We start from the raw sequence: 57,671 nt of genomic DNA, 5'->3' as shown, positions 1-57,671 counted from the left end.
TCGACATTAACCCATCCAGAGCAACAGTGGCGAAAGTACGCTCTTGAAACGCGTTCTTTTTATCAGCGTATTCAAGCTGAAACCGATATTTCATTTGAGCAAAGACAAGGTGTGTATCTCGCCAATACGGCACTTGAATGGCAGGTTTTAAATGAGTTTGCCGAGCGTGCAAATAATTACCAAATTCCAGTTCATTTGCTAAACCATGATGAACTGGTCACCCAATTTTCCTATTTAAACCCCGAGCAGCAGTTTCAAGGTGGTTTGGTTTTTGAAGAAGACTATTCGGTCGAACCGCATGTGATTGGGCAGCGACTATTGGCATATGCACAAAGAAAAGGCGTAAAGATTTATACCAATGCTTGTGTCGTACAAACCCAATATCAACATGAAATTTGTCAGGTTCGTTTGGCAAGTGGCGAGGCATACCGGGCAAATAAAGTTTTGATCTGTCACGGTGAAATCATCGATGTTTTATATCCAGATCTCTTACAAAGCTTGAATCTGAAACGTTGTGGTTTGCAAATGGCCCTGACTCAACGGTTTCACCAAAACTTAAATGCTTCTCTTTATTCGGGCTTATCCATTTCACGTTATCCAGCTTTTGAAATTTGCCCAAGTCATGCAGAGCTGGTTAAAGCATCACAACAGGGTTTCATTAAAGAATTCGGTATTCATATTCTGATTAAACAAAATGAATTTGGCGAACTGATCGTAGGAGATAGTCACGAATATCATTCTATTAACGAAGCGCCTCAGTTCGAGCAACGCGAAGAGATTAATGAGTTTATTCAAACGTACTGCCACGAAAAACTAGGGCTGACTTTACCTCCAATTCAAAAACGTTGGAATGGTTATTACCTGGCCCATGAACATGAGTTGGCCTGTGTCGCTGAAGCTGAAAAAAATATCTTTCTGGTGAGTGCGATTGCTGGCAAAGGCATGACTACAGGGGCTGGCTTTATGAAAGAAATATTAGAACAAAATATTTACTAGTTTGTCATCTGGTTTAAACCAGATTGGTGTATATTGAAATTAACGCAAAAGAAATGAGTAACATTATGAACATGCAACCCCAACTCGATATGGATTTAGAGAACAAGTATTTGCTTCTTACTCCAGGACCATTATCAACATCGGCAACAGTACGCCGTACCATGCAAAAAGACTGGTGTACTTGGGACCAAGAATACAACTCACTGGTACAAGATATCCGTTCTCGTCTAGTCAACTTAGCGACCAGGCAACCTGAAAAATATACGGCTGTGTTAATGCAAGGCAGTGGAAGTTTTGCTGTGGAGTCTGTACTTGGTTCAGCTATTCCGCGTGATGGCAAAATCTTGATCATTAATAACGGCGCATATGGTGCACGTATGGTGCAAATGGCGCGTTGCTTAAATATTGAAGTTGTAGAGCTGAACTATTTAGAAACCCAAACACCAGATCTACTAGAGATTGAGCGCGTTTTAGAAGATAAAACCATTAGCCATGTTGCTTGTGTGCACTGTGAAACCACCACTGGTATTTTAAATCCGATTCAAGACATTGGCCGTTTAGTTAAAGCAGCAGGAAAAATCTGGATTGTGGATGCCATGAGTTCATTTGGTGGAGTACCTATGGATATGGCTGAGCTTGAAATTGATTTTCTAATTTCAAGTGCAAATAAATGTATTCAAGGTGTTCCGGGTTTTGGTTTTATTTTGGCAAAGCGTGATTGCCTAGAAGCATGTAAAGGTTTAGCTCGTTCGGTAAGTCTCGATTTGTATGACCAGTGGAATACGATGGAGCAGCATAACGGTAAATGGCGTTTTACCTCGCCAACCCATGTGGTACGTGCATTTTATCAAGCATTACTTGAGCTTGAGACAGAAGGCGGTGTTGCTGCACGTTATCAACGTTATTTACAAAACCAACAAACCTTATCTAAAGGTATGCAACAACTTGGCTTTGAGTTGGTACGTGGTGAAGAGAGTCCACAATCACCCATCATTACCACTTTTCTTTACCCAACAGCCGAGACATTTAGCTTCCAGTCCTTCTACGAAACCCTGAAAAAATCAGGCTACGTAATTTATCCGGGCAAAGTCACTGACCTTAACTGCTTCCGTATTGGCAATATTGGCGAAGTTTATATTCATGACATTGAAGGGCTTCTTGCTGCGATTGCGAACTACTGTGAAAACCACCTAAACCAAGCTGTAACAGCATAATTTTTATTAAATTAAAGGAAATACATCATGACAACCAACAATACACAAATTCAGGCTGTGGTTTTTGACTGGGCTGGCACAACTGTAGATTTTGGCTCACGTGCACCAATTTTGGCTTTTATGGCTTTATTTAAAGACAATAAAGTTGAAATTACGGTTGAAGAAGCTCGAGCGCCAATGGGTTTAGAAAAACGTGACCATATTGCTGCCGTTTTAAAAATGCCGCGTGTCGCAGCGGCATGGCAGGAAGTCTATGGGAAGCCTGCAACTGAAGCAGATATTGACCGTTTATATAAAGACTTTATTCCCTATCAGTTAAATTCTATTCCAACATGTTCTGCTTTAATTCCGGGCGCATTGGAAACGTTTGAAAATATTAAAAAGCGTGGTGCAAAAATTGGGAGTAACACGGGTTATGCATCCATGATGATTGGTCGTTTGGTCAAAGATGCTGCCGATCAGGGCTATCGACCGGACTGTATCGTTACGGCAAGTGACGTGAAATATGGCCGGCCATATCCTGAAATGCTATGGAAGAACTTAATTCAACTCGACGTATCCGATATCAAAACCGTTGTAAAAGTAGATGATACCGTGGTGGGTATTGACGAAGGTTTAAACGCAGGGTGCTGGACAGTAGGACTTGCGATTAGTGGTAATGAAGTCGGTTTAAGCTATGAAGAGTGGAGTTCGCTATCGGCCGATGAACAGATTATTCTAAAAGATAAGGCATACCAAAAAATGAATGCGTCGGGCGCTCATTATGTGATTGATAGTGTCGCTGATTTGCCAAATGTACTAGATGATATTGAACGCCGTTTGGGGCAGGGTGAACGACCTTAAACAAAGTTTAGGTCTATATCTTTTTAAGCTTAGCTCCCAAGGGAGCTAAGCTTACCTAAAAAATTAAAATGAAGAGTAGATACACTCTACATATGTGAAAATAAGGATTAACTTTGAGGAGTAAATTCCTTATTTTTGGCTAACGATTTAAAACACATGTTTCGATCGTTAGCACCATCAACCAGATAGGCATATGACCTATTTGATAGATCTATTTATGACTTTTGAGGGTCATATAATTTTTCTTTAATAAATAGGGCTGGTATCACGCCACAAATCAGGTAGGCAGCACCCATCACGACAAAACCTAAACCAATTGACCCGCCAGAGGCTAAGAAACCAATCGTTGCAGGGGCTAAAGCAGCACCTAAACGTCCAACATTATAGGCTCCACCAATGGCTGTACCGCGAATAGCGGTCGCAAAGCTTTCGGTCATGTAGGTGGCATTTACGCCATACGGAATGCCGTAGAGGAAACCAAAAGTGACCAGTAAATATAGAATGTTGCTTGGCGAGTTATAAAAAACAATTAAAGGTAGGAAAATAGCAGTACCAATTGCACCAAAGGCATAGGTAAAGCGACGCCCTAATTTATCGGCCATCATGCCCGCAAGAACTTTACCTAAAATCATGGCGGTATATGTACCTACCATATAGGCAGTCATTTCTTTAAACTTCATACCGAGTTCGCTTTCAAGGTATGACGGCATCCAGTTATTTACGCCATAGTAACCAAACTGTAAAAAGCCAGCGGTTAACGCCCACAAGATAAACATATTGCGGTTTCGTTTATCTTGGAAAATAAGCTTAAATGCCGAAGTTTTCGATGCGTTTTGAGCTACAACAGGTTGTTGTAGTCGAGATTTTTGCCATGCTTCTGGTTCGGGTACAAGAATATGCATGAGGACAGCAATAACAACAGGAATAATCGCAACATAAAACAGCATGCGCCAGCCATGATCAGGAATAATCCAGCCTGCAAGCAAAGTCGCAACAATATAGCCAACCGTCCAACCTGCTTGTAGGGTACCCAGTACTGTGGTGCGGTAACGGGTTGGGACATATTCGGCCATGAGGGTATTACAGGCGATATAGAGTGAACCCAAACCCAGTGATGCAAAAAATCTTAAAATACCAAACTGAAGAAAGCTTTGAGTGAAACCTAAGCCACAGGTGAGGAGTGAGAAAGTTAAAATAGAAATAACAACAATGCGCACGCGACCAAATTTATCGCACGCCCATCCCCCAAAAATCCCACCAACAGCCATGCCTGCCAATGTGAAACTGCCAAGCATACCTGCTTGTACTGAACTTAATCCAAAATCTGCCTTAATACTATTTAAGCTATAAGACAGCATCATCAAATCTGCACCATCTACCAACAGTGCTAGAAAAGCAAAAATAAAAGCTATTTTCCACGTATGAGGCTGTATACGAGAAAGACCTTCTTTGTAATTTGTAGCCATAATCCATTACCTACATTTGATAAAAAGCACTTCAAGTCGTTTTGAAGTGCTTAAAATTTGATTAAGACGCAGCGCGAATCATGTTTCGGGCAATAATCACTTGTTGAATTTGAGTAGTCCCTTCATAGAGACGGAACAAACGAACATCTCGATAAAAACGTTCAATGGCATATTCACTGATGTAACCCGCACCGCCGTGAATTTGTACGCAGCGATCAGCAACGCGGCCACACATTTCGGTTGCAAACATTTTTGCGCATGAGGCTTCAGTGCTAACGTTTTGTCCTGCATCGCGTAGGCGTGCAGCGTCTAAGACCATACATTTAGCGGCATAAATTTCAGCTTTTGAATCGGCAAGCATGGCTTGAATGAGTTGGAATTCGGCAATCGGTTGTCCAAATTGCTTGCGTTCGATGGCGTAATTTAAAGAGTCGTCTAGCATTCGTGTTGCTGCGCCGACACTCAAAGCCGCAATATGCAAACGGCCTTTATCGAGTACTTTCATGGCCGTTTTAAAACCAACACCTTCTACACCACCAATGAGCGCTGAGGCTGGAATGCGACAATTTTCAAAAATAACGTCACAGGTATGGGCGCCTTTTTGTCCCATTTTTTTATCGCGTTTGCCAAGAAAAATGCCCGGAGTTTGGCTATCGACAATAAAAGCAGAAATGCCCCCAGCACCTTTAATATCAAAGTTTGTACGAGCCATGACTGTAAATACACCAGCGTGAGGGGCATTGGTAATAAAGCGTTTAGTACCATTTAAAATATAAAAGTCACCCTCTTTTACAGCGGTGGTTTTTAAAGAGGCAGCATCAGAGCCTGCATCTGGTTCGGTTAAGCAAAAAGAACTGATCACTTCACCACGTGCTAAACGTGGCAAGAAAAATGATTTTTGTGCTTCGGTCCCATCAATAATCAGGCCACTTGAGCCAATGCCATTATTGGTCCCAATGAGAGAGCGAAAAGCCGGAGAGGTACGACCTAATTCAAAAGCCACATAGACTTCTTCTTCCATCGTCAGGCCAAGACCTTCGTATTCTTCAGGAATGGTTAAACCAAATAAACCGAGAGCTTTCATTTGCTCAACGATATCTTGAGGAATTTCATCCGTTTCAGCGACTTCATTCTCATGAGGAATTAATACACCTTCAACAAATTGTCGAATCATATCAACAAGTTGATCTAAGGTTTCCTGTTCTCGAATCATAGTCTCGTCCTTTTACTACATACTAAAAACATCAATGTGATGTTCGTAAAATCACCAATATTTGAAGCGATAGTAATCAAAGGATAAACGCAAAACAATACATTTTGAAAATTAATTTCGCAATGCGATACTTTGTTGTTGATTTGTGTTTGGCTAATTTATTGATTTATTTAAGCTATATTTCCTTATAAAAAATCATTATTTTTAGTGGAAAATTAAAGTTTGATTTTTAAAAAGAGCTGTGTATATTAAAAATATATATCGCTATGCGAAATTTTAAATGGATAAATTTTCCTATAGGAAATGAGTCACAAAATATAGTGGGATGAAGATGGGTGCTTTAAATGGAATTCGGGTGCTTGACTTAAGTCGGGTATTGGCTGGACCTTGGTGTGGGCAGATTCTTGCCGATTTAGGCGCAGAAGTCATCAAGATTGAACGACCGAAAGTCGGTGATGATACCCGTTCTTGGGGGCCGCCTTGGATGAAAGATGACTCAGGCCAAGACACTCAAGAAGCCGCTTATTATCAGTCGACCAACCGCAATAAACTATCGGTTGCCATCGACATTGCGAGTCCTGATGGTCAAGAATTGATTAAAGCCCTCATTCAAGACACCGATGTCGTGATTGAAAACTACAAAGCGGGGTCTCTAAAAAAGTACGGTTTGGACTATGAGTCTTTATCTGCGATTAACCCTAAACTGGTGTATTGCTCGATAACAGGTTTTGGTCAAAATGGTCCCAGAGCAGAAGAGCCCGGTTATGACTTTATTATTCAGGGCATGGGCGGTCTTATGTCAGTTACGGGTGAGCGAGATGATTTGCCGGGTGGCGGTCCACAAAAAGTAGGGGTCGCATTTTCTGATTTAGCCACGGGACTTTATTCTACGATTGCCATACAGGCTGCTTTACTCAATCGCCATGTGACAGGTTTAGGCCAATACGTTGATATGGCTTTGCTTGATGTTCAAATTGCCACAATGGCAAATCAGGGAATGAATTATCTTTCATCAGGAAAAATCCCTAAACGTTATGGCAATGCACACGCTAATATTGTGCCTTATCAAGTGTTCAAAGCTTCTGACCGTGATTTTATTATTGCATGTGGAAATGACACTCAGTTTATTCAACTCTGTCGAAGTATTGGGTTACCCGATTTACCAAATGATGCACGTTTTGCTCGAAATGCGGACCGAATCAAGCATCGTGATGAAATTATCGAAATTTTACAAACTCACTTTTTAACAAAAACAGCAGATGAATGGGTAGGTGCAATTTATGCCGCTAAAGTTCCCGTCGGTGTGATTAATAACTTGGAACAAGCTTTTCAAGAGCCGCAAGTCATTGCCCGAGAAATGCTGGTCGAGATGAACCATCCTCAACGTAAAAAATTGAAGGTAATTGGCTCGCCAATCAAACTTTCTAGAACACCCGTTGAATACAAAACAGCACCTCCGCTGTTGGGTGAACATACGCAGGCGGTTTTAGGTCGAGTAGTTTCTCCAGAAAAACTGGCTGAGCTCAAAGAAAAAGGTGTAATTGGGTAGGTGGCTTAAAAGCGGAAGGTTAAAATTATATTTAAAATCAGAAAATAAAATATTTAATCTTTCGCTTTAATGAGTTAGAAGTTATCTTTTAGATGCAGACTCGGATGTTTGCTCTTTTGCTATTTATAGAAAAAATAGATTATAATTTTCGCAGTGCGAAACAAAATATGGATTGGTATGACAATGAACGATGCAGTAGATGCAGAACAGACAGAAAAATTATTAGCGCCTTTAAGGCATGAATTATTACATCCGATTGAAGACATGCAGGATGAAAATGATCGCCAATTTATTACTGCATTAGCACGTGGTTTAGAGCTATTACGTTGTTTTACTCCTAAGCATCAGCATTTGGGTAACCAAGAGCTTGCTCAGATGACAGGTTTACCAAAACCAACCATTACTCGCCTTACACATACCTTGTCGCGTTTGGGTTATATCAAACAAGTACCTAACTCAAGCAAATTCCAGCTTTCAGTAGGGGTTCTTGCGTTTGGTTATTCCATGCTGTCTAACGTATCGATTCGCTCTATTGCTCATCCATATATGAAAAATTTGGCAGACTATGCTGGCGCTGCTGTAGCGATGGCAACACGCGATCGACTGAACATGATTTATCTTGATGTGGTACAGGGTAAAGGCAATATGACCATGCGCCGTCAAGTTGGAACTTATTTACCGATTCATTTAAGTTCTATGGGGCGTGCATGTTTAGCTGCAATGCCTGAAGACGAAAGAAAATTTTTACTTGATGCCATCCGTAGCAAACACAAAGAAGACTGGATCAAAATTAACCGTGATCTAGACAAAGCGTTTAAAGACTACCAAGATTTCGGATATTGTTTTTCAATCGGTGAATGGCATAAAGATGTAAATTCGGTTGCAGTCCCACTTATTCATGAACAACATGGTTTGCTGGTGTTTAACTGTGGCGGTCCAAGTTTCATTATGAACCGTGAAAAACTCGAAGAAGATATTGCACCGCGTCTTTTACACATGGTGAATAATATTCGTACTGAGATTAGTTAAACGTATTTAATTTATTTATAAGAGCCAGCTTTGTTTTTCAAGGCTGGCTTTTTAATGGGCGAGTTTTAGGTTGTTTGGCTGTGAAAGTTCGGTTTTCGTTTTTCTTTGAAAGCATTTAATGCTTCTTTAAACTCGGAACCCTGTAAACAGTGTGAGAAAATAGTCGACTCATGATCAATACGATTGAGTAGATCATCAATTGGTATATCTCTTAGTAACTTTTTACTGAGCTGTAAGGCTTGGCTTGGTTTGTGAGCAAGTTTAATAGCCACATCTTCAACCGCTTGATCCAGCTCAGTTGCCTCAAATATTTCATTTACCAGACCATAATTCTTTGCTTGGTCTGCCGAAAACTTTTCACCCAATAAAATAATCTCAGAAGCACGAGCAAAGCCCAATAGTCTTGGCAAGATGTAACTTGAACCCGCTTCAGGTACAAGTCCCAAATTCACAAAGGGGAATTGGAAAATAGAGTTTTGGCTTGCATACACAAGGTCGCAATGTAGAAGCATGGTGCTGCCAATACCAATTGCTACACCATTTACTTTAGCAATAATCGGTTTTGGAAACGTTGCTAAGCTTTTTAAGAAAACAATCGAAGCGGGTGGTTCTGAAGTGGTGGTATCGCGTTTTTCAAATGCGTTTACATCATTGCCGCTGGTAAATGCGGAGTCTTCACCAGTCAGCACAACCACATGAATGTCTTGATTAGTTGCAGCCTTATTTAAGGCCTGACTTAGGGCCGCATACATTTCGTAATTAATTGCATTTTTTTTAGTGGGATTACTCATGGTGAGCGTTAGTATATTTCTATCAAAAGATTCATGAATTGTGCCTGTTTTAAGCTGGTTTTGAGTTTTGTTGTCCTGCTGCATCATTCATTCCTTTAATTAACTTTCTGTCTAAAAATTAAACTCATTAAAATAATGCTATCGAAAAATAATTCCGCTATCAATTATTTTGTTTTATATTATGGTATAAAATTTTGTATTGTGAAATTTTACCTTAATTCGCTTTAAATGTAGACAGGATTTATGCGTTAATAAGTATCTAGCTCTGCTAAGGAAATAAGAGGCTAGCTATAGAACAGTGAGTGGAAAGAATATGAAGACCAAAATTACAGAATTATTTGAAATTGAGCATCCAATTATTCAAGGCGGTATGCATTATGTTGGTTTTGCAGAGCTTGCGGCTGCGGTTTCAAACGCGGGTGGGTTAGGTATTATCACTGGCCTGACTCAGCGTACGCCTGAAAATCTGGCAAAAGAAATTGCACGTTGCCGAGAAATGACCGACAAGCCTTTTGGGGTAAATTTAACCTTTTTGCCTACGGTAAATACTCCTGATTATCCGGGTTTTGTAGAAGCAATCATTAAAGGCGGAGTAAAGGTTGTAGAAACAGCGGGGCGTAATCCTGAACAAGTCATGCCATATTTAAAGGCTGCTGGTATTAAAGTAATTCACAAATGTACTTCGGTTCGACATAGCTTAAAAGCTCAGCAAATTGGGTGCGATGCGGTTTCTGTAGATGGATTTGAGTGTGGTGGTCACCCCGGTGAGGATGATGTGCCCAATATGATTTTATTGCCTTTAGCTGCTGATGCATTAGAAATTCCGTTTGTTGCCTCAGGTGGGATGGCAGATGGACGCTCACTGGCTGCTGCATTAGCGATGGGAGCCGATGGAATTAACATGGGAACGCGCTTTATTGCGACTCAGGAAGCTCCCGTACATGCAAATGTGAAGCAGGCGATTCTGAATGCAACCGAAAGAGATACACGTTTAATTATGCGTGCTTTGCGAAATACAGAACGTGTCATGAATAATGCTGCTGTAGAAAAAATCGTGGCAAAAGAAAAAGCACTCGGCGATAACATTAAGTTTGAAGATATTATTGAAGAAGTTGCAGGGGTTTATCCAAAAGTCATGATTGATGGCGATGTAAATGCAGGTGCATGGTCATGTGGGTTAGTGGCTAGCTTGATTCATGATATTCCGACATGCGATGAACTGGTTAGTCGGATTGTCAAAGAGGCAGAAGACATTATTCGTGGTCGATTATTAGGGCTTTTATAACGAACCATTAACCTACTTTATATAAGATCAGCACAAGCTTTAATTGTGCTGATTTTTTGCATCATGTACACAATAATAAAGACATAAAACGGCAAAAATTAAACCCAAAATACAGACACCTGTCCATCCGAAGTGTTTCCAAGCATAACTTCCTGCCGTTGTGCCTAAAGCGCCGCCAGCAAAGTAACCCGTCATATAAATCGCGTTAAAACGTGAGCGTAGTTCTTGATTAAGTTTAAATACAATACTTTGGTTGGTGACATGCACAGCAGAAAGAGAAGCGTAGAGAATGAGTAAGGCAATAATATAAAAAGCGAAATGGTAGGGTAAAAGTGAAAAAAGAATCCAACTTAAAATAAGGCCAATGCCGCAATAAATTGAAATTTTATGAATGTAGCCTTGATCAATAAATTTACCTGAAAAATTGGCAACGAACGTCCCTAATACCCCAACAAAACTGAAAAGGCCAATGGTAAAGTCGCTAAAAAAATAGGGTGCTGGAGCCAAAAGCAACGACATGGTGGTAAAGGTTAAACTTACACAAGCAAATGTAAAACCACCAATATAAGTTCTGGTTCTTAACCGCCGATTTTGAATAAAAATCTGTGGTAAAGAGCGAATAGTTTTTGCATAGTTTTCAGATTTGGTTGGTGGAAATAACCCGATATTACGATGCAAAATAATGGCAATGATGAGTAACAGAAAACCACTGACCAGATAAATAATATTCCATGCAAAAAGTGTAGACATTAGCCCAGAAAGGGAGCGGGCGAGTAAAACCCCCATCATCAGTCCACTCAGTAGAAAGCCAACGACACGACCGCTTTGTTGAATTGGAACCAGACTTGCAGCAAGCGGTAACAACAGTTGGGCTGCACTAGAAAATAGGCCAGTAATGACAGTACCAAGCAGTAAAAGATAAATATTGTGCGAAAACCCGCTAATAATTAATCCGCTTGAAGCCAATAACATAAAGACAAATAGCAGCTTGCGCTTTTCTAATATGTCACCCAACGGCATTAAAAAGAGTAAGCCACATGCGTAGGTGATTTGGGCTAGAGTTGGCACCCACGCTGTAGTTGTTTCAGTTAAATCTAGGCTTACACTAATTGAATGAATAAGTGGCTGACTAAAATAATTTCCACCTGTACAAATGCCTGCGGCAATTGCCATTAAAATAATGGTTGGGGTATAGAGTGCGTTTTTCATCATGCCTTAGTCATAATGAAAGTGGAACTTTAATCAACACAACCATGATTGTTTTAAGCACGACTGTTAGTGCGTTTCATTCAAAGCATCTTGAATATTGTGCACCATGTGGATTAAACGTGGTCCAATTTCACCTTCAAGTTTTTCCGGATTTAAATGAAAACTTGGCGCACCACAGTTAAAAACATAAAGACCGTGTTTCGAGCTGACCAAAGGTACAGCCACTGAGTTCACTTCTTTATGCCACTCACCTAAAGACAAACAATATCCATAATCTTGGTAATCACGGAAAGCTCGTTCTAATGAGCGTTTTATGGCTGGCCAGTTTTCGGGATTTTTTTGTTTCAACGCATCAAGTAGAAAATTGCGCTCACGTTCAGGGGTCGCAGCCAAGCATGCTCGGCCCATAGAACTACTATGAATTGGCAAAGTCGAACCAATTGGACGGCGCATATTTAATGCAGTTTCAATTTGCACAACATCGATATACACCATATTTAAGCGATCACGCGTTGCCATTGCTACAGGCGCTTGAACATACTGACTCATCTCTTCCATATATTGATGAGCAATATTACGAATCGAGATGTTAGATAATGCTGCGTATCCTAAAGATAAGACACCAATATCTAGTGTGTATTTGGTCGAGTTAGGCAATTGTTTTAAATAACCTAATGACACAAGGGTATTGGTAATACGTGCAATGGTCGGTTTAGGTAAACCTGTCATTTTTGCTAATTCTTGGTTACCAAGCACCTGATTGTTTGCAGAAAAGCATCTTAAAAGTTCTAAACCGCGTGCTAAAGAAGCAATAAATTGCGGGTTATTTTCCCGATGTATATGCGAAATAGGATCCAAACGTATCTCATCAAAATTTATTGGTTTTTCAGTTTCCGTGTTTTGAGACATTCGATCCTCAAATATAATTAAAGCAATAGTTTTGCCATTATATTTCGCTCTGCAAAATAAATCCATTCATCACTGCGCTGTTGTGATGAATGGATATCTGGTTCAATGGTTATGAAACGTTTTCAATCACCATCGCAAGACCTTGACCTACACCAATACATAGGCTCACCACGGCATATTTCTTCTTACGGCGAATTAACTCGCGCGCTACTGTTAAGCTAAGACGAGCACCAGATGCACCAAGTGGATGACCAACAGCAATCGCACCACCGTTCGGGTTCACACGCGGGTCATTAAAATCAACATTTAAACCTTTTAAACAAGATAAAACTTGTGAAGCAAAGGCTTCATTAATTTCAATAATGTCCATGTCATCTAAAGTAAGGCCAGCACGCGCAACAGCTTTTTTAATGGCTTCGATCGGACCTGCACCCATAATGCGTGGCTCAATACCCGCAGCTGCTGCTGACAAAATTTTAGCCATTGGTTTTAAGCCATATTTTTGACCTGCCGCTTCAGAACCAATCAAAAGTGCTGCTGCACCGTCATTAATCCCGGAGGCATTACCAGCAGTGACAACGCCGCCTTCAAATAGCGGTTTTAACTTTGTGAGCGCTTCAACAGTTGAGCTTGGACGAGGGTGTTCATCTTCAGAAACGAGTTTAGGCGGTAATTTTTTGCCTTGGAAAACCTCAATTGGGGTAATTTCATCGGCAAAGAAACCTTCTTCTTTGGCTTTTTGATATTTGGCTTGTGATTGGGCTGCAAATAAGTCTGCTTGCTCACGGCTAATCCCAAAATCGGCTGCAACGTTATCACCTGTTTCAGGCATTGAATGTCCGCCGTACTGAGCAATAATTTTTTTATTTGGAAAGCGAGAGCCAATGGTGGTGTCATAAATTTTTGCATCACGGCTATAAGCACTTTCTGCTTTACCCATCACAAAGGGAGCACGTGACATACTTTCTACACCACCTGCAATATACAGTTCACCTTCACCACAAGTAATGGCACGTGCCGAGTCAATCACAGCACCTAAACCACTAGCACATAGGCGGTTTACCGTTTGGCCCGGCACAGTGACAGGTAATCCCGCCAGTAATAGTGCGTTTCGTGCCACATTACGGCTATCTTCACCCGCTTGGTTGGTGTCGCCTAAAATCACATCTTCAATATCCGCTCCCGGAACACCAGTTTTTTCAAGTAGTTTTTGAATGACAGTTGCGGCCAAATCATCAGGACGAATTGAGGCAAGTTCACCTGCATGACGGCCAAATGGACTACGTAAACCATCATAAATATATGCATTTAACATTGAGAAATTCCTTTTCAAGACTCATGAGTAAAAGTAAGAGGTAAATGAAGTGCGACACGACGCTGTAACCACGGGCTAGGGCGGTAACGCGGGTCATGCGTAAGTGCGGTTATACGGTTCAGAATGAGTAAGATTTTTTCACTGCCGACTTGATCGCCCCATTCAATTGGACCAAACGGATAGCCTAAGCCAAGACGTACCGCGGCATTAATGTCATCTACCGTGGCAACATTTTGCTGCGCAATATCGCAGCCTAAATTAATCACCATTGCTAAAACACGCTGTGCAACAAAGCCAATACTTTCAGCAATCATGCTCACCACATTTCCGTCTAAATTGAAAATTGAGTGAGCGGCTTGTCGGTATTCAGGTTTGGTAACAAGTGAAGGCATCAAGGTTCGATGCTTTGCAATGCCATAAAGCATGTCTATAGCAACAGCTTGTTCGGGGTTAACCCCTAGGCGGGTCGCCGCTTGGGTTGTGTCTTCACCGTAACAAGCGAGCAAACATAAGCTATCTGTTTGTGGTTCAGGACTAGCATCTAAGGCAATATTTTGCTGAGTCAAATAATCTTCGAGCTGTTTTTTATCGTCTAAAAAATCTGCCGCAATCCAAACTTTTGGATATTGTGCTAAACGCTCTACAAACTGAGCAGGTTGTTCACCTGTTTTTGAACCGGTTTCATAGTTATAAAAACCTTGATTAACCTTACGTCCAAGTTGCTTGGCATCAAGCATTTGTTTGGTGAGCGGGTTTGGTTTGTAGCGGGCTTCTTCATAGTATTGGTGATAAATCGACTCCATCACAGGATGCGAGACATCAAGGCCAGTTAAATCGAGTAATTCAAAAGGACCCATTCTAAAACCAACGCCGTCACGTAAAATTCGGTCAATTTCACTAATATCACAGACATTTTCATTTAAAATTTTGAGTGCTTCGGTGCCATAAGCTCGACCTGCATGATTAATAATAAATCCAGGGGTGTCCTTCGCTACGACAGGGCGGTGACCAAATGCACGAGATAAATCGTTTAAAGCATCAATAATAAGTAGGTCTGTTTTTAAACCACGAATGACTTCGACCACTTTCATGAGTGGAACTGGGTTAAAGAAGTGATAGCCTACAACACGCTCAGGCTTTTTACAGTTTGCAGCAATGGCTGTAATAGAAAGAGAAGAGGTGTTTGAGGCTAAAATGGTATTGTCTGAAACGACCTCTTCAAGCTGCTGCATTAAGCTTTGTTTAATATCAAGGCGTTCAACAATTGCTTCTACAATCAGGTCACAATTTTTTAAATCTTTAATTTGATGAGCAACAATTAAATGGTTATTTGCTGCTGTTGCTTGCTCAGATGTAATTTTATTTTTGTCGACTAACTTTTGAAATGTAGCAGCCAGTTTTTCTTTAGCCTGTTCTGCTGCACCTGCTTTGGCATCATATAAATAAGTGGTATGACCTGACTGTGCAGCAATTTGAGCAATACCACTGCCCATGACACCTACACCAATCACAGCCATGCTTTTAATATCATAAGTCATGTCGATCATCCTGATGATTAATCTATATTTGAAATTAAACGGAAAAATAGGGTTGGGTGATTTAGCTTAAGCATTGTTTATCACCATCAATGGGTAAGATTTGTCCTGAAATTGAGCGACCACTGTCTGACGCTAAAAATAGGCATAAATCTGCAATATGCTTTGGATTGACAAAATATTTGAGCGACTGATTTTTCAGTGCGTTTTGAGTCACTTCTTCAAGTGAAGTATGGGCTACATCGGCACGGGCCTGTAATACACGTTGAACTCGATCACCATCTACCGCACCCGGAAGAATAGCGTTAACTCGAATATTGTCTGTACCGAGTTCCATAGAAAGCGTTTTGGTAAAACCGATCAGCCCCCATTTCGAAGTGGAATAGGCTAATCGGTACGGATAGCCTAAGCGTCCGGCAATAGACGACATATTTATAATCACGCCTGCCTGTGCTTGCTTTAAATAGGGAATGGCTAACTGGGTAATTAAAAAAGTGCTATTCAGGTTTAAATTAATCACCGTGTTCCAATCTTCAAAACTTAACTCATCTGCTGCAATGGTCGGGCCTGAAATGCCTGTGTTATTGACTAAAATATCAATACCGCCAAGTTTCTGAACTACATGACTAAACATGAGTTTAATTTGCTCATGATCAGCCAAATCACATGTATATATATGTAGTTTTGGATAATCTTGTTGAAATTTTTCTAGGCTTTTAGCATTAATATCACAAACGAAAACTTCATCCTGATTGTTTAAAAAGATTTCAGCAATGCATCGTCCAATCCCTGAACCACCTGCACTAATCAATACTTTTCTGGCCATTTTCATTCCTTTGTTATTATGGTTTTAAATTATTTACCTTGATACGACGGCTTACGCTTTTCGATAAAAGCTTGAACGCCTTCATTTTTATCTTCGGTCGAAAACAGTAACTGGAATGCTTTTCGTTCTAGAGTTAAGCCTGCATTTAATGGAACGTCTTCGCTCATTAGTGCAACTTCTTTAATTTGTTGCAGGGCAATAGGAGGCATTTTTGCGAGGCTTTGTGCCATTTGAATCGCAGTTGGAATGGTTTGGTCATCTTCTGTGACTTGTGAAACAAGACCGATGATATAAGCTTCTTCGGCTTTTACCATGGCACCCGTCATAATCATGCGCATGGCATGGAATTTACCCACAGCACGGAATAAACGTTGTGTACCACCAGCACCCGGCATTAAACCAACTTTAATTTCCGGCTGGCCAAAGGTTGCGCCTTTACCTGCAATAATAATGTCAGCATGCATTGTAAGTTCACAGCCACCACCTAACGCATAGCCATTTACAGCAGCAATCACGGGTTTAGGACACTGAGCAATCGCATTCCAATAACGTTCGGTATGGCGCAATAACATTTCTGTTGAAGTTGCGGTTGCCATTTCTTTTAGATCTGCACCTGCGGCAAAGACCTCTTCACCACCTGTGAGCACAACCGCATTGATCTCATCGTTAAAACTTAATTCGGTAAAAGCTTGTGCTAGTTGTTTGCGAACCTCTGTATTCAATGCATTTTTTGCTTCAGGTCGGTTTATTTTTACAATCGCTATTTTTTGAATAGAAAAGTCGACTTCTACGAAATTATCCCCTATTGATACACTCATTTTTGAATTCCTTGTTTCGCACATCAAAACTATATTCCTTTTATGATGCTTATTTTGGAATTTATTTCAAGTCTTATTTAGTTCATTAGAGCAATTATGATTTATTAAATAAGCTAAGTGTTTGATATTTCGTAATGGTGTATTTTTAAATTTCGTTTAACGAAATTAATTTTCAAAAAAGCTTGAAATTTGTATTTTCGTTCTCGTACTATGAAACACATCCGCAGTAAACAAGATTTAAAACATGGTATCCAGACAAGCTGGAGATGGCTGATGGGTGCGATGGAAATACATAAAAAGGGAGATCACAGATGATCCGTGATGAAGGGATGTTGGAGCAGTTACTTTCAACAATTCGAGATTTTGTAAAAAATGAATTGATCCCTCGTGAAAACGAAGTGGTAGAGAAAGACAAAATTCCAGATGACATTGTGCAGCAAATGCGTGAGCTAGGTTTGTTCGGGCTCACAATTCCCGAAGAATATGGTGGCCTAGGCATCACCATGGAAGAAGAGGTCAGAGTTGCATTTGAACTTGGACAAACTTCACCAGCTTTTCGTTCTTTAATTGGGACTAATAACGGGATTGGCTCAAGTGCAATTTTGATTGATGGCACAGAAGAGCAAAAGCAAAAATATTTACCTCGTTACGCAAGTGGCGAAATTATTGGATCATTCTGTTTAACCGAGCCTGAATCTGGCTCTGACGCTGCCTCTTTAAAAACCAGTGCAGTAAAAGATGGTGACTTTTATGTGTTAAACGGCACCAAACGTTTTATTACCAATGCACCTCACGCTGCCACTTTCACTGTAATGGCTCGAACCAATCCTGAAATTAAAGGATCAGGTGGCATTTCAGCTTTTTTAGTTGAAGCGAATACACCGGGCATTACATTGGGAAAAATTGACCAAAAAATGGGGCAAAAGGGTTCACATACCTGTGATGTGATTTTTGAAAATTGCCGTGTGCCTGCTTCTGCACTGATTGGTGGAGTAGAAGGTGTCGGTTTTAAAACGGCCATGAAAGTGCTTGATAAAGGGCGTTTGCACATTGGTGCCTATAGCGTGGGTGTTGCCGAACGTATGTTAAACGACGCATTGCACTATGCGATTGAGCGTAAACAGTTTGGTCAACCTATTGCGAACTTCCAGTTGATTCAAGCGATGCTTGCCGACTCAAAAGCCGAGATTTATGCAGCTAAATGTATGGTTTTAGATGCAGCTCGCCGCCGTGACAATGGCGAAAATATTAGTACAGAAGCATCTTGCGCCAAAATGTTTGCAACTGAAATGTGCGGACGCGTTGCTGACCGCTGTGTACAGATTCACGGTGGTGCAGGCTATATCAGTGAATATGCCATTGAGCGTTTTTATCGCGATGTTCGTTTGTTCCGTCTCTATGAAGGAACCACACAAGTTCAACAAATTATTATTGCCAAAAACATGATTAGGGAAGCTACGGCCTAATAAAAAATCAAATGCCATGAGGCATTGGATGCCTCATGTTCCTTCTGAGGATATGGACATGACAACAGAAACAGTTACCCAAAATACGGCTAGCAGTGAAGCTATCCAAACACCAAAAAAGATTTGGATTACCGCATTTATATTCGCTTTTTTAACATTGTTGTGTGATGGGGCAGACTTAGGTTTTTTGGCATTGAGCCTGACCAGTCTTAAAACAGAATTTCATTTGACGGGTGTACAAGCTGGAACGCTAGGCAGCTTAACGCTTTTCGGTTCCGCTGTGGGTGGTCTGATTGGCGGCTGGGCGTGTGACCGTTTTGGGCGAGTTCGCATTATTGTGTTCTTTATTGCTTATTCTTCAGTTTTAACCAGTGCGCTGGGTTTTACTGATTCTTATATGCAATTTGCAGTTTTAAGAACATTTGGAGCGATGGGCTTAGGCGCACTTTATATTGCCTGTAATATTTTAATGTCTGAAATGGTGCCAACCAAACATCGCTCGACCGTTTTGGCTACTCTCATGACGGGGTACACCTTAGGTTCTTTACTCGCGACCTTACTAGCTGGACATATTATTCCTGAACATGGTTGGCGTTTCCTTTACTGGATTGCAATTGCGCCTGTGTTGTTGTCAGTTTTAATGCACTTTTGTGTCCCTGAACCTGAGTCTTGGAAAAAAGCGCGTCAATTAAAAGCATTAGAAGTTGCTCAAAGTAACCAACCTAAAAAACGTCAAAATCCATATTTTGAGATTTTAAGAGATAAAAAACATGGCACCATGTTTGTTCTCTGGATTATTAGTACGGGTGCATTGCAGTTTGGTTATTACGGCGTAAGTAACTGGTTACCTGCTTATTTAGAGTCTGATCTTGGCATCAAGTTTAAAGAAATGGCCATGTATATGGTCGGTACTTTCCTGATTATGATGTTTGCCAAAGTAATCGCAGGGATCGTTGCCGACAAATTAGGACGCCGCGCTGTATTCGCTTTTGGAACCATTGGCACAGCCTTATTTATTCCAGTGATTGTCTATTTAAATACACCAACCAATATTTTATGGATGATGCTGTTCTTCGGTTTCCTTTACGGTATTCCATACGCAATTAATGCCACCTATATGACAGAAAGTTTCCCGACTTCAATTCGAGGTTCGGCAGTGGGTGGTGCTTATAACATTGGCAAAGTACTTTCAATTTTCTCTCCATTAACAATTGGTTTTCTATCGCAAAACGGTTCTATTGGCTTAGGGCTCTTGGTGATGGCTGCGGCTTATTTTATCTGCGGTGTAATCCCATTGTTATTTATTAAAGACCGACTATTTAACCCGCAAAAGGCAGAGTGACAGATCAATCTGTCACCTTAAATTAAGGATGAAAAGGGACAAGTGAGATGATAAATAAAATCACCAGTGACATTGAACCGATTTTAAAAGCTATTCCTGATGGGGCAACCATCATGACAGGCGGGTTCGGTGTGACGGGGCAACCTGCTGAATTAATTGAAGCCTTAATCGATTTAGGAAAAAAAGAACTTACCATTGTAAATAACAATGCGGCTTCTGGTGACCGTGGCCTAACCAAGCTCATTATTGCTGGCTGTGTAAAAAAAATGATTTGTTCATTTCCGAAATCTGCTGGATCAACCGTTTTTCAAGACTTATATAGAGCGGGAAAAATTGAGTTAGAACTGGTTCCGCAAGGTAATTTGGCTTGTCGTATTCAGGCCGCAGGGGCTGGTTTAGGAGCTATTTTTGCGCCGACTGGTTATGGCACTAAGGTTGCCGAGGGTAAAGAGACCCGCACCATTAACGGTAAAAACTATGTGCTTGAATATCCACTTGAAGCTGATTTTGCACTGATTTATGCCGATAAAGCCGATCGCTGGGGCAATTTAACTTACCGCAAAGCGGCCCGCAATTTTGGCCCAATTATGGCAAAAGCCGCCAAGACCACAATTGTTCAAGTGAATGACACCGTAGAGCTAGGAACGCTTGACCCAGAGTGCATTATTACACCGGGAATTTTTGTTCAGCACGTTGTAAAAGTAGGAGATATCTAATGTCAGTTCAAAAGCGTTCTCGTGAAGATATTGCCAAACTCATTGCCAATGATATTCCGGAAGGTTCTTATGTCAATTTAGGAATTGGCTTACCGACCAACGTTGCTAAATTTTTGCCAAAAGACAAAGAAATCTTTTTACATTCGGAAAATGGGGTTTTGGCTTTTGGCCCACCACCACAACCGGGTGAGGAAGATCAAGACTTAGTGAATGCCGGAAAAGAACTTGTCACTTTATTAGATGGTGGATGTTTTATGCATCATGGTGACTCATTTGACATTATGCGTGGCGGCCATCTGGACATTTGTGTGATTGGTGCATTCCAAGTTGCGGTAAATGGAGACTTAGCAAACTGGCATACCGGTAAAGCAGATGATGTACCCGCGGTCGGCGGTGCTATGGATTTGGCAGTCGGCGCGAAAACGATTTATGTCTATATGGAACACGTCACTAAAAAAGGTGAGTCCAAAATTGTAAAAGAACTGAGCTATCCAATGACGGGTGAGCAGTGTGTAAATCGTATTTATACCGATTTATGCATTATTGAACTCAAAGACCAAAAAGCTTATGTCACAGAAATGGTGGAAGGCTTAACTTTTGATGAGCTACAGGCAGTCACAGACTGTGAACTAATCGATGCACGTGTAGCCTAAATACACACGGAAAAACGCTTCTTTAAGGATTAAAAGATGAAAAAATTAATATTAGCTGCAGCTTGCGCTGCGGCTTCAGGGACTATTTTTGCAAATTCTTCAGATACCACAGAACAAAGAATTAATTTGCTAGAAACCGAGCTGCAAAAATTAAAGGCAGAACTTGCTGCTCAGAAACAAACTCAAAATAATTTACAAGTCAAACAGGTAAAGATTGAAGAGAACATCGAAAAAACTAAAGCGACTGTAACAGAGAAGCCTGTTGCTCCTTCGTGGGTGACTTGGACAGATAATGTGAAGGTTTACGGTATTGCCCGTATTGATGCAGCGGTTGATTTTAAATCATCACCAGACTCGGGCGGTAGAACGACCAGCAGTCTGTACCGAACACCTTTTGAAAGTGAAAAACGTTCAAATCATGCACGTTCCGATGCCATGATTAATGCAAGCCGATTAGGTGTTTATTTTAATAGCCCAAATAAAGTGGTTACAGGGAATATTGAAGCCGATTTCTTTGATAGCTCTAACATGGGAACGGGGGATGGTAAATTCCGTATTCGTCATGCATTTTTTACCTATAAAGACTGGACTTTTGGTCAAACATGGTCACTCATGTCTAATATGGAAACCCGTACAGAATCTGTGGATTACACGCAATTTGTGGGAACCTCTTATACGCGTACCCCTCAAATCCGTTATGACTGGAAAATTGATGCCAATAATGATTTGAAAGTAGCTTTGGAATATACAGGTTCGAGAGTCTCGGCTTTTCCAACTTTAACGGGTCGCTATACTTTTAAACAAGGCCCTTTAACGGCACTTGCTCAAGCCTTTATTAATGAAAAGTCTACAGATGTCGCAACTGCCACGGTGAAGAAAGTAAGCTGGGGTGCAGGAGGCGGCTTAAAATATCAACTCACGCCACAACAATCAGTACAAGCAAATTATCAATATATTGTTGGCGATCAAAAATTTATGCCGTACACCGCCCAAAGTGGGTTGGCAAATTCAACAAGTTTAAATGCCGCGGGTGATTTCTCATTAAACGAAGATAAAACAGATTTGGAAATGAATAAGTTGAATAGTGTAAATATTGGTTATTCATATAAATTTAATGAGCAATGGCGTGCGAACTTATCTGCTTCAATGTTTGATTATGATGATGAAACGGCATATGCCAAACTCAACCCAGATGCTAATAAGCGCTTAACGGACTACGCAGCTAACGTTTTCTATTCACCAATTGAGCAAATGGATATTGGGATGGAATATCACCAAGGCAAACGTGAAGTGTTTGATGGTCGAACCGCTGATGTGTCACGCATAAATTTTGTATCGATGTATAAATTCTAAAATGGGGCGTAATTAAAAATGGAAAAAATAGTTGAGCCCAATGCAGAAAATATACTGTCAAAAAGTTTCATTTTTATCATGGCAATGACATGTGGAATTTGTGCGGGTTCAAACTATTATAACCAGCCCTTAATCTATTCAATTGCAGAAGCATTAAAAGTTAATGCCGATCAAGTCGCCTTAACTATTGTGATTAGCCAACTGTCATATGCAGTTGGCCTTTTTATATTGGTTCCCTTAGGCGACTTTTTTGAAAAGCGCAGTTATATTTGCTTGCTCATGTGTTGTACGGGGCTTGCACAAGTAGGGCTATCCTTAAGTCAAACCTTGCCAGTTTTATATGGCTTTACCTTTTTAGCGACATTCTTTTCGATTGCGACTCAAGTGTTGGTTCCTTTCGCCGCAGGTTTAGCCAGCCCGAAAAAAAGCCCTCAAGTTGTAGGCACTCTCATGAGTGGTTTGTTCTTGGGAATATTATTGGCGCGCTCTATTGCAGGCTTACTTTCTACAGTCTGGTCTTGGCATGCGGTTTATTTAATTAGCGGAATTGTCATTTTGGTGTTTGCTTGGGTAATGTGGGTAAAGTTACCAGTTGCGCGAAAATCCCATCAACTTAATATTCTACAGATCTATGGTTCACTATTTTCATTAGCTGTTCATCAGCCTCATTTACTACGCCGTGGTTTGGCAGGGGGAATTGGCTTTGGTATTTTGGCCCTCATTTTTACTACCATGACTTTTATTTTGGCGAATGAGCCTTATCACTTTAACGATTTCCAGATTGGTTTATTTGGAATTGTGGGCTTGGCTGGCGTATTTGCGACTCCTTGGGCAGGTAAGAAAATTGCAGCAGGTCTTGAAAATAAAATTGCAGTGATTTGCATGGGGTTATTAATGAGTGCATGGATACCACTATTTTTTGCTCAGCAGTCTCTGGTGGCCTACGCTGTTGGTGTGATCATGGCGTACTTCGGTTTGTCAGCATTTCATGTACTCAACCAAAATCTGGTCTACCGAATCTCGGCCGAGGCCCGTTCTCGTATTAATTCAATTTATATGACCTTATATTTTGGTGGGGCTGCTTTAGGTTCTTTTATTGCGGTATATGCATGGAAACACTGGGGATGGGAAGCGTGTGCAGCCTTAGGTTTAGCGATGGCAATATTAAGTTTTATAATTGATCGCTTAGATTTTTATGAAATGAACAAGATTGCAAAACAAGAAAAAGCTCCATAAACAGGAGCTTCAATATTTTATTATTTGCGAATAATCATTAAGGTTGCCGAAGCAAAAGCATACACTTTGCCGTTCTCATCTACGATTTTTCCTTCGGTACTAATAATGTTACGGCCTGCGTTAATCAACTCGGCCGTCGCATAGTAAGACGTGTCAACCTGCATGGGGCGGATCATTTTTACATTTAAATCAATGGTTCCATAGCCAACGCCATGTTCAAGTAGGGTATGGGCCGCACTGCCTGTCGCCGTATCTAAAGCTGTGGCACAAAAGCCGCCGTGTACACCGCCTTGTATATTTCTATGTTCTTTGCGGGGAGTAACTTTATAAGTTGCTTTACCTTCGGAAACTTCAACGAGTTCCATCGGTATGGTGTGAGCCATAGGTGATGGAGAAACTTCACCATTTTTTAAAGCGGTTAAAAATTCAAGACCTGTGTATTTCGGGCTTTCCATAAATCGTCCTTGCATGATTAAGCAACCTAATCACCATACTATAAATCGATTTTTTACGGAATAAAATTTTGCAATACAAAATATAAATTTATTCTAGTTAAACAAGACTAATAACTTTTTATCTTATATTTGTATTTAAAAACATATGTTTATATTCTATCTCTATAACTAATTTAGGATAATTTTATTAATTTAGTGAAAATATATTTTGCTATAAGAAATTTTTTGATATTTTGGTGAGATTGAAACAATAAAAAGTCCATTTTAAGGAAAAACGATATCTGCCCATGACACAGGCAGTGAGGTGAAAGGAAAAAAACTATGCCTTTATACAAAGCTCCATTACGCGATATGCAATTTGTACTGCATGAAATGCTTCAAACAGAACAGAACTATCAAGGTTTAAGTAAATATCAGGAAAGCGTAAATCGAGAATTAATTGATCAATACTTAGAGGCAGCAGCAGATTTTTGTGAAAATGAATTGGCGCCCATAAATCAAAATGGCGATCAGGAAGGCTGTCATTTAAATCAAGGCGTAGTCACAACACCGAAAGGTTTTAAAGAAGCCTACCAAAAATATGCTGAGCTTGGATTTACCTCACTAACCGCCGATCCGGAATATGGTGGGCAAGGCTTGCCTACATTGCTGCGGATTGCTATTTCTGAAATGTTATGTGGTTCTAATTGGGCTTGGGCGATGTATCCCGGCTTGTCTCATGGCGCAATGAGAACCATTGAGCATCATGGTACTGAGCAACAAAAACAGCAGTATTTGACTAAACTCATTAGTGGGGCTTGGACCGGAACCATGTGTTTAACCGAATCCCATGCAGGCTCAGACCTTGGGTTAATTAAAACGAAAGCAGAACCAAATCCGGACGGTAGCTACTCCATTACAGGTGAAAAGATTTTTATCTCGGCGGGTGAGCATGATCTTTCTGAAAATATTATTCATATTGTTTTAGCCCGTTTGCCTCAGGCACCTGCAGGGACCAAAGGCATTTCTTTATTTATTGTGCCTAAATTTAATGTGAGTGACGACGGTCAGGTGCTGGACCGTAATAAAGTCGTCTGTAGCGCGATTGAACATAAAATGGGGATTCATGGCAATGCCACCTGTGTACTTAATTTTGATGGCGCCAAAGGTTATTTGATTGGTCCGGAAAATCGCGGGCTTAATTGTATGTTTACCTTTATGAATACCGCACGTATTGGAACAGCTGTACAAGGGCTTGCTGCTTCTGAAATTTCATTTCAAGGCGCATTAAGTTATGCCAAAGAGCGCCTCGCTATGCGTTCGTTATCCGGTCCTCAATATCCTGAGAAGAATGCCGATCCAATTATTGTTCATCCCGCTGTACGTTCAATGTTAATGACACAAAAAGCTTTTTCCGAAGGTGGTCGTGCTTTAGCTTACTTTTTAGCTCAGCATGTCGATATTGTGGAAAGTTCAAATGATCAGGAACAGCAAAAACACTCCGACGAATTACTGGCTTTTTTAACGCCAATTGCTAAGGCCTTTTTAACAGAGTCGGGTAATGAGTCTGCAAAGCATGGCGTTCAAGTATTTGGCGGCCACGGCTTTATTGTTGAGCATGGTATGGAGCAAATTGTACGTGATGCACGTATCTCAACCTTGTATGAAGGAACAACAGAGATTCAGTCTCTAGATCTGCTGGCACGTAAAGTCCTCAAGTCAGAAGGTAAACTTCTAAAAAATATGACCGATCTAATGGATCAATTTATTGGTCAACAGCAATCTAGTGAAACCCTGAAACCTTATCTAGAAAAATTAGCTGAGCTTAAGCAGCAATGGCTGTCCCTGACCAAATCGATTGCAGAGAAAGCCAAGCACAACCCTGAAGAAATAGGAGCCGCTTCAGTAGATTATCTTTATTTTTCCAGTTACGTTGTGTTCGCGTATTTGTGGGCACGAATGTCACAAGTTGCCCATGAAAAATTAGAATCGGGTACACAAGAGGAAGATTTTTATAAAGCAAAATTAACGACAGCTAAGTTTTTCTATCAAAAGCTTTTGCATCGTACACAGAGCCATGCCGCTTCTATTGAGTCAGGAGCTGAATCTGTGATAGAGCTCGATCAAGATGCTTTTGCATTTTAGTGAATAGTCATTTTTAGAATCACTAGGTGAAATTTATGTGCGGAATTTTACCTAGTGATTAAATTTTTAATTTTAGAATCATCAGTTTTTGGTAGGAAAAACCAGTTGAGCCAAAGAAATAGAGAGTTAACATAAGCATTAAAACGTGAATTTTCATCAAATATAGATGTTGCATAAGGACTACGGAAAGAAAATCATGAATGCTTATTATCAATTACTGAATAGAACAATTGGTCCTCAAGGTGAAGTTATTGCTCATTATTGCTCAACTGTCCATGCACAAGGGGCTTGGAACCCTCATGAACAGCACATGGCACCTGCAAGTGGTGTCATCGCAGCAGAGTTAGAGCAATTTTCACCACGACAAGATATGCGAATTGGCCGAATTAGTTTTGATATTTTCGGATTGATTGCATTTGGTGAATTTACGATTAAGACACATGTAATTCGTGCCGGTAAAACCATTGAACTGATTGAAGCTGAAATGCAGGCACAAGGTAAAACCTGTATTGTGGCTAGAGCATGGCGAATGTGCACTCAAGACAGTTCCGATATTGCTGGGCTTGAAGATCAGCCAGTTCATCATCCAGATACCTTTACAGAGTGGACAGGTATGAAAAGATGGCCAGGTGGTTTTATCCAGACATTAGTCACTAAAACTGATGATCAGCATCGTGCGGGCAAAGGAATTGTTTGGCTAAACAATGATAAAGAAATAGTTGAAGGGCAGCCGACGACAGATTTTGCCCATTTAATTGGCATGATAGATACAGCAAACGGAATTGTACCAAGACAAGAAGGCGAATTTACGTGGGGCTTTCCAAATCTTGATTTGCAAGTTCACATGCACCGTTATCCGCAAGGGAAATGGCTAGGTCTGGAAACCGTTCAGCAATATGGGGCTGATGGCATTGGTTTAACTAGTGCAGTTTTACATGATGTGTATGGTCCATTTGGACGAAGTGAACAGATTTTGACGTTACGTAAAATGACTAAATAAATTTTTGAGCCAATAAAAAAGTCATCCCTAAGGATGACTTTTTTATTTTGAGATTTAATTTTTAGTTACGGACTTTTAACAGTGTTGGTGTAAGTTCATCCCAACGTTGTTTTGCAGCGTCCATTGCTTTCATTTTGATATGACCATAACCACGAACTTCTGCCGGTAATTTTGCAATTTGTTCAGCAACTGCCAAGTTATGATTGTCTGGTGCTTCAACAAGTGCTTCAACAAATGCGATGTAACGGTCACGCCAAGCTTGTTCGTGTTGACGCTCTTCTTGACGTGCAAATGGGTCAAGGAAAGTTTCACGAAGCCATTGTAAGCGAGCAAGCATCATCATTGGGAAGCGCATCCAGTAACCAAACGCACGTTTACGGACATTTTTTAGACCACCGAGTAATGCTGGTGGGGCAAGGTGATACGTTAAACGTAAGCCTTTACCAAACTGGGTTTCAATTGATTCTTTGAAGCTTTTACCTGTTAAAAGACGTGCAACTTCATATTCATCTTTATAAGCCATGACTCTGTATAGCTGAGTTGCAATTGTACCTGTTAACTCTTCTGGTAACTTTTTAGCTGCCAATTCTACAAGTGTGCGGTATTTAGCTGCATAAGCTTCATTCCAGTAGTCTGTTAGACGAGCAGAACGATCTTCAACAAGTTCAGCCAAAGTTTGCGGAGTTTTGGTTTTTGGCATTGCCGCAACTAAGCGTCCAGCTAAAGTTGGGTCACTTGCAAGATGACAACCCACACGGAAAGCTTCGAGGTTCTTTTCAACGGCAGTACCATTTAAGCGAATTGCTTTTTCAATACTTTCACGTAATAGCGGAATGCGTCCAGACTGCCATGCCATACCGAGTAATAACTGGTTGGTATAGATTGAATCACCTAAGAGCTGAGTTGCAATTCGAGCCGCTGGCAGAGAAACCAGTTGACCTTGACGAACACGACCACGAAGACGATCAATTAAATCACTAATAGGCGCATACCAGTCACGAGATTTAATAAACTCAGAAGTAGGAGTGCTGTCTTCATTCACAATAACTAAAGCATCATCTTTTAAGCGAGATAGAGCAGCGCTACCACCAGCCACTACGGCATCTGCACCGATGAGTAATTCACATTGTCCTGCCGGAATTTTGGTAGAAGAAATTTGCTCATCACTTGCCGCAAGTTGAACGTATGAATAAACCGTACCACCTTTTTGGGCAAGACCTGCCATGTCCATAACACGGGTTGCTTTACCTTCTAGGTGAGCCGCCATACCAAGCAGTGCACCAATAGTCACAACACCTGTACCACCAATACCACCAACCATAATACGGCTTGGAACGTCATATAACTGAGGAATAACGGGTGATGTCGGCCAGCCTGCACCAATACCTTCAAATTTAGCTGGACGTTTCATATCACGTGTATGAACAGTTACGAAACTAGGGCAGAACCCTTCGGCACAAGTGAAGTCTTTGTTACAGCTACTTTGGTTAATTTGACGTTTAGTCCCTAAAGCTGTTTCTACAGGTTCAATAGATAAACAGTTTGATTTTTTCGAACAGTCGCCACAGCCTTCGCAAATATCACTATTAATGTATAAACGCTCAGCCGGATCAGGGTAGGCATCACGTTTGCGACGACGGCGTTTTTCGCTGGCACATGTTTGTACATAAATTAAAGCGGTGACACCTGTAACTTCACGAAGCTCACGTTGAACTGTATCGAGTTCATTACGGTGGCGAATTTCGACACCCGGTGCAATGCCATCTTCTTCGTTTAATAGTTTAACTTCATCCGTCACGATGACTTGTTTTTTAATGCCTTCGGCAGCAAGCTGACGAGTTAACTGCGCAACGCTCAAATGTCCATCTACATGCTGACCACCTGTCATAGCGACTGCATCGTTGTAGAGGATTTTGTAGGTAATATTGGTTTTTGCAGCAATAGACTGACGAATTGCTAAATAACCTGAGTGGAAGTAAGTTCCGTCACCAAGGTTAGCAAAAATATGTTTTTCATTGGTAAATGGTGATGCACCGACCCAACTTACACCTTCACCGCCCATTTGAGAGAAAGTTTCTGTACCGCGGTCAAGTGAAACTGCAATATAGTGACAACCGATACCGCCTAATGCACGGCTACCTTCAGGGACGACTGTTGATGAGTTATGTGGGCAACCACTACAGAAATATGGTTTACGTTCTGCAAGATCAATTACACGTTTTGATTCTTGCTCTGCTTTTAGCAGTAAGTCGATTCTGCTTTGGATTTGTGCTTTTAAGTTTTCTGGAATATCAAGTTTTAAGAAGCGAGCAGCCAACATTTTTGCAATCGGTTCAGGCTGATACTCATAGTGACCAATGAGCGGTGCTTCTTCAATAGAAGTACTCCATTCGCCTTTGCCGTCAGTTGCTTTACCAATAACATGTGGACGTTTGCCATCAGGAAGTGAGTACAGCTCATCTTTAATTTGTGTTTCAATAATTGGACGTTTTTCTTCAATAACGATCAGTTCTTGTAAACCTTCGGCAAACTCACGAACGCCTTGTGGTTCTAAAGGCCAAATCATCCCAACCTGATAAACACGTAACCCAAGCTGTTGGGCAGTTTCATCTTCAATACCTAAAATGCGTAAGGCTTCAATGGTATCTAAATAACCTTTACCACTTGCAGCAATACCAATACGGGCATTTTCACAAGGCCATGTAACGGTGTTGATTTTGTTGGCACGGGCATAGGCCAAAACAGCAGGTAAGCGATATTTATAAAGACGTTCTTCTTGCTGAATGCCGTGGTCTGGCCAACGAATATTGACACCACCCTCTGGGAAATTGACATCTTCTGGTATAACCGGAGTAACACGGTCTAGGTCGACATGAACAGAAGCAGAAGTCTCTACAATTTCACTCACCAGCTTCATTGAAGACCAAAGGCCAGAAAAACGTGAAACTGCAATGGCGTGAACACCAAAGTCTAAAATTTGTTGAACGGATGTTGGATAGAAAATGGGAATACCGCAACCAATCATGACATGTTCAGACTGATGCGGGATTGTAGAAGATTTACATGAGTGGTCATCACCAAATAAAGCAACCACACCACCACGTTCAGAGGTACCAGCTAAGTTCGCATGGCGGAGTACATCGCCTGAACGGTCAACACCCGGGCCTTTACCATACCACCATGAAGACACTCCATCATATTTGCCTTGGCCTGAAAGATTAACTTGTTGGGTACCCCAAATAGCGGTAGCAGCCAAGTCTTCGTTTACACCAGGTTGAAATACAACATCATGGGATTTAAGTAATCCCTGAACTTGCCAAAGGAAACTATCATAGTTACCAACAGGAGAACCGCGATAACCAGAAATAAAACCAGCAGTATGATAACCATTCATCGCGTCACGGCGAGTTTGGGCAAGAGGCAAACGAACAAGTGCCTGAATGCCGGTCATATATGCTGTACCGTTATCACTTACATATTTATCTTCAAGTGACACATCCTTTGTTGCAATAATATTTGGAGTGACTTTTGTAGCTATATTCATTTATATCTCCTTAGAATTTTTAGTAGCTCGGACTACTTTCTTTTTTCAACATCCAGTTGAATATTTGGAGCAAGTGACATACGAAATAAAAAAAGATCGGTTCCTCTTCTTAAAAAGAATTAGTGCCAATGTATGTACATTTAGTCATTGTGGTTGATCTAAACTGGTGCAACAATCCGTAATTTAGGAAAACATATTTACGTTATGCGCAAAAATCTCGATGGTGGACTATTGCATGCAATGCATGCATTCCTGAAAGTGATTGATAGCGGGAGTTTCACAGCAGCAGCTGAGCAGATGGATCTGACCACAGCACAGGTTTCACGTCTTATCAGCGAGCTAGAAACACGCTTAGGTACAAAATTAATACAACGCTCAACACGCCAGCAGGCACTGACCGATATTGGTGCGACTTACGCAGAACGCTGTCGGCAAGTCATTTCAATGGTGGATGAAGCAGAATCAGAAGTAACAGGAACAGCATCTAAACCCAAAGGCCGTTTACGTGTATTAAGCATGGGAAGCTTTGGGCATCATTATGTTTTTCCAGTGATGGCCGAGTTTTGTAAGCATTACCCCGAATTAACAGTGGAATATACGACTTCACAGTACGTTCCAGACTTGTTGGCAAAAGGGGTGGATGTCAGTCTTTATCTGACTGAATCATTAACAGACTCTCGTTTTGTCGCACGCAGAATTGGCACTATCTTTTCTGTTTTATGTGCTTCACCTGCTTATTTAGAAAAGCATGGTATGCCGAAGTCCCCAGAAGACTTAAAAGATCATGCCTGTTTACGCTTGGTAAACCCGTCTATTACACCAGATTGGCACTTATTAAATACAAGTGGTGAGTCTTACCAAATCGACATTGGCGGGCAACTCATTGCAGATAACCCTGAGTTATTATTAGATGTAGTGCAACAAGATATGGGCATCGCATTATTGCCGATGTTTTCGGCTTTAGATGCGGTTCAAAATGGAAGATTATGTCATATCTTGCCAGAGTGGCGTTCGCCCGATATCGGAGTTTATACCTTGTTGCCTTCACGCCATTTTATCGATGCCAAAACACGTGCATGGTTAGATTGGGTGGAAGAATATATTTCTCCAAGAATTGAAATGGATGCATCTTATTTTTATAAATAATGAGATAAATTTTTTAAGGACTAAGATAAAAAAGTATGAAGAATAATACAGATTAGAATAAAAATAGGGTAGAGAATGCTTCTTTTGAAAGAGGCATTTAATACAGAGATAAACGATAAATTTTAAAAAAATTGCATAAGGGAATTAGTCCCAATTCCTGAACGAAATGAGATAAAGATGAGATAGGATGATCTGGTACTCAGCCTAATATTAAGTTTTATACCAGATGCTGAGCTATTTTAATTAATGACTACGCACACTTGGTTTGCCAATAAGCATTTGCATAATTCGACAAGCTTTTTCGGTTTAATACATTGCTAATATTTTGACTGGCTTGCATCAGTTTTTCTAAGTCAATGCCAGTTTCAAACCCCATGTGCGACAACAAATAAAACAAATCTTCGGTCGATACATTACCAGAGGCACCTTTGGCATAAGGGCAACCACCGAGTCCTGCAAGGGACGAGTCAAAAACACGAATGCCTTGCTGTAAAGACTGATAAATATTGGCAATCGCCATGCCATAGGTATTGTGGAAATGTCCTGCCAAAACCTTGCTGTCGAGTTCAGCAAGACAGGCTTGCCAAACCTTTTGAACGCGATCTGGTGTTGCGGTACCAATAGTTTCACCTAAAGACACCTCATAGCAGCCCATGTCATAGAGCCGTTTAACAACTTTTACCACTTGTTCAGGGGCAATTGCACCTTCATAAGGACAGTCGACAACGCAAGAGACATAACCGCGCACACGGATGTTATGCGCTTTTGCCGCGCTCATGACATCGCTAAATTTTTCAAAGCTTTCATCAATAGAGCAGTTGATATTTTTGCGGGTAAAACTTTCAGAAGCTGCGGTAAACACCGCAACCTCTTTGCATCCTACCGCTTGAGCAGTTTCAAAACCTTTGATATTGGGGGTGAGCAGGCTAAATTGCACATCAGTTGTTTGGGGTAACAGCTTAAATAGCTCATCACTTTGAGCCATTTGCGGTACCCATTTTGCCGAAACGCATGAACCGACTTCAATCGATTTCAGACCTGCATTAATAAGGTCATTAATAAAGTTTAAGCGTTGTTCGACAGTCAAAGCCTGCTTTTCATTTTGGAGGCCGTCTCTGGGACCGACCTCCACGATTTTGACAAACTCACTCATGCAACTTCCTCCTGTGCAGGCTGAAATTCAACAAGCTCGTCGCCAGCTTTGACCTGATCACCGACTTGGAAATAGGAGTCTACAATCACGCCGTCTTTAGGCGCACGAATGGTATATTCCATTTTCATGGCTTCAAGCGTCATTAAAATATCATCTTTCTTTACGCTATGATTTGCACTGACTAGCACTTGCGTGACTACACCCGGCATCGGTGCTTTTAAGTGACCTTCATCGGCTTGGCTATCTGCTTGATTAAAGTCTTGGCGAATATATGCAAACTTATAGCTTTGTCCATTTTGGAACAAGGTAATGCCTTGCTGACTTTGGTTAAAAGATAGCTTTTGCTGAGTCCCACCAATTTGAACAGATGCCATATGCGCATCAAGCAATTGACCTGAAATCGGGTAGCTTTGACCGTTATATTCTGCGGTGAAGCCATGTTCATTTGAGGCAAACTTGATTTGGGTATTTTGGTTTAAATAATTCAGTTTGATGCTGTGCTGATAAGCAATATTTAAACGCCAAAGTGGCTGAGTTTGCCAAAGCTGTTTTTGGTTTGAGCTGTTGTTATTAAGTTGGCTTAAAAACTCAATAAATGCTGCTGCTACCACCAGTTCCGGTTTAATTTCTTCAGGACTAAACAAGAAGTTTTGTTCACGTTGAATCAGGTTGGTATCAAGCTTGGCTTGTTTAAAAGATTCACTACGAACAATCTTTTCCAGAAAGGCAATATTGTTGCCTAAGCCATCGACATGGAATTGGCTTAAAGCGTGTTGCATTTGAATGAGCGCAGCTTCACGGTTTTTACCCCATACAATGAGTTTGGCAATCATTGGGTCGTAATAGGTCGTGATTTCATCGCCTTCAACAATACCGCTGTCTACACGCACATATTGGTTTTGAGTTGGGTAACGCAAATAGTCAATTTTACCAATGGCAGGTAAAAAGCCTTTTTCAGGTTCCTCAGCATAAATCCGTGCTTCGAGCGCATGTCCGTGAATCTGCAATTCGTTTTGTAGTTTAGGTAAAGGTTCACCATAAGCCACACGAAGTTGCCACTCAACCAAGTCTTCACCTGTAATCATTTCGGTGACAGGGTGTTCGACTTGTAAACGGGTATTCATTTCCATGAAATACGCCGTTCCATCTTGTTCCACAATAAACTCAACTGTACCAGCACCGACATAATTTACCGCACGCGCAGCATCAATTGCAGCTTGGCGCATTGCATCGAGCTTCTCGCTTGGCATTTGTGGAGCAGGGGCTTCTTCTAACACTTTTTGATGGCGACGCTGTACCGAACAATCACGTTCAAACAAATGTACATAATTGCCATGTGTATCGCCAAACACTTGTACTTCAATATGGCGAGGTTGAATCACATAACGCTCAATCAAGACATCATCATTACCAAAGCTCGATTTAGCTTCACGTTTACAAGAGGCTAAGGCATGCAAAAAGTCTTCACTGCGTTCAACCAGACTCATACCTTTACCACCGCCGCCCGCACTGGCTTTAATTAAAACAGGATATCCAATTCGATCTGCCTGCTGTTTTAAAAAGTCGGCATCTTGGTTGGTTCCGTGATAACCCGGTGTTAAAGGAACACCTGCTTTTTCCATTAAAGCTTTTGAGGTCGCTTTTAAGCCCATCGCTAAAATGGCATCTACTGGCGGGCCAATAAAGCAAATGTTGTGTTGTTGGCAAGCGAGCGCAAACTGGTCATTTTCAGAAAGGAAGCCGTAGCCTGGGTGAACCGCTTGGCTGCCTGTTTCAATCGCTGCTTGAATAATGCGGTCGGCTTGTAAATAACTTTGCGTTGCAGGGGACTGACCAATATAAACCGCTTCATCTGCAAGTTTGACATGTTGTGCATTTGCGTCTGCATCTGAGTAAACGGCAACCGTTGCAATACCTAATTTTTTAGCTGTGCGAATTACACGGCAGGCAATCTCGCCACGGTTCGCAATTAAAATCTTTTCAAACATGATGATCGTCCTTAATTGTTGTTATTCGAGTTAGAAACCCAAGCAGGCTGTTGCTTATTTAAAAAGGCACTCAGACCTTCTTTTGCCTCACTGCCTTGACGAACTTGAGCAATATGATGTGCTGTCTGTTGTAGCAAGTCATTGCTCATGGTCTGGTTGCTCACCATTTGAATGAGTTGTTTTGATGCCGCTTGAGCATGCGGGCCACCGAGTAATAGCGCATCAACAATTTCTTGAACTTTTTTATCTAAGTCTTCGGCATCTGCAACCTCGTGTGCTAAACCAATATGCTTAGCATCACGTGCTGAAATTCGCTCGGCAGTTAAGAAATAGCGAGAGGCTTGTCTTGCGCCAATTGCACGAATTACATAGGGACTAATGGTGGATGGAGCAAGTCCTAAACGAACCTCGGAGGTTGCAAACTTGGCATCAGTGCTGGCGATGCAAATATCGCATGCCGACGCCAAGCCCATACCGCCGCCAAAGGCAATGCCATGTACACGAGCAATAGTTGGTTGTTTTAGCGTTGCAAGTGCATCCAACATTTGCGCAAGTTTTAATGCATCTGCTTCATTTTCTGCTGAAGATGCCTGACCTGCCTGTTTCATCCAGTTGAGGTCGGCACCTGCCGAAAAGCTTTTGCCGTGACCAGCTAGAACCACAACACGAATATCATCACGTGTATTAATTTGCTTAAAGCAGGCATGTAGTTCTTCAATGACGATTGTATTAAAAGCATTGTGCAATTCAGGGCGGTTCAGCCAAACGTAGGCAACCTGACCTTGTTGTTCGAGTTGTAAAAATTGATAGCTCATATACACCTCTTACATGCGGAACACGCCAAATTTGGTTGGCTGGATTGGGGCGTTCATGGCCGCAGCCAAACTTAAACCAAGTACCTGACGAGTTTGCGCTGGGTCAATTACGCCGTCATCCCAAAGGCGAGCAGAAGCATAGTACGGATGACCTTGACGTTCGTATTGTTCACGAATTGGCTGTTTAAATTCGTCTTCTTGTTGCGCTGACCACTCGGCACCTTTTTGCTCAATCTGATCACGTTTTAAAGTCGAGAGTACGCTTGCCGCTTGCTCGCCGCCCATCACTGAAATACGCGAGTTCGGCCAAGTCCATAAAAAGCGTGGTGAATAAGCGCGGCCACACATCCCATAGTTACCTGCACCAAACGAACCACCAATAATTAGGGTGAGTTTTGGTACATTTGCGGTTGCAACAGCCATCACCAGTTTCGCACCGTTTTTTGCAATCCCTTCATTTTCATACTGGCGACCAACCATAAAGCCCGTAATGTTTTGTAGGAATAACAATGGAATATTGCGCTGAGTACATAGCTCAATAAAATGCGCACCTTTTTGTGCAGACTCGGAAAATAAAATACCGTTATTGGCAATAATGCCGACTGGCATACCGTAGAGTGAAGCGAAACCAGTAATGAGGGTTGAGCCAAAGCGTGCTTTGAATTCATCAAAACGCGAGCCGTCTACAATACGTGCAATGACTTCACGCACATCAAAAGGCTTACGCGCATCACTTGGCACCACACCATAGAGTTCAGACGCATCAAACAATGGTTCATCAACTTGTTTATTTAACTCGTTTGGCTTCTTATTTAAGTTAGCGACAATGTTTCGCGCAATCGCAATTGCATGTTCATCATTTTCGGCTAAATGGTCAGCCACACCTGAAAGACGTGTGTGAACATCACCACCACCTAAATCTTCACTGCTTACGACTTCGCCAGTTGCAGCTTTTACCAGAGGAGGGCCGCCTAAGAAAATCGTACCTTGGTTACGTACAATAATGGTTTCATCAGACATAGCAGGCACATATGCACCACCTGCGGTACAACTCCCCATCACCACAGCAATTTGGGCAATACCAAGGCTCGACATACGTGCTTGATTGTAGAAAATACGCCCGAAGTGATCGCGGTCTGGGAAAACCTCATCTTGCATTGGTAAATAGGCACCGCCTGAGTCCACCAAATAAATACAAGGCAAGTGATTTTGTTCAGCAATTTCTTGTGCACGTAGATGCTTTTTAACTGTAAGGGGATAATACGTTCCACCTTTAACCGTTGCGTCGTTGGCAACGATCATGCAAGTGATGCCGTTGACTTGACCAATACCAGCAATTACACCCGCAGCAGGAACATCATCTTCATAAACGTTGTACGCTGCCAACTGACCAATTTCTAAAAATGCCGTGCCGACATCAATCAGTTGATCAATACGTTCACGGGGTAAAAGCTTACCTCGAGCCAGATGTTTTTGACGGGCATTTTCACCGCCGCCTAAAGCAATACGCTGGGCAACTTGTTTGAGATCTGTGACCAATGTTTGCATGGCTTGCTGGTTTGTTTTGAAGTCTTCACTTCGAACATTAATCTTGCTTTGTAATTGGTTCATAAGATGCGTCCTTATTTATAATTATTATTTGGTTTCATTGAAGAGTTCGCGGCCAATCAGCATGCGGCGAATTTCAGAAGTTCCTGCACCAATTTCATAAAGTTTTGCGTCGCGCCATAAACGGCCAGCAGGGAATTCATTGATATAACCGTTGCCGCCTAAACTTTGAATTGCTTCACCAGCCATCCATGTTGCTTTTTCAGCAGCATATAAAATGGCACTTGCAGCATCTTTACGTAGGCTGCGGTCATGGTCAGCTTTATCACAGGCAGCACCAACAGCATAGACAAGAGCTTTACATGCCAACCAAGTTGAATACATATCGGCAAGTTTGCCTTGCATAAGCTGGAATTCACCTAAAGCTTGGCCAAACTGTTCGCGTTGATGTAAATAAGGAATTACCACATCCAGACAGGCATCCATAATGCCTAAAGGGCCAGCACTTAAAACTGCACGTTCATAGTCCAAACCACTCATCAGTACTTTTGTACCGTTACCCACGCCGCCGAGTACGTTTTCAGCAGGTACTTCTACATTGTCAAAGAACAGAGGGTAAGTGTTAGAGCCACGCATACCGAGTTTGTCTAAATGGTTACCGTGACTAAAGCCTTTCATGCCTTTTTCAATTAAAAAAGCTGTCATGCCTTTCGCGCCAGCTTGCGGATCAGTTTTAGCGTAAACCACGAGTACATCTGCATCACCGCCGTTAGTGATCCACATTTTTGAACCATTTAAAACGAAGTGATCACCTTTTTGCTCAGCACGTAATTTCATGCTAACAACATCAGAACCCGCATTCGGTTCAGACATCGCAAGGGCACCCACATATTCACCGGAAATCAATTTTGGTAAATATTTCTGTTTTTGCTGCTCGTTACCGTTACGGTTAATTTGGTTTACACATAAATTAGAATGAGCACCGTAAGACAAACCAATGGCTGCCGAAGCGCGCGAAATTTCTTGCATGGCAATAATATGAGCTAAATAACCCATATTAGCGCCGCCATATTCTTCAGAAACTGTCATGCCTAAAAGGCCCATATCTCCGAATTTTTTCCAGAGATGTGCAGGGAATTTGTTGTCTTGATCAACTTGTTGGGCAATTGGTGCAATTTCTTTTGCACAAAAAGCGGCTACCGAATCTTGAAGCGCAATTAAAGTTTCATCTAGACCGAAATTCAAGCTGCGTAGGTTCATGATATTTTCATCCTATTGGTTATATTTGTTGTCCATAAAATATTTTGTGGGTATTTGATAATTACCATACAATGATTTTTTGAAAAAGTGAATACAGATTCATAAAATGATTTACAATTCATTTTATTTGTTAGAGAATAAATTATGAGCTATAAACGATCATCTTTAATGCAAGAGCGGATGGAGCAAAATCGTAAATCGATTTTGAATTCAGCCAGAAAAATAATTTCAGAGGGAGGATTTAAAGACGCGCAAATACAAACAATTGCAGAGCAAGCGGGTGTATCTAGTGGATTGGTTTATCGCTACTTTGATAATAAGAGCCAAGTGCTGATTGAGGTTTTGTCCGAGGCTATTAATACAGAACTATTGGTGATTGATTCGATTACCGAAAGTGAGTTATCGGCAAAGCAGAAATTACACAAGGCGGTGGCAACCTTTGTAAAACGGGCACTGAATAGTCCTCAGCTTGCATATTCACTCATGTTTGAACCCGTCGATTCAACGGTTGAACATGAGCGTTTTCGTGTGAAGCAATTGATTAAACAAAGTATTAAAAAAATACTTGCGGATGGAAATGCAAGTGGTGAGTTTGTCTTGGACGATTTAAATACAGCAGCACTGTGTGTTGTCGGTGCCATGACCTATGTGGTGGTTGAACCCCTAGACCCAGCTCAAAATACAAAGTTTGATCATGCGCACAAAGACTATTTTTCAAAACAGATTGCTGACTTTTGTGTAGATGCTGTGCAGAAGAAATAGGGCATATAAAGGATAAACATTACAAAGTAGGCGGTTTGGAAAAGTAGTTGCAGTAACAACAATTAGATCAGGTAAGAAGAGAATTAAAAGAATCAAGGAGAATGATTCAATGCAACAAGAACGGTTAAGCTACGCCTCGGGACCAAGCACACAGCCCTTATTGGGTATGACCATTGGTGAACAATTCGATCAGGCCTGTTGGCAATATGCAGAAAAGGAAGCAATCGTCAGTTTCCATCAAAACAGACGATTAACCTACAAAGCTTTACAGGATGAAGTAAACGCTTTTGCGTGTAGCCTTTTAAAATTGGGATTAAAAAAAGGAGATCGCTTAGCGATCTGGTCACCTAACTGTGTGGAATGGACGGTAACCCAATTTGCAGCTTTTAAAGCAGGGATTATTTTAGTCAATCTAAATACAGCTTATAAAAGCCATGAACTTGAATATGTGTTGAATAAAGTCTCATGCAAAGGATTGATTATTGCTTCTCAATTCAAAACGACTGATTATCAAGAATTACTGACAAAAATTGCCCCTGAGTTAGCCAACAGTCCAGATAAAGTGCTCAGTTCAGCGCGACTGCCACATTTAAAATTTGTCATTAAAATCGATGATCAACAACATACGGGTATTTATCGCTTTAGTGATTTAGTTACTACACCAACTTCTGAACAGCTAGAACAATTAAAACAATTAGCGAAGCAACATCAGTTTGATGAAACCATTAATATCCAATTTACTTCAGGTACAACAGGTAACCCTAAAGGGACCATGTTGACCCATCATAATATTTTAAATAACGGTTATTTCGTGGGGGAAGGCATTCGTTTAACCCCTCAAGATAAAGTTTGTATTTCTGTGCCGTTGTTTCATTGTTTCGGCATGGTCATGGGGAATCTGGCATGTGTGACACATGGTTCAACCATGGTCTATCCATCGGCGGTATTTAATCCTTTAGAAACTTTAAAAGCGATTCATCAAGAACGTTGTACGGCAGCTTATGGCGTGCCGACCATGTTTATTGCCACTTTAGAACATGAACAGTTTAATGAATTTGACCTGTCGAGCTTAAGAACAGGCATTATGGCAGGTAGTCCTTGTCCACGTGAAATTATGCAACGTGTCATAGACCGAATGCATATGTCTGAAATCACCATTTGTTATGGTATGACTGAAACCTCGCCAGTGAGTGTGCAAAGCTCGGTAAATGATTCGATTGATAAACGAGTAAGTACAGTTGGGCATGTTCATCCGCATGTTGAAATTAAAATTGTCGATTTAGAAGGCCAGATTGTTCCGCAAGGAACTTTGGGTGAGCTATGTGTTCGCGGTTATTCAGTCATGGCTGGCTATTGGGGCGAAGAAGAAAAGACCAAAGAGGTCATTGATTCAGCTGGCTGGATGCATACGGGTGATATTGCCGAAATGGACCAAGATGGTTTTATTAAAATTAAAGGCCGTATTAAAGATGTGGTGATTCGTGGTGGGGAAAATCTGTTTCCAAAAGAAATTGAAGACTTTTTATATACCCATCCAGATGTGAGTGATGTCCAAGTCATAGGCTTACCAGATGCCAGATATGGTGAAGAACTTTGTGCTTGTATTATTTTGCATGAGCATCATCAAATTGATGAAGACAGCATTCGCCAATTCTGCAAAGAGCATATTTCTCATAATAAAGTGCCGCGCTATGTCCGATTCTTTAATGAGTTTCCAATGACAGCTTCAGGCAAAGCGCAAAAGTTTAAATTGCAGGAAATTATGCGAGCTGAACTTAACTTAACTGGAAATGTCTTTGATTAAAGAAGTCGAAAGTCAGGTCAAAGTGCAGCAAACTATAAGTTGAAAGGCAGTTTAAATAGAGGATAAACAAAATGGCAAAAGACTTTAATAGCCCAAAGGTAGTCGAAGGATATGACGAACATATTCGTAAATTAATTCCGGGTTATGAAGTGATCCATCAACAGGTGGATGCCATTTTGCAATCAGTGTTGCCGCCAAATGCTCATATTTTAATTGTGGGTTGTGGCACGGGGTATGAACTCGAATATTTACTTAAACGTCATCCAAACTGGAAATTTACAGCAGTTGAACCATCTTTGACTATGCTGCAAAAAGCTCAGGAACAGGTTGAACTTTTAGATAAATCTTCTCAAGTCACCTTTGTTCACGGTGAAACGTCAGCTTTACCTCTTGAGAATTGCTTTGATGCTGCACTTTCTATTCTCGTAGCTCATTTTATTGCAGATGACATAAAACCTGTTTTTTTTAAGGGTATTTATGATCGCTTAAAAGAAAAAGCGATTTTGCTGACCTACGATTTAATGAGGTGTGTAAATCCACAGCATCTTCAAGCTTTACGTTATTTATGTTTGGCACAAGGCTTAACAGAAGAACAATGTCAAAAAATGTTAGAGCGTATGGCGCAAGACTTTTTTAGCCTAACCACTGAAGGATATATAAAACTTTTAGAAAAAACTGGTTTTGAAAGTGTGCATCCTTATACGCAAATTTTGACGTATCAAGGGTTTATTGCAAAAAAATAATGGATTTGGGAAAGCATTAATACGGATATAAAACCTGCATATTCTCAATGAGGACGAGAATATAAAAACTGAAAAAAATTAGAAGATTTAGCTTTACTTAAAACAAATTAAAAGTGGTTTTCAGGCTGCTTTAGGGAGGTTTTGTCTAAAAAATATGATCGAAGGTTTTTCTTGTGAAAGAAAGACAAATTTTAAGCACCTATTTTAGATGGGTACATAACAAAAAGGATGTCGAGATCTTTAAGTCGAATTAAAGATCAAAAGGAAAATTTCATGATGAAAGTTTTAAATACAACGGTTCAAAAAAGCCTGTTGGCTGCTTCTGTGACTCTGCTTGTGTCCTCGGCTTTTGCAGGTCAAACAGATCCTGAAATAGCACAACTTCGCCAAGAAGTGAAAGAACTTCGGGCTATGTTACAAGCCAATATGCAGGTGCAAAAATCTTTATCGCAAGGACGAGTGGAGCTAGCAACTTCTGCAACGCCCCAAGCTATTCAGCCTACAAAACAAGGGTTAACTAAGTCTGGCGCAGAATTTAACTTATATGGTTATATACGGGCAGATGCTTCTTATCAAATGAAGGGGGCATCTACCATGTATAACAATATTAGCGGTGTTCCACTTGAAAACACGCCAGAAGAATCTGCACAAAAAGACCAGTTGCACAGCACCGTTAATGTGACACGTTTCGGGTTGAATTTTAAAACCCCGACGGCCGCGGGTGAGGTGGGCGGAAAGTTGGAAATGGACTTCTTTGGCGCAGCCACTCGTGATCAGTTTCGGATACGCCATGCTTATTTAACTTTTGATAAATGGCTTATCGGTCAAACGTGGTCAACATTTATCGCACCCGAATATTATCCGGAAACGATTGATGCGGGCACATTTGTAGGCAGTGCATTGTTAAGATCACCGCTAGTTCGCTATAGCGATAACTTAACGGCAAATACAAGCTTTGCAATATCGGTTGAAGATCCGAAATATACTGCGAGCTCAGACCCAGATAATAAAATGCGTTTACCAGCGTTGGTAGGTCGCTTAAATCATAAATTTGCCAATGGCTCGATGTTGTCGGGACGTAGTTTTGTTGCCGAAAAGAGAACTAATCATGATGAGGAAGTCGCTTGGGGCGTAGGCTTCGGCGGTAAATACCAAATTACACCTGATACATTACTCAAAGCCGATTATTACCATGTCAAAGGAGATGGGCGTTTCCTACTATGGAGTAACAGCGGCTATGTAATAGATGATCAAAACAATATGCATAGCAATGAATTTGACACCGTTTCTTTAGGTATTACTCATCAATTTACACCGCAAATTCGCTCGACTTTAGGCTACGGCTATATGAAAGCCAAAGATGATAACCGTTTTGCCGAATTACAACGTAATAGCACTACCCAAAATAAAGAGCTTTGGCAGGGCTGGGTGAATGCACTTTATAACCCATACAAACCAATTACCTTGGGCGTCGAATATGTGTATGGCGAACGAGAAACTTTTGATGGACGTAACGGGATTGATAACCGCTTCAATATGATGGCGAGTTATGACTTTTAATTTATTCAATAAAACCTTGAATAATTTGTTTTTTCTTTAGGGTGCAGTATGTCGTTTTAAAAAATTGAATATGAATTTATCTCACAAAGGAGGTGAGTAAATGACAACATCTAAATTAAATGTAAATGAAGTTATTGATCAGGCCAGATTTACCCCTTTTCACTGGAGTATTTTACTTTGGTGTTTATTAATTATTATTTTTGATGGTTATGATCTGGTGATTTATGGCGTGGTACTGCCTTTGCTAATGCAAGAGTGGTCGTTAACAGCTGTACAGGCGGGGATGTTAGCAAGTACAGCACTATGCGGAATGATGTTTGGGGCAATGTTCTTTGGAACATTGGCAGACAAAATAGGCCGTAAAAAGGTAATTTTAATCTGTGTGACTTTTTTTAGTGGTTTTACCTTTTTAGGTGCTTTTGCATCAAGCCCACTTGAGTTTGGGGTACTTCGGTTCTTGGCGGGACTAGGCATTGGTGGGGTTATGCCAAATTTAGTTGCACTTACATCAGAATATGCGCCTAAACGTATAAGAAGTACTTTGGTGGGAAGTATGTTTAGTGGTTATGCAATTGGGGGAATACTTTCAGCATTGATCGGTAGTTATTTGGTTGAAAGTCAGGGGTGGCAAATTATGTTTTTAATTGCCGGTATTCCATTATTTTTATTACCTGTCATTTGGAAGTTTTTACCTGAGTCTTTAACCTTTTTAGTTAAGACGGGTAAGACTGAGCAAGCACAGCGCATTATTCAAAAAATTTCGCCTGAACAAAACCTAACGATCACTACGCAATTAGTGCTTAATGAAGATAATGTTCCAACAGGTAGTTCTGTAAAGGGATTATTTCAACAAGGCCGTGCTTTCAATACACTCATGTTTTGGCTCGTGTTCTTTATGTGCTTGCTCATGGTGTATGCCTTAAGTAGCTGGTTACCAAAACTCATGCTGGCAGCAGGTTATTCACTCGGAAAGAGTATTTTGTTCTTGCTTGCTCTAAATGTTGGCGCAATGATCGGTTCAATCGGCGGCGGTATTTTGTCTGATAAATTCCATTTAAAACCGGTAATTATGGGAATGCTACTGGCGGGAGTTTTAGCTTTAGTCGGTTTAGGCCTTAAGTCACCCGCCTATGTTTTATATGGTTTGGTGACCGTTGCAGGAGCTGCAACGATTGGTACTTCAATTCTTCTTTATAGCTATGTTGCACAATATTATCCACTAAGTGTGCGTTCTACTGGGATTGGCTGTGCCTCTGGTGTAGGTCGAATTGGGGCTATTGTTGGACCTATCTTAACGGGCCTGTTATTGGGTTTAGAGTTACCACATAAGATGAACTTTGTGATGATCGCAATTCCTGCAATTTTAGCGCTTTTCGCCGTCATGGTTTTAAGACGATATGCAGCTGAAAAACAGCCTATTACACCAAAACTTAATGTCGAGTTAGAGGGGAATTAATCCATATTGATACAGGTAGGAAGCAAATTCCTACCTGTATCTAGACATTAATTATGGAGTAACTGGTTTACATCAACCAGATTTGCCATTTGTTGATTCCCACGGTCATTCGGATGTAAATGATCTCCCGAATCATAAATTGGATTTAATCGGTCAGGATGCTTAGGGTCTTTTAAACCTCGCTCAAGATCAAGTACGCCGTCAAATGTATGGCTGGTTCTGATCCAGTGATTAATGCGCTGACGTAATTCATCTTTATTCGGTTGATAGTAGTTATCAAGAGGAGTATTTGGTAAAGCTCCTGAAAATGGTAATAAGGTTGCTCCAATCACTTGAATACCTTGGCGATGTGCTTCATCTACAACACGTTTATAACCTTGAGTAAGTGCTTCAAAAGTCGGTATTTGTTGTTTAGGTGCAAAAGCAGTACCGGGCCATGAAATATCATTAATACCCACCAGAACAATTAATGTTTTCACACCTGAATATTGAAATATTTCTTTTTTCAAACGATCTAAAGCACTGTCACCCATACCGTCTGTGAGTAGTCGATTTCCTGAAATTCCACTGTTAATGACCGCGACTTGATGTGGCGATAAGCGCTTAGCTAAAAAGTCGGTCCATCGAGTATTTGCGTCTAGAGTTGCAGTTGCACCATCGGTAATTGAGTCGCCAATGACTGCAACAACATGGGCTTTACGCTTTGGTTTTACTTCGATAGACGATAATAATAATCGTGCGGTTGTTTTTTTTGCACTGCTAGGCGTATTTAAGTTCGCGGTCTGGTTACCCGTAATGAGCCAACTGGTTTGTTTCGCATCCCAATGAAAAGTTTTAAATGTAGTTGGCCTTTGAATAAAGGTATTTACCATTAACTGCCCATGATCTGGAACAGGGAGCTGGATTGGATCACTCATCAGTTGTTTGCCTGGTAAAATTTGTGCTTTAAGCTTTCCAGAGAAATAAACTGGATAAGCACTCTTTGATTTAAGACTTTGTCCTTTGACTAGCCCCACGGTAGTTTTATCAATATAGAGCGGTTGATCGCTATATTGATTGGTAAAAACGAGTCTAATAGCTTCACCACCTAAACTAATTTGACTAATTTGTTTAATGGTCTGATTCGATATTTGATCTGGAATATTGGTCGGGAAAACGAAATCTTTATTCCAGACTTTTTGTGGACTAGCTGCCCAAGTGGTAACCCACTGGCTCTTTTGTACTTCTGCTTGTGCAAAGCTCGTAAATAAAACAAGAGAGAATAGGGCGGGTTGATAAAGTTTCATCTCGTGAACTCTTTAAAACGAATTAAAGTTATCTTGAAACAAATTGCTGGCTTGTTATAGCGACCTAAGCGGAATAAGATTTGTGAATGAAATTCATAAATAGATTTTGTTATGTCATATTTTGATATTAATCGGTCTGGGGAGTTGGCAATTTTTATTCGAGTGGTCGAGTTAGGAAGCTTTTCAGCAGTCGCAAGAGCTTGTGACATGACGCCGTCTGCTGTGAGTAAGTTAATTTCACGCTTAGAAAAAAGACTTGGCGTCAGACTACTGAACCGTTCAACACGCCAGTTTCAGCTTACCAGTGAAGGATGCCAATTTTATGAGCAAGGCATTCAAATACTTAATAATCTGGATGAACTAGAACAATCTGTTACTGCAAATCACATGCCGCAAGGGCGTATTAGAATTCATACCAGTCTTTCATATTGGACGCATTTTTTATTGCCTTGTATTTCTCTATTTAACGAGCGCTACCCACAAATAGAATTAGAAGCTCATTTGAGTGATGAAGTCATTAATTTAGTTGAACAAAGAATTGATGTTGCAATTCGCACGGGACCTTTGAAAAGCTCAAATTTGGTTGCTCGCTCACTCGGACGCACTCAGAAACATTATGTATGTTCACCTACATATATTGAAAAGAATGGTTATCCGCAGCATCCAGAACAGTTATACGAACATCAGCTTTTAGACGTAAGTTACCAACGTCAAAATAAAACGTGGCTTTTTAAAAAAGACGATCAAGAAATCACACTTGCTCCCACTAAGGTTTTAAGAATAAATCATGGAGAAGCCATCTTGCAGTTAGCGCTTGCAGGTGCTGGTATTGCACAGCTTAACCAATTCCAAGTCAAAAAAGCTTTAGAACAAAAACAGTTGGTCAAAATCCTTGAAGACTGGAATATCAAGGCTTCAGAAGAATTTCATGCTGTTTGGATAGGACATGATAAATATGTCCCTAAGCGCGTAAGGGCTTTTTTAGATTTCTTGGTAGAGCATGCAAAAGTTAGTTAATTGAGTCTTTTCTTGCGCTTAACTGACATTGGTGCATAGTTTCATTCATAGTTTCCACAAAGTGCATATTCGCATTAATATTTTGTAAGCTTACTTTGGGTAAGTTCTCTACAAACTGCGGCGAATAATGTTTTTCTAAAGAGTTATAAATACAGTTGCATTGTGAAAGTGCACGACCTGCCCAAACACAATGTGTATTAAATTCATTTTTACTGATAGACCTGCAACCTAATAAACTTATAGAACTTATTAATAGGGTGCAGATTAAAACAATACGATATAAAAAAAACATCATTATTGCTCTTCATTGGTTGTTGTTATCGTTAAGTCATGTTTATAGAAATTTTCTAGTCTTTATCGAGCGTTAAATATGGAAATATTTACTCTGAAAAGATAGGAAAGCAGAAACATAAAACTGTAGGATATTTTCTTGAAAATAGTTTCAGTTAAGTCGATAACGTGATGAAGAGTAGAAGAAAAAACACGATATAAAATAATAGTCATTAGAGACTCCTTGATGAAAGAAGTTGCGCCCAATCACTGCTATTAATTATGGTGGTGAAACGAAAGAGGGTTAGCAGACTGATACCTAAGAAACCAGCACACCCGAAGGTGTCCCACTCCCGTTCCTCCGTCAAAGGCACGAGGGGCTACACACCAAAAAACTTGTTTTTAGTGCGCTTAGGTAGACGGTCTGCTAAAACCGACTGACAAAATAGGTCAGCCGGAGCATCATAAGCTGAGCCTTAAAGCGGGTCAATTGCAAAAATAAAAGATTGGTTTATATAAACAAATATTAATATTTTTAAATTTTCATTAATAAAATAATGAGTTATTTAGAATTGAAAATATTGAATAATGGTTCAATAGAGGTTAAAAAATAATTTTTAATGTTTATATATCAAATATTTATTAATTGTTTATTTATATAGTGTTTGCAAGTAATGACTTATTTCAACATAAGTCAAAAAAGAGCGGGAAATTTTGATTTTATGAATATCATGTAATTAAATAAATAGCCGTTGCCAAATTTTAATTAAAATATCAATTGCAAGAAAAGTAATTTTTTAACATTTATATTATTTAGATTTTTACAAAAGCTTGCACAACCTACAAAACTTAAGAGAACCACAGCGGTAGGCCAACATAAGATAATGTTATTCATAAGCCTACATCTTAAGATTTATAAGGGTGACCTCAATGTTAAGAATTTTTTGTGCAGTGAGTATGGTAGTTGCAATCGCAATGGGTATGAGTGCCTGCCAAGATCGAAATTCAACAGATGATGATGGAACACATGGCTCGAATGACCCAGCAACTACTCAACAAATGGATAAAAACTCATAATTATTTCACTTAAGAAAACCTACATTTATGTGGGTTTTCTTATCGTTATTTTCTATAAAATATGTAACATAATAAAAAAAGCAATTATATAAAAATATAAAATTAATCAATAAATTAGTGTGTTATAGCCTTTATATTAATTTGTTGTTATTGAATTGTTTCCTCAGTAAATTATAGTTTCAAAAAATTAATAAAATAAACACAATAAATTACTTATATTCATCCAAAATTCATTTTAGTGAAAACAATTTTTAAAGGTAAGGATATGCCCCAGTACTTAAAAATAGCTGAGAAAATCTATCAAAATGTTAAGGAAAAAAAAGGGTTTGTAGATGATCCTATGGAAGATCTTAACAATTTAATGATTGAGCTTAGACATGAGATTAAGGGGACAAAACTTAAACTTTTATACAATTATATTGATTTTGCTGAATTGCTGATTAAGCCTCTTCAGGAATCTAAAATTAAATTAGATTTAAGTATTATTCCGAAGAGTAAAAACACACAAGAATTTGTATTGTGGCTTGCAGGTTTTATTGAGCGTATTACCACAGGTGGCCAAGAAAAGTTACCGCCAATTCGCGATAAAGTTGCATTACCTGCATATGCTTATGAAGAAACATATGCAGGTAAAGAAACTCCCGTGAATAACGGGGAAGAAATTATTGAATATTTTAAGAAAAACCAAAATTGATATTTTGTTTACGTACGGCTCAAGTTTATTGTTAGGCTTTTACGTTAAATAAATGGGAAAAACCAGTAACTTTAGTTAAGAGATAAGGTGGCGGTATGTTTGTATATTTTACTGATGGAACTTGCATTAATGACTCTGAAATTTATGGTGTGAAAGCTAAGCAAGAACAAAACAGATATGTAGTAGAAGTTACGATCAAACCAACACATACTCTATCTACAACGCCGGATGTACAATTTAAAAAAGAAATTTTTGATGATCCGCACCAAGCCAATCAATATCTTAGTAATAATTTTAATATGCCGCCGTTTTTCTAATATAAATACTTCAAATAATAAAAAAGCTTATTTCCCAGGGCCAATAGGAAATAAGCTATATGCTTTGGACCAATTAAGGATGTTACATGTCATCCCATGCATCTTTAATGGCTTGTTTTGCATGTTCCCATTTTAATCGGGACTCAGCTTTGAGCTCTTCCCATTTTTGTTGCAAGCTACCTTCCATCTCTTCAAACTGAGTTCCTTCTTTAGATTCTGAACGGGCACGATGACCTAGTTCATAAGCTGCAGAAAAATCACGATCATAATCCAGATCTGGCGTAGTTAATTGAGCTTCTTGATAATAAGGTCGAGTAAGATAACTTTCCCGCCAGCGAGAGTCAGAATAATTATGGTCGCCAGCTACAAGTTGAGCATGGTCTGTATTTTGATCTGTCATCAGTTTTTCCTCTTCTCTTATTTAATTTTATGCTTATGTTAAATTTAGGAAGGTGAGGCCACCTTCCTAAATAAAATGAATGACCGCATCAAATGACATTTAATTCAACAACGGATTAGCGTTGCTGATTATTGTTATTTGAGTTTTGTTGGCCTGAATCTTTTTGATTAGAGCCTTGTTGTTGGCGGCGGTTGTCATTTTGCTGTTGTTGCTGATTGTTTTGTTGCTGTTGATCGTTTTGCTGTTGGTTGCCTTGTTGCTGCTGGTTGTTACGGTTGTCGTTTTGCTGTTGTTGTTGCTGCTGATTGTTGCGTTGATTGCTTTGATTATTAGTAGTGCTCATCTTTAATTACCTCATATCATTTATGATGTGTGTTTTATCTGAGAGCTTCAGATAGGTTCATTAAAACATGAAAATTTTTAATGTGTAGCGTTGGGGTGTTACCCTATATTTAAATGTAAATTTAAAAATTAAATAAAACCTTGATTTCTATAAAATGTAATTTTAATGATTAAACATAATTAATATGAATATAGTTAAAATTACATTTGGGTACATAGAGGTTAAATAAAAACTATGATCATTTCTAAATGTGTATTTGTTATCTTTTATAAAAGAATTCTATTTTTTATTATCTGATATTATGCATTTAATATCTTGTGTAATGTAATAGAGTAATTGTATAAGCTTAAGGCTAGGAGGTCCTTTAAATATACGTCTAAAATTATAAAAATTATCTTTATAATAAATAGAATAAAAAAAGGTGCCTACAGGTTTTTCTTGAGTTTCTGAGCCTCCTTTTTTTAATAACCCGGTACAAGCGATATAAAGGTCGGCATGTAAAAGTTCTTTACCTTTTTTGATCATTTCTACAGTGACTTGCATCGACTCAGGTGTATATTTTTCAATGAGTTCAGGTGAAATGTGAAGTGTATTTTCTTTTACACGTAAGTCGTAGCTAACTAAGCTTCCAATAAGAATGTTACCAGAATAGGGGCTTAAAGAAAAACGGTAAGCGAGATAACCCGCCGAAGCACTTTCAAAAAAAGCGATTTTAATTTTTTCCTGTGCTAGTAATTTGCAACATGAGTTAAACATTTGTTTTCTCCCTAAAACTGTTTTAATTTATTTATAAAATTATTTTTAATTTCTTTTTGTTAAGTTTTTAGCCTTTATAATTTTAAAAGTAACTCAAATGTAAGTTTAGTTTGTTATTTATATATTTTTTATAAAAACAGATAGTTAAATTATTCTAAAGTTGAGAATGTAAGTTTGTGTTATTTTTTATGTTATTGAATTTTAATGATTTAAAAATATATGAGATTTCTTAATAACGTAATATAACAAAGATAGGCTGGGATTATAGTTTGGTTAAAGTATGGTAATTTATATCTCACTAAAGGAGAATAGAAATGCCTGTTGTAGTGAAAAAAAGATTATTAGACCTATTACAAGATAATCAACAGAACTATTACGAATTATTCGTTTTTTTCCTTGATCCTGATATTTCTAGTTTTGAAAAAGAGAAGAAAGCAAGAGATTTCCTTGTTAAAGAAATAGATAAAATAAATGAAAATGAAATAGATTTTCCTGCAACTATAAATACGGTTAAAGAATGGTGTGTAAATGACAATAAACAAAATTGTGAGTTATTTCAGGCTTATTTAAATCGTAGACAAAGTGGGGGTGAGAGAGAATACTTCCAGAATGTCGGTCAGGCATTTGAATTTTTAATTAAGGTCTCTCCAACTAAAAAGGTCGACGGTGCATGGCTCTATAGCTCAGTTCACTACTGGAACGATCCGGTTTTTCATGACCTTATTATTACCTATCTAGAAGAGCTTGGACTCGGTGAGCCGAAAGCAAATCACGTCTGTATCTATGAAGACTTACTGCGTAGTCTAGGACTTGATAGTTTTGACCTGCTTTTAGAGGATGAATACTATCATAATGCCGTGATTCAGCTGGCGCTTGGCTATGCTCCACCTGAGTTTATTCCCGAAATTGTCGGCTTCAATTTAGGTTATGAGCAACTGCCACTGCACTTACTCATTAGTAATTATGAGCTGGCAGAACTGGGTATTGATTCTAAATATTTTAATTTGCACATTACTATCGATAATATTGATAATGGACATGCAGATAAAGCAATTAAAGTTATAGAAAATATTTACGATAAATACAGAGATAAAGAAGCTTTCTTTAATAAATTAAAACGTGGTTTTGCTCTTAATAACCATGGCGTTTCTTCTTCAAAAATTATTAAAAATTTAAATCTTGAAGATTTAGTCCTTAAAATTTTAAAAAGAAAAGCGCTCGTGGGTCAGCTAATACATAACGAAACCAGACAGTTTGGATGCAAAACCATTAACCAATGGTTATCAAATCCAGAAGACGTTAAAGGCTTGGTTACACATCTCATTGATCACAAGTGGATTAAATTGAATACCGATCCTGAGCAGAGCGTGTTCTGGCGAATGATTAATGAAGAAAATGGAAAAATGTTTGGGGTATTTAACCCTGTAGAACGACAAATTATTCATGACTGGATTGCAGGTAGTGATCATTCTTCTAACTACTTGGCCTACAGCAGGGAGCTTAAGAATAGCCAGCGTATTCAAGATTATCTGTTTAGCTATATTTCTGATGGCGAACTGGATGCACTCCAAGAGCGTATACGTCAGACACCTGATCTTGCAATAAAAATATGCAAGCTGACTCCGTTTTTGGCTCCAGATTCACACCATAAAAGCATTGGGCTTTGGAGCACACGTAAATATGTCGAGCTCCTTTTTCCATATTTAAGTTCCTTTAACAAAACTAACTCTTGAAGTTTTTAATTCACCCCACGTTTAACTTTAAAACATAGGTAATGAACATGACTGATAATGTTAAATCAACAAATAAAACAAGTGAAATGGCTGGTGCTGACGCTGCAAATAAAGCCAATACTACCCAAAAAACTGAACAATTAGACTCAGTCAGAGACGATGCAACCAATGAAGCATTAACCACAAATCAAGGGGTTAAAATTGCTGATAACCAGAATAGTTTAAGAGCAGGTATTCGCGGTTCGACACTATTAGAAGATTTTATTTTACGAGAAAAGATCACTCATTTTGACCATGAACGTATTCCTGAGCGTATTGTGCATGCACGTGGCGTGGGCGCTCATGGTTACTTTCAGGCTTATGAAGGAAATGAGCGTTTAACAAAAGCAGGTTTTTTGACTGACCCAACCATTCAAACTCCAATTTTTGTACGCTTCTCAACAGTGCAGGGACCACGTGGTTCTGCTGATACGGTCCGTGATATTCGTGGTTTTGCCATTAAGTTCTATACCCAAGAGGGCAATTTTGATTTAGTCGGCAACAATGCGCCTGTGTTTTTTGTGCAAGATGGGATTAAGTTTCCAGACTTTGTTCATGCAGTAAAACCTGAACCAGATACAGAAATACCAACAGGAGCAACTGCACATGATACTTTCTGGGATTTTGTGTCTTTAGTACCTGAGTCAGCACACGCGGTGATTTGGGCTATGTCAGACCGTGCAATTCCACGTAATTTACGCTCAATCCAAGGGTTTGGGGTTCATACATTCCGTCTCATTAATGCCGAAGGAAAATCACATTTTGTGAAATTCCACTGGACCCCTAAACAAGGTTTAAGTGCGCTAGTATGGGATGAAGCTCAAAAGCTTGCTGGTAAAGATCCAGATTTCCACCGTCGTGATCTTTATGAAGCTATTGAAAATGGGGTTTATCCTGAATGGGAACTCGGTGTACAAATTGTTGAAGAAGAAGACGAGATGAACTTTGACTTCGACTTATTGGACCCAACAAAAATTATTCCTGAAGAGCTGGTTCCAGTGACACCAATTGGCCGATTTGTTTTAAACAGAAATGTTGATAACTTCTTTGCAGAAACAGAGCAGGTGGCTTTCTGTCCGGGACATATTGTGCCGGGAATTGATTTTACAAATGACCCGCTTCTACAAGCACGTCTATTTTCATACACGGATACACAGTTAAGCCGTTTAGGTGGACCAAACTTCCATCAAATTCCGATCAATAAACCTGTGTGCCCATTCCACAATAATCAACGTGATGGTATTCACCAGCATACGATTCATAAAGGGCAGGCTTCATATCAACCAAACTCAATTGATAATGATTGGCCAGCCGAAACCCCTCCTGCTGCTTCAAACGGCGGTTTTGAAAGCTATCCTGAACAGATTAGCGGACATAAACTTCGTCAAAGAAGCGAAACTTTTTCTGATCATTTTTCTCAACCGCGCCTTTACTATAAGAGCCTTGCGCCTCATGAGCAAAAGCATGTGGTCGATGCCTATACTTTTGAATTAAGTAAAGTGCAACGAAAACACATTCGTGAGCGTCAAGTTCAACAAATTTTAGCAAATATTGATCTTGACTTAGCACGACAAGTAGGCGCTAATTTAGGAATTGAAGTGCCTGATTTGACGCTAGATTATAAAAAAACTGCAGTTGAAAAATCGGCTAAATTATCTTTCTTGGCTTTCCCGCCCCAAGATATTCAAGGTCGAAAAGTTGCAGTACTTATTCATAATTTAGTGAAATCTGATGCATTAGAAGCGATGAAAAACTGGGCAATTAAAGAAGGGGTAACTCTTCATTTATTAGCGCCAAGCTTAGCTCCTGTAAAAGATCATCAAGACAGTATTATTACGGCTGATGGTATGCAAATGGCTGAACCTTCAATTGCTTACGATGCGGTAATCATTCCTGATGGCGATAACTTAAATGCCGTCATGCAAGATGGAGTAACTCGCCATTATCTATTAGAGGCTTACAAGCATTTAAAACCAATTGCGTTTTTAGGTAATAAATCTGATTTACTTGAACCGCTAGGTTTAGTTCCCGATGAAGGCACTCTAGTTGGAGATGAATTCCAGCCGATTGCTGAAAAGTTCAAAAACCTGATTATGGCTCATCGTGTTTGGTCACGAGAACCAATAGCTGCCCACATACCAGCTTAACAAACAAAAAGCCCTGAAAGTTTTAACTTTCAGGGCTTTTTTATATTTTAGGGATTAACCATTTACGATTTGACCGCCATTTACATGAATAACCTGACCTGTAATGTAACTTGCATCATCTGAGGCAAGAAAAAGATAGGCGGGAGCAACTTCACTTGGTTGTCCCATTCTTCCCATTGGGGTGTCTTTACCAAACTCTTTAACGGTTTCTGCATCGAAACTGCTTGGAATTAATGGTGTCCAGATGGGTCCTGGTGCAACACCATTTACCCGAATTCCTTTTTTCTGTTTCATTAAATTGTTCGATAAGCTACGCGTAAAAGTCGTAATCGCACCTTTGGTACTTGCATAATCAATGAGCTCATCATGGCCTTGATAGCTGGTAATACTGGTGGTGTTAATAATACTGTCACCTTCTTCCATATAAGGAATGGCTTCTTTAGTAAGATAAAACATTGGGAAAATATTAGTTTTAAATGTCTTTTCTAATTGCTCATTACTAATACTTTCAATTTCTTTTTGTTGATATTGCACACCAACGTTATTCACTAAAATATTAATTTTGCCGTAATGTTGTAGAACCTTATCAATATCGAGTTTTGCAACATCTGGGTCAGAAATATCACCTTTTAATAAAAGGCAATGTTGTCCTTCTCTTTCAACGAGTTGTTTAGTGATTTCGGCATCTTGATCTTCTTCGAGATAAAGTATCGCAATATCAGCGCCCTCACGAGCAAACAATACTGCGACAGAACGACCTATACCGCTATCGCCACCACTAATAACGGCAACTTTATCTTTTAGCTTATCGCTACCTTTATGGGTACTTTTTATTATCTCAGGTTCAGGATGCATTTTTTCCTGATCACCTGGTTGATGAGATTGAACTTGTGCGGGGGCAGATGTTGGATACTGGTTTGTTGAGTTTTCCATTTTTAAATACCTCGGTTGTAATATCTAATTTTCATATAGTGTGCTGTTACCGCGTAAATGTGAGTAAAATGAATTTTTTAATAAGTTATCTTTGTTATTTTATTTGTAAGGATGTAAAAAACTATTTTATATTTAAGGACTAAATAATATCGATTAACTTGATTTTGTTTTTATCAATCATGCTTTCAATAATAGATCTATTTCCTGTATCCTCTAACCAGTTTTCTATCGGTATATTATTAGATAAATCTAATATTTTTTTAATAATTTCTTTTGCTCCATCTATATTTTCTGAATTTTTATTATTTTTAATAGCTATATTATCTAGCAACAGTTTTATATCTTCATGTTCTATATTTTTTGATTTAATAATATATAAGTCTCTTTGGAAGGGATGACTTGCATGAGGTGGGTCTAATCTATAGCTCCATTCTTTGTCATAGTCCTGCCATGAGTTTTTGGACTTAATATGTCCTAGTAAAATTTCAGGGATAGAAATATGGATATATTTTAGAGCTGACTGTTGATTTTTTAATTGCATAGTTAAGTTACTCAAACCATCTTATTAAAAATAGTTTTAAATATTCATATTAATCTCTCAAGTAAATTAATTCTGAAAATGTAATGATATATGTTATTGTTTTTTAATTAAAATAATTGTTTGATTGTTATTTTCTCAATAGATCTGATGTTGTGTTAGTTTACTGTTTTGTACATTTTGAAATTTTTTGTTATCAGTTAATATATTTTAACTGTGTTTGTAAAAATATATTGTAGTGTGCCCTTAGGTAATAATGAGTATATCCAATATTTAAAGAGTAAAATTATTAATAATTAAAATTTTTTAAAATATTTTAAAAATAATATGTTTATAAGAAATTTCATTTTTTGATTGATATACATTTAAAAGGATTGATACATCACTTGGGTGGGAAAATATTATAGATATTCTATTGTTATTAAATCCGTTAACTAAAAGCGGTAGTGACTATAATTAAATATAGGAAGATATAACTATGGCTAATACTAGATATGAAGATGATGATAACAATAGAACAGGTACTTCAAATCGTGGATTTGCAAGTATGGATCCTGAAAGAGTACGAGAAATAGCCAGCAAAGGTGGGCGAGCTGCTCACGCGAGTGGTAATGCACATGAGTTTACCTCTGAAGAAGCTCGTGAAGCTGGCCGAGCAGCCCATGCAAGTGGTAACGCTCATGAATTTACGTCTGAAGAAGCGCGTGAAGCGGGTGCATTAAGCCATAAAAATGATGGCCGTAATGGTCGTGGCCGCGGTCGTGATGATGACGACGATGATGACGATCGCGGTAGCCGCTCAGGTGGTCGAGGCCGAAGCCGTTACGACGACGATGACGACGATGATCGCGGTGGCCGTTCAAGCGGACGAGGCCGAGGTCGTAGCCGTGATGACGACGATGATGATGACGATCGCGGTGGCCGTTCAGGTGGCCGAGGCCGAGGTCGTAGCCGTGATGATGACGATGATGATGACGATCGCGGTGGCCGCTCAGGTGG

At 39.8% G+C, this 57,671-nt stretch carries 50 protein-coding genes (1 of these 50 cut by a window edge); 27 read left to right on the top strand and 23 right to left on the bottom strand.

Annotated elements, in window-relative coordinates; translation table 11 throughout:
• The 3 genes in view from msoX to phnX are tightly spaced (at most 27 nt apart) and all read left to right on the top strand, a layout consistent with a single transcriptional unit that may run on beyond the window.
• Positions 1–996, top strand: partial view of a TIGR03364 family FAD-dependent oxidoreductase gene (msoX, locus tag F928_RS14940; RefSeq protein ID WP_005076634.1) — the 3' portion only. It extends 159 nt beyond the left edge of the window; 996 of the gene's 1,155 nt are visible here — the last part of the coding sequence; the start codon falls outside the window, past its left edge; the stop codon is at positions 994–996.
• A gap of 26 nt (positions 997–1,022) precedes the next feature.
• Positions 1,023–2,210, top strand: coding sequence for a 2-aminoethylphosphonate--pyruvate transaminase (phnW, locus tag F928_RS14935; RefSeq protein ID WP_025465525.1), 1,188 nt, complete (start codon positions 1,023–1,025; stop codon positions 2,208–2,210).
• Positions 2,211–2,237: 27 nt separating this feature from the next.
• On the top strand, positions 2,238–3,053 hold the full coding sequence (gene phnX, locus F928_RS14930) for a phosphonoacetaldehyde hydrolase (RefSeq protein WP_005076630.1): 816 nt from the start codon (positions 2,238–2,240) through the stop codon (positions 3,051–3,053).
• Positions 3,054–3,268: 215 nt separating this feature from the next.
• Here the strand turns inward: phnX and F928_RS14925 are convergent, their stop codons facing one another.
• Together F928_RS14925 and F928_RS14920 are read right to left on the bottom strand one after the other, a co-directional pair.
• Positions 3,269–4,519, bottom strand: a complete 1,251-nt coding sequence (locus tag F928_RS14925) for an MFS transporter (protein ID WP_002114364.1) — start codon at positions 4,517–4,519, stop codon at positions 3,269–3,271.
• A 61-nt stretch (positions 4,520–4,580) separates the two neighbouring features.
• Positions 4,581–5,732 carry an acyl-CoA dehydrogenase family protein gene (locus tag F928_RS14920; RefSeq protein ID WP_005076627.1) on the bottom strand — a complete coding sequence of 384 codons (1,152 nt, stop codon included), beginning with the start codon at positions 5,730–5,732 and terminating at the stop codon, positions 4,581–4,583.
• 331 nt (positions 5,733–6,063) lie between these two features.
• Between F928_RS14920 and caiB the strand changes: the two genes are divergently transcribed.
• Positions 6,064–7,281: a CaiB/BaiF CoA transferase family protein gene (gene caiB / locus F928_RS14915; RefSeq protein ID WP_005076625.1), complete on the top strand. Its 1,218-nt coding sequence runs from the start codon at positions 6,064–6,066 to the stop codon at positions 7,279–7,281.
• A gap of 183 nt (positions 7,282–7,464) precedes the next feature.
• Positions 7,465–8,310 (top strand): IclR family transcriptional regulator, encoded by an 846-nt coding sequence (pcaR, locus tag F928_RS14910; RefSeq protein ID WP_025465524.1) that lies wholly within the window; start codon positions 7,465–7,467, stop codon positions 8,308–8,310.
• 65 nt (positions 8,311–8,375) lie between these two features.
• On the opposite strand, the gene pecI is transcribed toward pcaR, so the two are convergent.
• Positions 8,376–9,185: an enoyl-CoA hydratase gene (gene pecI / locus F928_RS14905; protein ID WP_005076620.1), complete on the bottom strand. Its 810-nt coding sequence runs from the start codon at positions 9,183–9,185 to the stop codon at positions 8,376–8,378.
• A gap of 229 nt (positions 9,186–9,414) precedes the next feature.
• Between pecI and F928_RS14900 the strand changes: the two genes are divergently transcribed.
• The gene (locus F928_RS14900; protein WP_000850369.1) at positions 9,415–10,386 is read left to right on the top strand and encodes an NAD(P)H-dependent flavin oxidoreductase; all 972 of its coding nucleotides are present in this window, start codon (positions 9,415–9,417) and stop codon (positions 10,384–10,386) included.
• Between the two features lie 39 nt (positions 10,387–10,425).
• Here F928_RS14900 and ygaY read toward each other — a convergent pair whose 3' ends face one another.
• The 6 genes from ygaY to dcaE all read right to left on the bottom strand — a co-directional run bounded on the left by ygaY (position 10,426) and on the right by dcaE (position 16,998).
• A complete protein-coding gene (ygaY, locus tag F928_RS14895; protein ID WP_016806076.1) occupies positions 10,426–11,598 on the bottom strand; it encodes an MFS transporter in 1,173 nt (390 codons plus the stop codon).
• Between the two features lie 63 nt (positions 11,599–11,661).
• Positions 11,662–12,504: an IclR family transcriptional regulator gene (dcaR, locus tag F928_RS14890; protein ID WP_000081480.1), complete on the bottom strand. Its 843-nt coding sequence runs from the start codon at positions 12,502–12,504 to the stop codon at positions 11,662–11,664.
• Between the two features lie 109 nt (positions 12,505–12,613).
• On the bottom strand, positions 12,614–13,819 hold the full coding sequence (gene dcaF / locus F928_RS14885; RefSeq protein WP_005069941.1) for a 3-oxoadipyl-CoA thiolase: 1,206 nt from the start codon (positions 13,817–13,819) through the stop codon (positions 12,614–12,616).
• Between the two features lie 14 nt (positions 13,820–13,833).
• Positions 13,834–15,357, bottom strand: coding sequence for a 3-hydroxyacyl-CoA dehydrogenase (gene dcaH / locus F928_RS14880; protein ID WP_005076614.1), 1,524 nt, complete (start codon positions 15,355–15,357; stop codon positions 13,834–13,836).
• 61 nt (positions 15,358–15,418) lie between these two features.
• On the bottom strand, positions 15,419–16,180 hold the full coding sequence (gene dcaG / locus F928_RS14875; RefSeq protein WP_005076611.1) for an SDR family oxidoreductase: 762 nt from the start codon (positions 16,178–16,180) through the stop codon (positions 15,419–15,421).
• 29 nt (positions 16,181–16,209) lie between these two features.
• Positions 16,210–16,998 (bottom strand): enoyl-CoA hydratase, encoded by a 789-nt coding sequence (gene dcaE / locus F928_RS14870; protein ID WP_005076608.1) that lies wholly within the window; start codon positions 16,996–16,998, stop codon positions 16,210–16,212.
• A gap of 311 nt (positions 16,999–17,309) precedes the next feature.
• Between dcaE and F928_RS14865 the strand changes: the two genes are divergently transcribed.
• From F928_RS14865 to dcaY, 6 genes are read left to right on the top strand one after another with little or no spacing between them, the layout of a single operon-like run.
• Positions 17,310–18,464, top strand: coding sequence for an acyl-CoA dehydrogenase family protein (locus tag F928_RS14865; RefSeq protein ID WP_000617391.1), 1,155 nt, complete (start codon positions 17,310–17,312; stop codon positions 18,462–18,464).
• A 58-nt stretch (positions 18,465–18,522) separates the two neighbouring features.
• Positions 18,523–19,806 (top strand): MFS transporter, encoded by a 1,284-nt coding sequence (gene dcaK, locus F928_RS14860; protein WP_212749728.1) that lies wholly within the window; start codon positions 18,523–18,525, stop codon positions 19,804–19,806.
• A gap of 47 nt (positions 19,807–19,853) precedes the next feature.
• Positions 19,854–20,522, top strand: a complete 669-nt coding sequence (dcaI, locus tag F928_RS14855; RefSeq protein WP_005076601.1) for a 3-oxoacid CoA-transferase subunit A — start codon at positions 19,854–19,856, stop codon at positions 20,520–20,522.
• Positions 20,522–21,175, top strand: a complete 654-nt coding sequence (gene dcaJ, locus F928_RS14850) for a 3-oxoacid CoA-transferase subunit B (RefSeq protein WP_002114302.1) — start codon at positions 20,522–20,524, stop codon at positions 21,173–21,175. The genes dcaI and dcaJ overlap by 1 nt, the downstream gene beginning before the upstream one ends.
• Before the next feature lie 36 nt (positions 21,176–21,211).
• Positions 21,212–22,528: an outer membrane trimeric porin-like protein DcaP gene (dcaP, locus tag F928_RS14845; protein ID WP_005076599.1), complete on the top strand. Its 1,317-nt coding sequence runs from the start codon at positions 21,212–21,214 to the stop codon at positions 22,526–22,528.
• Between the two features lie 18 nt (positions 22,529–22,546).
• Positions 22,547–23,764 carry an MFS transporter gene (gene dcaY, locus F928_RS14840; RefSeq protein ID WP_005076597.1) on the top strand — a complete coding sequence of 406 codons (1,218 nt, stop codon included), beginning with the start codon at positions 22,547–22,549 and terminating at the stop codon, positions 23,762–23,764.
• Positions 23,765–23,784: 20 nt separating this feature from the next.
• Here dcaY and F928_RS14835 read toward each other — a convergent pair whose 3' ends face one another.
• On the bottom strand, positions 23,785–24,234 hold the full coding sequence (locus F928_RS14835; protein ID WP_079284144.1) for a PaaI family thioesterase: 450 nt from the start codon (positions 24,232–24,234) through the stop codon (positions 23,785–23,787).
• Positions 24,235–24,540: 306 nt separating this feature from the next.
• Here F928_RS14835 and F928_RS14830 point away from each other — a divergent pair, with 306 nt between their 5' ends.
• Together F928_RS14830 and F928_RS14825 are read left to right on the top strand one after the other, a co-directional pair.
• Positions 24,541–26,343 (top strand): acyl-CoA dehydrogenase C-terminal domain-containing protein, encoded by a 1,803-nt coding sequence (locus F928_RS14830; protein WP_005076594.1) that lies wholly within the window; start codon positions 24,541–24,543, stop codon positions 26,341–26,343.
• Between the two features lie 196 nt (positions 26,344–26,539).
• On the top strand, positions 26,540–27,343 hold the full coding sequence (locus F928_RS14825; protein ID WP_005076592.1) for a thioesterase family protein: 804 nt from the start codon (positions 26,540–26,542) through the stop codon (positions 27,341–27,343).
• A gap of 61 nt (positions 27,344–27,404) precedes the next feature.
• On the opposite strand, the gene iorA is transcribed toward F928_RS14825, so the two are convergent.
• Positions 27,405–30,887, bottom strand: a complete 3,483-nt coding sequence (gene iorA / locus F928_RS14820; RefSeq protein WP_002114166.1) for an indolepyruvate ferredoxin oxidoreductase family protein — start codon at positions 30,885–30,887, stop codon at positions 27,405–27,407.
• A gap of 204 nt (positions 30,888–31,091) precedes the next feature.
• On the opposite strand from iorA, the gene F928_RS14815 reads away from it, so the two are divergent.
• Positions 31,092–32,033 (top strand): LysR family transcriptional regulator, encoded by a 942-nt coding sequence (locus F928_RS14815; RefSeq protein WP_002114430.1) that lies wholly within the window; start codon positions 31,092–31,094, stop codon positions 32,031–32,033.
• A 250-nt stretch (positions 32,034–32,283) separates the two neighbouring features.
• Here F928_RS14815 and mvaB read toward each other — a convergent pair whose 3' ends face one another.
• From mvaB to ivd, 5 genes are read right to left on the bottom strand one after another with little or no spacing between them, the layout of a single operon-like run.
• Positions 32,284–33,186 carry a hydroxymethylglutaryl-CoA lyase gene (gene mvaB, locus F928_RS14810; protein ID WP_002114272.1) on the bottom strand — a complete coding sequence of 301 codons (903 nt, stop codon included), beginning with the start codon at positions 33,184–33,186 and terminating at the stop codon, positions 32,284–32,286.
• A complete protein-coding gene (locus F928_RS14805) occupies positions 33,183–35,174 on the bottom strand; it encodes an acetyl/propionyl/methylcrotonyl-CoA carboxylase subunit alpha (RefSeq protein ID WP_005076590.1) in 1,992 nt (663 codons plus the stop codon). The genes mvaB and F928_RS14805 overlap by 4 nt, the downstream gene beginning before the upstream one ends.
• Positions 35,175–35,185: 11 nt before the next feature.
• Positions 35,186–35,989, bottom strand: coding sequence for an enoyl-CoA hydratase/isomerase family protein (locus F928_RS14800; protein WP_005076587.1), 804 nt, complete (start codon positions 35,987–35,989; stop codon positions 35,186–35,188).
• Positions 35,990–35,998: 9 nt separating this feature from the next.
• Positions 35,999–37,600 carry a carboxyl transferase domain-containing protein gene (locus F928_RS14795; protein WP_005076585.1) on the bottom strand — a complete coding sequence of 534 codons (1,602 nt, stop codon included), beginning with the start codon at positions 37,598–37,600 and terminating at the stop codon, positions 35,999–36,001.
• A 24-nt stretch (positions 37,601–37,624) separates the two neighbouring features.
• Positions 37,625–38,797: an isovaleryl-CoA dehydrogenase gene (gene ivd / locus F928_RS14790; RefSeq protein WP_005076583.1), complete on the bottom strand. Its 1,173-nt coding sequence runs from the start codon at positions 38,795–38,797 to the stop codon at positions 37,625–37,627.
• A 144-nt stretch (positions 38,798–38,941) separates the two neighbouring features.
• Between ivd and F928_RS14785 the strand changes: the two genes are divergently transcribed.
• The 5 genes from F928_RS14785 (at position 38,942) to F928_RS14765 (ending at position 45,122) form a co-directional block, all read left to right on the top strand.
• Complete coding sequence (locus F928_RS14785) at positions 38,942–39,559, top strand: TetR/AcrR family transcriptional regulator (RefSeq protein WP_004793061.1); 618 nt, start codon at positions 38,942–38,944, stop codon at positions 39,557–39,559.
• Positions 39,560–39,668: 109 nt separating this feature from the next.
• Positions 39,669–41,363, top strand: a complete 1,695-nt coding sequence (locus F928_RS14780) for an AMP-binding protein (protein ID WP_005076578.1) — start codon at positions 39,669–39,671, stop codon at positions 41,361–41,363.
• Positions 41,364–41,434: 71 nt separating this feature from the next.
• Positions 41,435–42,106 carry a class I SAM-dependent methyltransferase gene (gene cmoA, locus F928_RS14775; protein WP_005076575.1) on the top strand — a complete coding sequence of 224 codons (672 nt, stop codon included), beginning with the start codon at positions 41,435–41,437 and terminating at the stop codon, positions 42,104–42,106.
• A 276-nt stretch (positions 42,107–42,382) separates the two neighbouring features.
• The gene (locus F928_RS14770; protein WP_080632735.1) at positions 42,383–43,666 is read left to right on the top strand and encodes a DcaP family trimeric outer membrane transporter; all 1,284 of its coding nucleotides are present in this window, start codon (positions 42,383–42,385) and stop codon (positions 43,664–43,666) included.
• A 100-nt stretch (positions 43,667–43,766) separates the two neighbouring features.
• Positions 43,767–45,122, top strand: coding sequence for an MFS transporter (locus tag F928_RS14765; RefSeq protein WP_005076572.1), 1,356 nt, complete (start codon positions 43,767–43,769; stop codon positions 45,120–45,122).
• Between the two features lie 47 nt (positions 45,123–45,169).
• On the opposite strand, the gene F928_RS14760 is transcribed toward F928_RS14765, so the two are convergent.
• The gene (locus F928_RS14760; protein ID WP_005076570.1) at positions 45,170–46,408 is read right to left on the bottom strand and encodes an SGNH/GDSL hydrolase family protein; all 1,239 of its coding nucleotides are present in this window, start codon (positions 46,406–46,408) and stop codon (positions 45,170–45,172) included.
• Positions 46,409–46,519: 111 nt separating this feature from the next.
• Between F928_RS14760 and F928_RS14755 the strand changes: the two genes are divergently transcribed.
• Entirely contained in the window at positions 46,520–47,425 is a 906-nt protein-coding gene (locus F928_RS14755) for a LysR family transcriptional regulator (protein WP_005076569.1), read from the top strand.
• Here the strand turns inward: F928_RS14755 and F928_RS22645 are convergent.
• Positions 47,418–47,720 (bottom strand): hypothetical protein, encoded by a 303-nt coding sequence (locus F928_RS22645; protein WP_016806122.1) that lies wholly within the window; start codon positions 47,718–47,720, stop codon positions 47,418–47,420. The genes F928_RS14755 and F928_RS22645 overlap by 8 nt on opposite strands.
• 905 nt (positions 47,721–48,625) lie before the next feature.
• Here F928_RS22645 and F928_RS22480 point away from each other — a divergent pair.
• The 3 genes from F928_RS22480 to F928_RS14735 all read left to right on the top strand — a co-directional run bounded on the left by F928_RS22480 (position 48,626) and on the right by F928_RS14735 (position 49,783).
• Complete coding sequence (locus tag F928_RS22480; protein ID WP_002114459.1) at positions 48,626–48,772, top strand: hypothetical protein; 147 nt, start codon at positions 48,626–48,628, stop codon at positions 48,770–48,772.
• A 265-nt stretch (positions 48,773–49,037) separates the two neighbouring features.
• Positions 49,038–49,466 carry a hypothetical protein gene (locus tag F928_RS14740; RefSeq protein ID WP_005076565.1) on the top strand — a complete coding sequence of 143 codons (429 nt, stop codon included), beginning with the start codon at positions 49,038–49,040 and terminating at the stop codon, positions 49,464–49,466.
• A 95-nt stretch (positions 49,467–49,561) separates the two neighbouring features.
• A complete protein-coding gene (locus F928_RS14735; RefSeq protein ID WP_002114549.1) occupies positions 49,562–49,783 on the top strand; it encodes a hypothetical protein in 222 nt (73 codons plus the stop codon).
• Positions 49,784–49,865: 82 nt separating this feature from the next.
• On the opposite strand, the gene surA1 is transcribed toward F928_RS14735, so the two are convergent.
• From surA1 to F928_RS14720, 3 genes are all read right to left on the bottom strand, one after another.
• Entirely contained in the window at positions 49,866–50,183 is a 318-nt protein-coding gene (surA1, locus tag F928_RS14730) for a surface antigen protein 1 (RefSeq protein WP_002114287.1), read from the bottom strand.
• A 115-nt stretch (positions 50,184–50,298) separates the two neighbouring features.
• Positions 50,299–50,526, bottom strand: coding sequence for a hypothetical protein (locus tag F928_RS14725; protein ID WP_002114279.1), 228 nt, complete (start codon positions 50,524–50,526; stop codon positions 50,299–50,301).
• Between the two features lie 279 nt (positions 50,527–50,805).
• Complete coding sequence (locus tag F928_RS14720) at positions 50,806–51,282, bottom strand: CinA family protein (protein WP_005076563.1); 477 nt, start codon at positions 51,280–51,282, stop codon at positions 50,806–50,808.
• Between the two features lie 314 nt (positions 51,283–51,596).
• On the opposite strand from F928_RS14720, the gene F928_RS14715 reads away from it, so the two are divergent.
• Positions 51,597–53,015, top strand: coding sequence for an iron-containing redox enzyme family protein (locus F928_RS14715; RefSeq protein WP_005076561.1), 1,419 nt, complete (start codon positions 51,597–51,599; stop codon positions 53,013–53,015).
• Between the two features lie 41 nt (positions 53,016–53,056).
• Entirely contained in the window at positions 53,057–55,201 is a 2,145-nt protein-coding gene (gene katE, locus F928_RS14710) for a catalase HPII (protein ID WP_080632720.1), read from the top strand.
• 54 nt (positions 55,202–55,255) lie between these two features.
• Here katE and yhxC read toward each other — a convergent pair whose 3' ends face one another.
• Positions 55,256–56,134, bottom strand: coding sequence for an SDR family oxidoreductase (gene yhxC / locus F928_RS14705; protein ID WP_005076558.1), 879 nt, complete (start codon positions 56,132–56,134; stop codon positions 55,256–55,258).
• A 139-nt stretch (positions 56,135–56,273) separates the two neighbouring features.
• On the bottom strand, positions 56,274–56,675 hold the full coding sequence (locus F928_RS14700; protein ID WP_005076555.1) for a DUF6367 family protein: 402 nt from the start codon (positions 56,673–56,675) through the stop codon (positions 56,274–56,276).
• A gap of 475 nt (positions 56,676–57,150) precedes the next feature.
• Here F928_RS14700 and F928_RS22640 point away from each other — a divergent pair.
• Positions 57,151–57,671: KGG domain-containing protein (locus F928_RS22640; protein ID WP_005076553.1), on the top strand; the 521-nt coding region annotated here is incomplete at its 3' end.

The sequence above is a fragment of the Acinetobacter pittii ATCC 19004 = CIP 70.29 genome (assembly GCF_000369045.1).
GTDB classification, from domain to species: domain Bacteria; phylum Pseudomonadota; class Gammaproteobacteria; order Pseudomonadales; family Moraxellaceae; genus Acinetobacter; species Acinetobacter pittii.
This window is presented reverse-complemented; position numbering and strand designations above follow the sequence as displayed.

Coding starts and splice junctions, on each gene's coding strand:
- phnX (WP_005076630.1), top strand. CDS start 2,238: ATGACAACCAACAATACACAAATTCAGGCTGTGGTTTTTGACTGGGCT.
- F928_RS14925 (WP_002114364.1), bottom strand. CDS start 4,519: ATGGCTACAAATTACAAAGAAGGTCTTTCTCGTATACAGCCTCATACG.
- F928_RS14920 (WP_005076627.1), bottom strand. CDS start 5,732: ATGATTCGAGAACAGGAAACCTTAGATCAACTTGTTGATATGATTCGA.
- caiB (WP_005076625.1), top strand. CDS start 6,064: ATGGGTGCTTTAAATGGAATTCGGGTGCTTGACTTAAGTCGGGTATTG.
- pcaR (WP_025465524.1), top strand. CDS start 7,465: ATGAACGATGCAGTAGATGCAGAACAGACAGAAAAATTATTAGCGCCT.
- pecI (WP_005076620.1), bottom strand. CDS start 9,185: ATGCAGCAGGACAACAAAACTCAAAACCAGCTTAAAACAGGCACAATT.
- F928_RS14900 (WP_000850369.1), top strand. CDS start 9,415: ATGAAGACCAAAATTACAGAATTATTTGAAATTGAGCATCCAATTATT.
- ygaY (WP_016806076.1), bottom strand. CDS start 11,598: ATGATGAAAAACGCACTCTATACCCCAACCATTATTTTAATGGCAATT.
- dcaR (WP_000081480.1), bottom strand. CDS start 12,504: ATGTCTCAAAACACGGAAACTGAAAAACCAATAAATTTTGATGAGATA.
- dcaF (WP_005069941.1), bottom strand. CDS start 13,819: ATGTTAAATGCATATATTTATGATGGTTTACGTAGTCCATTTGGCCGT.
- dcaH (WP_005076614.1), bottom strand. CDS start 15,357: ATGACTTATGATATTAAAAGCATGGCTGTGATTGGTGTAGGTGTCATG.
- dcaG (WP_005076611.1), bottom strand. CDS start 16,180: ATGGCCAGAAAAGTATTGATTAGTGCAGGTGGTTCAGGGATTGGACGA.
- dcaE (WP_005076608.1), bottom strand. CDS start 16,998: ATGAGTGTATCAATAGGGGATAATTTCGTAGAAGTCGACTTTTCTATT.
- F928_RS14865 (WP_000617391.1), top strand. CDS start 17,310: ATGATCCGTGATGAAGGGATGTTGGAGCAGTTACTTTCAACAATTCGA.
- dcaK (WP_212749728.1), top strand. CDS start 18,523: ATGACAACAGAAACAGTTACCCAAAATACGGCTAGCAGTGAAGCTATC.
- dcaI (WP_005076601.1), top strand. CDS start 19,854: ATGATAAATAAAATCACCAGTGACATTGAACCGATTTTAAAAGCTATT.
- dcaJ (WP_002114302.1), top strand. CDS start 20,522: ATGTCAGTTCAAAAGCGTTCTCGTGAAGATATTGCCAAACTCATTGCC.
- dcaP (WP_005076599.1), top strand. CDS start 21,212: ATGAAAAAATTAATATTAGCTGCAGCTTGCGCTGCGGCTTCAGGGACT.
- dcaY (WP_005076597.1), top strand. CDS start 22,547: ATGGAAAAAATAGTTGAGCCCAATGCAGAAAATATACTGTCAAAAAGT.
- F928_RS14835 (WP_079284144.1), bottom strand. CDS start 24,234: ATGCAAGGACGATTTATGGAAAGCCCGAAATACACAGGTCTTGAATTT.
- F928_RS14830 (WP_005076594.1), top strand. CDS start 24,541: ATGCCTTTATACAAAGCTCCATTACGCGATATGCAATTTGTACTGCAT.
- F928_RS14825 (WP_005076592.1), top strand. CDS start 26,540: ATGAATGCTTATTATCAATTACTGAATAGAACAATTGGTCCTCAAGGT.
- iorA (WP_002114166.1), bottom strand. CDS start 30,887: ATGAATATAGCTACAAAAGTCACTCCAAATATTATTGCAACAAAGGAT.
- F928_RS14815 (WP_002114430.1), top strand. CDS start 31,092: ATGCGCAAAAATCTCGATGGTGGACTATTGCATGCAATGCATGCATTC.
- mvaB (WP_002114272.1), bottom strand. CDS start 33,186: ATGAGTGAGTTTGTCAAAATCGTGGAGGTCGGTCCCAGAGACGGCCTC.
- F928_RS14805 (WP_005076590.1), bottom strand. CDS start 35,174: ATGTTTGAAAAGATTTTAATTGCGAACCGTGGCGAGATTGCCTGCCGT.
- F928_RS14800 (WP_005076587.1), bottom strand. CDS start 35,989: ATGAGCTATCAATTTTTACAACTCGAACAACAAGGTCAGGTTGCCTAC.
- F928_RS14795 (WP_005076585.1), bottom strand. CDS start 37,600: ATGAACCAATTACAAAGCAAGATTAATGTTCGAAGTGAAGACTTCAAA.
- ivd (WP_005076583.1), bottom strand. CDS start 38,797: ATGAACCTACGCAGCTTGAATTTCGGTCTAGATGAAACTTTAATTGCG.
- F928_RS14785 (WP_004793061.1), top strand. CDS start 38,942: ATGAGCTATAAACGATCATCTTTAATGCAAGAGCGGATGGAGCAAAAT.
- F928_RS14780 (WP_005076578.1), top strand. CDS start 39,669: ATGCAACAAGAACGGTTAAGCTACGCCTCGGGACCAAGCACACAGCCC.
- cmoA (WP_005076575.1), top strand. CDS start 41,435: ATGGCAAAAGACTTTAATAGCCCAAAGGTAGTCGAAGGATATGACGAA.
- F928_RS14770 (WP_080632735.1), top strand. CDS start 42,383: ATGAAAGTTTTAAATACAACGGTTCAAAAAAGCCTGTTGGCTGCTTCT.
- F928_RS14765 (WP_005076572.1), top strand. CDS start 43,767: ATGACAACATCTAAATTAAATGTAAATGAAGTTATTGATCAGGCCAGA.
- F928_RS14760 (WP_005076570.1), bottom strand. CDS start 46,408: ATGAAACTTTATCAACCCGCCCTATTCTCTCTTGTTTTATTTACGAGC.
- F928_RS14755 (WP_005076569.1), top strand. CDS start 46,520: ATGTCATATTTTGATATTAATCGGTCTGGGGAGTTGGCAATTTTTATT.
- F928_RS22645 (WP_016806122.1), bottom strand. CDS start 47,720: ATGATGTTTTTTTTATATCGTATTGTTTTAATCTGCACCCTATTAATA.
- F928_RS22480 (WP_002114459.1), top strand. CDS start 48,626: ATGTTAAGAATTTTTTGTGCAGTGAGTATGGTAGTTGCAATCGCAATG.
- F928_RS14740 (WP_005076565.1), top strand. CDS start 49,038: ATGCCCCAGTACTTAAAAATAGCTGAGAAAATCTATCAAAATGTTAAG.
- F928_RS14735 (WP_002114549.1), top strand. CDS start 49,562: ATGTTTGTATATTTTACTGATGGAACTTGCATTAATGACTCTGAAATT.
- surA1 (WP_002114287.1), bottom strand. CDS start 50,183: ATGACAGATCAAAATACAGACCATGCTCAACTTGTAGCTGGCGACCAT.
- F928_RS14725 (WP_002114279.1), bottom strand. CDS start 50,526: ATGAGCACTACTAATAATCAAAGCAATCAACGCAACAATCAGCAGCAA.
- F928_RS14720 (WP_005076563.1), bottom strand. CDS start 51,282: ATGTTTAACTCATGTTGCAAATTACTAGCACAGGAAAAAATTAAAATC.
- F928_RS14715 (WP_005076561.1), top strand. CDS start 51,597: ATGCCTGTTGTAGTGAAAAAAAGATTATTAGACCTATTACAAGATAAT.
- katE (WP_080632720.1), top strand. CDS start 53,057: ATGAACATGACTGATAATGTTAAATCAACAAATAAAACAAGTGAAATG.
- yhxC (WP_005076558.1), bottom strand. CDS start 56,134: ATGGAAAACTCAACAAACCAGTATCCAACATCTGCCCCCGCACAAGTT.
- F928_RS14700 (WP_005076555.1), bottom strand. CDS start 56,675: ATGCAATTAAAAAATCAACAGTCAGCTCTAAAATATATCCATATTTCT.